Source organism: Paraglaciecola polaris LMG 21857 (assembly GCF_000315055.1).
GTDB lineage: Bacteria > Pseudomonadota > Gammaproteobacteria > Enterobacterales > Alteromonadaceae > Paraglaciecola > Paraglaciecola polaris.
Map to the genome: position 1 here is coordinate 1 of NZ_BAER01000039.1, position 51,819 is coordinate 51,819.

General features: G+C 44.4%; 50 protein-coding genes and 1 pseudogene. 12 read left to right on the forward strand and 39 right to left on the reverse strand.

What is annotated here, in order from left to right; genetic code table 11:
• Positions 1 to 5,618: pseudogene (locus tag GPLA_RS07455) on the reverse strand (DUF11 domain-containing protein); the annotation flags it as partial.
• A 240-nt stretch (positions 5,619 to 5,858) separates the two neighbouring features.
• Between GPLA_RS07455 and GPLA_RS07460 the strand changes: the two are divergent.
• Complete coding sequence (locus GPLA_RS07460; RefSeq protein ID WP_007104259.1) at positions 5,859 to 7,484, forward strand: S41 family peptidase; 1,626 nt, start codon at positions 5,859 to 5,861, stop codon at positions 7,482 to 7,484.
• Positions 7,485 to 7,593: 109 nt separating this feature from the next.
• On the opposite strand, the gene rpsQ is transcribed toward GPLA_RS07460, so the two are convergent.
• The 11 genes from rpsQ to rpsJ are packed head-to-tail and all read right to left on the reverse strand — an operon-like array spanning position 7,594 to position 12,521.
• The gene (rpsQ, locus tag GPLA_RS07465; RefSeq protein ID WP_007104260.1) at positions 7,594 to 7,845 is read right to left on the reverse strand and encodes a 30S ribosomal protein S17; all 252 of its coding nucleotides are present in this window, start codon (positions 7,843 to 7,845) and stop codon (positions 7,594 to 7,596) included.
• A complete protein-coding gene (rpmC, locus tag GPLA_RS07470) occupies positions 7,845 to 8,036 on the reverse strand; it encodes a 50S ribosomal protein L29 (protein WP_006992676.1) in 192 nt (63 codons plus the stop codon). The genes rpsQ and rpmC overlap by 1 nt, the downstream gene beginning before the upstream one ends.
• The gene (gene rplP / locus GPLA_RS07475) at positions 8,036 to 8,446 is read right to left on the reverse strand and encodes a 50S ribosomal protein L16 (RefSeq protein ID WP_006992675.1); all 411 of its coding nucleotides are present in this window, start codon (positions 8,444 to 8,446) and stop codon (positions 8,036 to 8,038) included. Before rplP ends, rpmC begins: the two co-directional genes overlap by 1 nt.
• A 2-nt stretch (positions 8,447 to 8,448) precedes the next feature.
• Positions 8,449 to 9,147 carry a 30S ribosomal protein S3 gene (gene rpsC, locus GPLA_RS07480; RefSeq protein ID WP_006992674.1) on the reverse strand — a complete coding sequence of 233 codons (699 nt, stop codon included), beginning with the start codon at positions 9,145 to 9,147 and terminating at the stop codon, positions 8,449 to 8,451.
• 9 nt (positions 9,148 to 9,156) lie between these two features.
• Positions 9,157 to 9,489, reverse strand: a complete 333-nt coding sequence (gene rplV / locus GPLA_RS07485; protein WP_007104261.1) for a 50S ribosomal protein L22 — start codon at positions 9,487 to 9,489, stop codon at positions 9,157 to 9,159.
• A 10-nt stretch (positions 9,490 to 9,499) separates the two neighbouring features.
• A complete protein-coding gene (gene rpsS / locus GPLA_RS07490) occupies positions 9,500 to 9,775 on the reverse strand; it encodes a 30S ribosomal protein S19 (protein WP_011573392.1) in 276 nt (91 codons plus the stop codon).
• 15 nt (positions 9,776 to 9,790) lie between these two features.
• Positions 9,791 to 10,615, reverse strand: coding sequence for a 50S ribosomal protein L2 (rplB, locus tag GPLA_RS07495; RefSeq protein WP_007104263.1), 825 nt, complete (start codon positions 10,613 to 10,615; stop codon positions 9,791 to 9,793).
• Positions 10,616 to 10,629: 14 nt separating this feature from the next.
• Positions 10,630 to 10,932, reverse strand: coding sequence for a 50S ribosomal protein L23 (rplW, locus tag GPLA_RS07500; protein ID WP_007104264.1), 303 nt, complete (start codon positions 10,930 to 10,932; stop codon positions 10,630 to 10,632).
• On the reverse strand, positions 10,929 to 11,534 hold the full coding sequence (rplD, locus tag GPLA_RS07505) for a 50S ribosomal protein L4 (protein WP_007104265.1): 606 nt from the start codon (positions 11,532 to 11,534) through the stop codon (positions 10,929 to 10,931). Before rplD ends, rplW begins: the two co-directional genes overlap by 4 nt.
• Before the next feature lie 18 nt (positions 11,535 to 11,552).
• Complete coding sequence (rplC, locus tag GPLA_RS07510) at positions 11,553 to 12,191, reverse strand: 50S ribosomal protein L3 (protein WP_007104266.1); 639 nt, start codon at positions 12,189 to 12,191, stop codon at positions 11,553 to 11,555.
• An 18-nt stretch (positions 12,192 to 12,209) separates the two neighbouring features.
• A complete protein-coding gene (rpsJ, locus tag GPLA_RS07515) occupies positions 12,210 to 12,521 on the reverse strand; it encodes a 30S ribosomal protein S10 (RefSeq protein WP_006992667.1) in 312 nt (103 codons plus the stop codon).
• Between the two features lie 347 nt (positions 12,522 to 12,868).
• Here rpsJ and GPLA_RS07520 point away from each other — a divergent pair, with 347 nt between their 5' ends.
• The 5 genes from GPLA_RS07520 to GPLA_RS07540 all read left to right on the forward strand — a co-directional run bounded on the left by GPLA_RS07520 (position 12,869) and on the right by GPLA_RS07540 (position 23,960).
• The gene (locus GPLA_RS07520; RefSeq protein WP_007104267.1) at positions 12,869 to 15,079 is read left to right on the forward strand and encodes an ATPase, T2SS/T4P/T4SS family; all 2,211 of its coding nucleotides are present in this window, start codon (positions 12,869 to 12,871) and stop codon (positions 15,077 to 15,079) included.
• A 160-nt stretch (positions 15,080 to 15,239) separates the two neighbouring features.
• On the forward strand, positions 15,240 to 18,590 hold the full coding sequence (locus GPLA_RS07525; protein ID WP_007104268.1) for an amidohydrolase family protein: 3,351 nt from the start codon (positions 15,240 to 15,242) through the stop codon (positions 18,588 to 18,590).
• 147 nt (positions 18,591 to 18,737) lie between these two features.
• Positions 18,738 to 19,760: a GGDEF domain-containing protein gene (locus tag GPLA_RS07530; RefSeq protein WP_007104269.1), complete on the forward strand. Its 1,023-nt coding sequence runs from the start codon at positions 18,738 to 18,740 to the stop codon at positions 19,758 to 19,760.
• Between the two features lie 276 nt (positions 19,761 to 20,036).
• Positions 20,037 to 22,124, forward strand: coding sequence for an elongation factor G (fusA, locus tag GPLA_RS07535; protein ID WP_007104270.1), 2,088 nt, complete (start codon positions 20,037 to 20,039; stop codon positions 22,122 to 22,124).
• 183 nt (positions 22,125 to 22,307) lie between these two features.
• On the forward strand, positions 22,308 to 23,960 hold the full coding sequence (locus GPLA_RS07540) for an amidohydrolase (protein ID WP_007104271.1): 1,653 nt from the start codon (positions 22,308 to 22,310) through the stop codon (positions 23,958 to 23,960).
• Positions 23,961 to 24,038: 78 nt separating this feature from the next.
• Here GPLA_RS07540 and GPLA_RS07545 read toward each other — a convergent pair whose 3' ends face one another.
• From GPLA_RS07545 to GPLA_RS07615, 15 genes are all read right to left on the reverse strand, one after another.
• Positions 24,039 to 24,917: an MBL fold metallo-hydrolase gene (locus tag GPLA_RS07545; protein WP_007104272.1), complete on the reverse strand. Its 879-nt coding sequence runs from the start codon at positions 24,915 to 24,917 to the stop codon at positions 24,039 to 24,041.
• Positions 24,918 to 24,998: 81 nt separating this feature from the next.
• Entirely contained in the window at positions 24,999 to 25,211 is a 213-nt protein-coding gene (locus GPLA_RS07550; RefSeq protein WP_007104273.1) for a DUF1653 domain-containing protein, read from the reverse strand.
• Between the two features lie 129 nt (positions 25,212 to 25,340).
• Positions 25,341 to 26,405 (reverse strand): DNA polymerase IV, encoded by a 1,065-nt coding sequence (gene dinB / locus GPLA_RS07555; protein WP_083882018.1) that lies wholly within the window; start codon positions 26,403 to 26,405, stop codon positions 25,341 to 25,343.
• Positions 26,406 to 26,501: 96 nt separating this feature from the next.
• Positions 26,502 to 26,735, reverse strand: a complete 234-nt coding sequence (gene nqrM / locus GPLA_RS07560) for a (Na+)-NQR maturation NqrM (RefSeq protein WP_007104275.1) — start codon at positions 26,733 to 26,735, stop codon at positions 26,502 to 26,504.
• 18 nt (positions 26,736 to 26,753) lie between these two features.
• The gene (locus GPLA_RS07565) at positions 26,754 to 27,779 is read right to left on the reverse strand and encodes an FAD:protein FMN transferase (RefSeq protein ID WP_007104276.1); all 1,026 of its coding nucleotides are present in this window, start codon (positions 27,777 to 27,779) and stop codon (positions 26,754 to 26,756) included.
• A gap of 86 nt (positions 27,780 to 27,865) precedes the next feature.
• Positions 27,866 to 29,092 (reverse strand): NADH:ubiquinone reductase (Na(+)-transporting) subunit F, encoded by a 1,227-nt coding sequence (gene nqrF / locus GPLA_RS07570; RefSeq protein ID WP_007104277.1) that lies wholly within the window; start codon positions 29,090 to 29,092, stop codon positions 27,866 to 27,868.
• A gap of 24 nt (positions 29,093 to 29,116) precedes the next feature.
• Positions 29,117 to 29,725 carry an NADH:ubiquinone reductase (Na(+)-transporting) subunit E gene (gene nqrE, locus GPLA_RS07575; RefSeq protein ID WP_007104278.1) on the reverse strand — a complete coding sequence of 203 codons (609 nt, stop codon included), beginning with the start codon at positions 29,723 to 29,725 and terminating at the stop codon, positions 29,117 to 29,119.
• A 4-nt stretch (positions 29,726 to 29,729) separates the two neighbouring features.
• Positions 29,730 to 30,362 carry an NADH:ubiquinone reductase (Na(+)-transporting) subunit D gene (locus GPLA_RS07580; RefSeq protein ID WP_006992653.1) on the reverse strand — a complete coding sequence of 211 codons (633 nt, stop codon included), beginning with the start codon at positions 30,360 to 30,362 and terminating at the stop codon, positions 29,730 to 29,732.
• An 11-nt stretch (positions 30,363 to 30,373) separates the two neighbouring features.
• A complete protein-coding gene (locus GPLA_RS07585; protein ID WP_007104279.1) occupies positions 30,374 to 31,135 on the reverse strand; it encodes a Na(+)-translocating NADH-quinone reductase subunit C in 762 nt (253 codons plus the stop codon).
• Positions 31,125 to 32,336, reverse strand: a complete 1,212-nt coding sequence (locus tag GPLA_RS07590) for an NADH:ubiquinone reductase (Na(+)-transporting) subunit B (protein WP_007104280.1) — start codon at positions 32,334 to 32,336, stop codon at positions 31,125 to 31,127. Before GPLA_RS07590 ends, GPLA_RS07585 begins: the two co-directional genes overlap by 11 nt.
• Before the next feature lie 3 nt (positions 32,337 to 32,339).
• Complete coding sequence (locus tag GPLA_RS07595; RefSeq protein WP_007104281.1) at positions 32,340 to 33,680, reverse strand: Na(+)-translocating NADH-quinone reductase subunit A; 1,341 nt, start codon at positions 33,678 to 33,680, stop codon at positions 32,340 to 32,342.
• A 480-nt stretch (positions 33,681 to 34,160) separates the two neighbouring features.
• Entirely contained in the window at positions 34,161 to 35,342 is a 1,182-nt protein-coding gene (fabV, locus tag GPLA_RS07600) for an enoyl-ACP reductase FabV (RefSeq protein WP_007104282.1), read from the reverse strand.
• A 92-nt stretch (positions 35,343 to 35,434) separates the two neighbouring features.
• Positions 35,435 to 35,605 (reverse strand): YqaE/Pmp3 family membrane protein, encoded by a 171-nt coding sequence (locus GPLA_RS23155; RefSeq protein WP_007104283.1) that lies wholly within the window; start codon positions 35,603 to 35,605, stop codon positions 35,435 to 35,437.
• Positions 35,606 to 35,690: 85 nt separating this feature from the next.
• Positions 35,691 to 36,005 carry a transcriptional regulator BolA gene (bolA, locus tag GPLA_RS07610; RefSeq protein ID WP_007104284.1) on the reverse strand — a complete coding sequence of 105 codons (315 nt, stop codon included), beginning with the start codon at positions 36,003 to 36,005 and terminating at the stop codon, positions 35,691 to 35,693.
• Between the two features lie 46 nt (positions 36,006 to 36,051).
• Positions 36,052 to 36,684, reverse strand: a complete 633-nt coding sequence (locus tag GPLA_RS07615; RefSeq protein ID WP_007104285.1) for an alpha-ketoglutarate-dependent dioxygenase AlkB family protein — start codon at positions 36,682 to 36,684, stop codon at positions 36,052 to 36,054.
• A 26-nt stretch (positions 36,685 to 36,710) separates the two neighbouring features.
• On the opposite strand from GPLA_RS07615, the gene GPLA_RS07620 reads away from it, so the two are divergent.
• On the forward strand, positions 36,711 to 37,874 hold the full coding sequence (locus GPLA_RS07620; RefSeq protein ID WP_007104286.1) for a methyltransferase: 1,164 nt from the start codon (positions 36,711 to 36,713) through the stop codon (positions 37,872 to 37,874).
• A gap of 13 nt (positions 37,875 to 37,887) precedes the next feature.
• Positions 37,888 to 38,484: a peptidylprolyl isomerase gene (locus tag GPLA_RS07625; protein WP_007104287.1), complete on the forward strand. Its 597-nt coding sequence runs from the start codon at positions 37,888 to 37,890 to the stop codon at positions 38,482 to 38,484.
• 4 nt (positions 38,485 to 38,488) lie between these two features.
• Here GPLA_RS07625 and GPLA_RS07630 read toward each other — a convergent pair whose 3' ends face one another.
• From GPLA_RS07630 to efp, 5 genes are all read right to left on the reverse strand, one after another.
• Entirely contained in the window at positions 38,489 to 39,010 is a 522-nt protein-coding gene (locus tag GPLA_RS07630; protein WP_040514164.1) for a GNAT family N-acetyltransferase, read from the reverse strand.
• 1 nt (position 39,011) lies between these two features.
• On the reverse strand, positions 39,012 to 39,458 hold the full coding sequence (locus tag GPLA_RS07635) for a hypothetical protein (RefSeq protein WP_007104289.1): 447 nt from the start codon (positions 39,456 to 39,458) through the stop codon (positions 39,012 to 39,014).
• A 65-nt stretch (positions 39,459 to 39,523) separates the two neighbouring features.
• Positions 39,524 to 40,660 (reverse strand): GGDEF domain-containing protein, encoded by a 1,137-nt coding sequence (locus GPLA_RS07640; protein WP_007104290.1) that lies wholly within the window; start codon positions 40,658 to 40,660, stop codon positions 39,524 to 39,526.
• Positions 40,661 to 40,746: 86 nt separating this feature from the next.
• Positions 40,747 to 41,730: an elongation factor P--(R)-beta-lysine ligase gene (gene epmA, locus GPLA_RS07645; protein WP_007104291.1), complete on the reverse strand. Its 984-nt coding sequence runs from the start codon at positions 41,728 to 41,730 to the stop codon at positions 40,747 to 40,749.
• 69 nt (positions 41,731 to 41,799) lie between these two features.
• A complete protein-coding gene (efp, locus tag GPLA_RS07650) occupies positions 41,800 to 42,369 on the reverse strand; it encodes an elongation factor P (RefSeq protein WP_007104292.1) in 570 nt (189 codons plus the stop codon).
• 37 nt (positions 42,370 to 42,406) lie between these two features.
• Between efp and epmB the strand changes: the two genes are divergently transcribed.
• On the forward strand, positions 42,407 to 43,432 hold the full coding sequence (gene epmB, locus GPLA_RS07655; RefSeq protein WP_007104293.1) for an EF-P beta-lysylation protein EpmB: 1,026 nt from the start codon (positions 42,407 to 42,409) through the stop codon (positions 43,430 to 43,432).
• On the opposite strand, the gene GPLA_RS07660 is transcribed toward epmB, so the two are convergent.
• Entirely contained in the window at positions 43,433 to 43,621 is a 189-nt protein-coding gene (locus GPLA_RS07660; protein ID WP_007104294.1) for a hypothetical protein, read from the reverse strand.
• 115 nt (positions 43,622 to 43,736) lie between these two features.
• On the opposite strand from GPLA_RS07660, the gene GPLA_RS07665 reads away from it, so the two are divergent.
• Together GPLA_RS07665 and GPLA_RS07670 are read left to right on the forward strand one after the other, a co-directional pair.
• Positions 43,737 to 44,048 carry a hypothetical protein gene (locus GPLA_RS07665; protein ID WP_007104295.1) on the forward strand — a complete coding sequence of 104 codons (312 nt, stop codon included), beginning with the start codon at positions 43,737 to 43,739 and terminating at the stop codon, positions 44,046 to 44,048.
• Between the two features lie 73 nt (positions 44,049 to 44,121).
• Positions 44,122 to 44,451, forward strand: coding sequence for a DMT family transporter (locus tag GPLA_RS07670; RefSeq protein WP_007104296.1), 330 nt, complete (start codon positions 44,122 to 44,124; stop codon positions 44,449 to 44,451).
• Positions 44,452 to 44,495: 44 nt separating this feature from the next.
• On the opposite strand, the gene GPLA_RS07675 is transcribed toward GPLA_RS07670, so the two are convergent.
• The 6 genes from GPLA_RS07675 to nudF all read right to left on the reverse strand — a co-directional run bounded on the left by GPLA_RS07675 (position 44,496) and on the right by nudF (position 50,224).
• Positions 44,496 to 45,785 (reverse strand): hypothetical protein, encoded by a 1,290-nt coding sequence (locus GPLA_RS07675; protein ID WP_007104297.1) that lies wholly within the window; start codon positions 45,783 to 45,785, stop codon positions 44,496 to 44,498.
• A gap of 43 nt (positions 45,786 to 45,828) precedes the next feature.
• A complete protein-coding gene (gene parE / locus GPLA_RS07680; protein WP_007104298.1) occupies positions 45,829 to 47,718 on the reverse strand; it encodes a DNA topoisomerase IV subunit B in 1,890 nt (629 codons plus the stop codon).
• Between the two features lie 85 nt (positions 47,719 to 47,803).
• Positions 47,804 to 48,397 carry a YqiA/YcfP family alpha/beta fold hydrolase gene (locus tag GPLA_RS07685; RefSeq protein ID WP_007104299.1) on the reverse strand — a complete coding sequence of 198 codons (594 nt, stop codon included), beginning with the start codon at positions 48,395 to 48,397 and terminating at the stop codon, positions 47,804 to 47,806.
• Positions 48,398 to 48,407: 10 nt separating this feature from the next.
• Positions 48,408 to 49,148 carry a metallophosphoesterase gene (locus GPLA_RS07690; protein ID WP_007104300.1) on the reverse strand — a complete coding sequence of 247 codons (741 nt, stop codon included), beginning with the start codon at positions 49,146 to 49,148 and terminating at the stop codon, positions 48,408 to 48,410.
• Between the two features lie 16 nt (positions 49,149 to 49,164).
• Positions 49,165 to 49,620, reverse strand: a complete 456-nt coding sequence (locus GPLA_RS07695; protein WP_007104301.1) for a DUF1249 domain-containing protein — start codon at positions 49,618 to 49,620, stop codon at positions 49,165 to 49,167.
• A complete protein-coding gene (gene nudF / locus GPLA_RS07700; RefSeq protein WP_040514171.1) occupies positions 49,604 to 50,224 on the reverse strand; it encodes an ADP-ribose diphosphatase in 621 nt (206 codons plus the stop codon). The genes GPLA_RS07695 and nudF overlap by 17 nt, the downstream gene beginning before the upstream one ends.
• Positions 50,225 to 50,446: 222 nt before the next feature.
• On the opposite strand from nudF, the gene tolC reads away from it, so the two are divergent.
• Complete coding sequence (gene tolC, locus GPLA_RS07705) at positions 50,447 to 51,757, forward strand: outer membrane channel protein TolC (protein ID WP_007104303.1); 1,311 nt, start codon at positions 50,447 to 50,449, stop codon at positions 51,755 to 51,757.
• Positions 51,758 to 51,819: the final 62 nt, after the last annotated feature.

Genomic DNA, 51,819 nt, shown 5'->3' on the forward strand with positions numbered 1-51,819 from the left:
GCACCAAGGGTTACCGAATCACGATTCGATTCGAGCTCTACCACTAAGGCTGGCTCAACAATATCAATATCTAAGGTATTAGGACCTGCTGACGCACCGCCGCCTGTAACGTTCACTGCATTTTGCAACGTAGTACCTTGAACATTACTTGGATCATCAATAACGGTCGCCACAACGCTAACTACAAAACTGTCATTAGTATTATCTGCATCAGCGATGTTACTCACCGTGCCTAAATCGATCGTCACAAGGTTGTTACCATCTGCTGTACCGTTCACATCGCCGGTAAAAGTTAAATGGCTGCCAGCACTAATCGAGCTAGACTCGAAACGCAAATTGTCAGGTAACTCATTGCTGATGATGAGGTTGGCTATGTCTCCTTCCACTACATCAACGCGCAAATCGATAGTCACCGTATCGCCAATAGTCACATCGTTCGTCACATGTGCAGAATTAAGTGAAGATTGCACCGCTAACGTATTAGATAGTGTGAGATCACTGCTGGCTATTTCGTTGTAATTATTAAGCAGTGCGTTGTCATCATCGTCACTACTAGCAGTAGAGCCATCGCGACCTTGTCCATTTGGTTGGCTTGCATACGTAGCAGTGAAATCATTGGCTAATACATCACCTGCATTGGCACTATTGCTCACCACAACATCGTAGGTCAGTGTTATAACACCGCTTGGTGGGAAGTCGACCGTGGCCAACTGCAACGTATCTCCGTTGGCATTAGTCGTTACTTGGGTAAAGTTACTATCAGTAACGGGCGTGTTACCAGATTCAAGCACAACCAGATCTGAAGTGTTAGTTAGCACGATATTACTGAAAGCACTGCCGCTACCGGTGCCGTCTGGCGAACCCAGTAAACCCGCATCAATCAAACTTGCCAAATCCACTGAGTATGCTGTGGCATCAGAAGAAGTATTGGTGATGATAGTCTGATAAGAAATCGTATCTCCCGCATCACTGCCTGTTGCACCAGCGGTAATAGTTTGTTGAATATCTAAGTTCGCTTCAATAACGGTTACCGTTTCGACATTATTTGGAAGCGGCATACTTGCACCGTCGTAACCCAATTCAGCCTCAGCTTCTAGCGTGGTCCCGTTTTGATTAGCCAATATGTTATCAACAACAACATCAATTTCTATGGTGATCACTTGTGCTGTAGTTGCACTGTTAGTAATAGTGCCAAAATCTAACAACAATGGATTGGTTGACGTATCAGGAGAGGTATTTGGCGAATTAGAGGTCCCAAAATCATTAACTGGAAGCGTCACATTAATTGGCGTTCCACTGTAGATTAAGCCGCTTGGTAGGCTTAATGAGTACTCGAAATTATCGGTAGTACCAGTAGGAATACTAAAGGTTGCCGTCATGGTAACGGTCTCACCAATATGAGCATTTTCGCTGGACGTCACCAAAGACACAGTGGGCTTACCAGCAGTAATGACTTCACTGGCCATTGCAGTTAAATTATTTACCGCCTGACCTAAGTCATTGTCGGTTTGTGTGCCATTTCGCTCGCCGGTATCGGTTCCTGCATTGCCAGGTGTCGCATCTGCGGTACCATTGTTACTTGGTAAACTTGTCACACTTGCCGTCGCGGTGTTAGTCACTTCTTCTTCAAAACCGATAGCGGGATCCACTTGAGCGGTAAAAACCACCTCAACTGACTCACCTGGTGCGATGTAACGTTCTGACGCTGCCAAACAGCTACTATCAAATGTAAGAGCACTTCCGCTGAAACTCGCACATGCTGCGATATCAACATCGCCGCGAGATAGGGTTGCACTACTGATAGCCGGAGATCCCAATCGTGCTGGTAGCGTGTCTTCTATTAACCACTCCCAGCCGCGAGTCACATTAGCACCGTCTGTGTTAGTGGCCGTTAAGGTATAAGTCACCGTATCACCGCCATCAACGCTATCGGGCATGGCTACATTAGCGAGGGTTATATTAGGCAGTGCAACCTTTGAAGCAGCTTGAGTTGAGTCCGCTTGGGCAGCATCTGCCTGGTTATCGTAATGGACTCGGCCCGTTAAGGTTTTACTTTCAGAACGATTATTATCTGTGGTGTTAAGTACTAAAGCCTCAAAAGTAACAATGATTTTTTCGTCGTTGGCATCATCGTCGGCATTTGTTACATCACCGAGATCAAACGCTAAAACCTGATTATTGAAAGTCGCAGCATATGAGGTGTTTGAGGCTCCAAGTACTCCGCTTGTTGCACCTGTTAGGCTAGTGTCAAATTCCCCTCTAATAAGAGCACTATTAGTCACATATTGAAATCCGACAGGCAAAGTCACTTCAATTATGGAGTTACTGCCCGTTTCATTGGTTACCCCTTCAGGTAACGTGACCTCAAACTCGTACGTTGCAATTTCACCTACAGCGAATTCCACTGTGCCTGAGTCTGCCGTCCATGCTTCACTAGAATCAATAAGAGTAATTGAATCAGCGGTTGGGTTAGCCGTATTCACATTGGTACTGTTTGCGTTTGAACTGTCTCGTTCGACGGCTGTGGTGCCGTCTTGACTATCCCCAGTAGCCGATGCATTTATGCTATAAGTCGCGCCACTTTGTACATCATCTTTTACTACTGCTGTGTAGGTAAAAGTAACACTATCGCCGGCGGCTAAGCTGCCTGAATCTAAAGAATAGGTGACGTTCGGGCTTGAGTAAGCATAGGTATAACCCGGTTCGGTTGTACTTTGTACAGCAGAAGCTAAATCAAAAATATCCGAATTCAGCGCGCTAGATACGACCACATCATAGGCAGGTGCAGTACCTGTATTCTCGACGCTCACAGTCGTGGTGACTATGTCGCCGGCCTGCAGATTACTAGAAGGACTGGCTGACGTTGTTGTCACTAAAACATGTTCAGTGAAATCTCTAGCAACCGCAGAAGTAACGTTACTGCCGGTTTTGCCCGTGTAGTTTAAGCTACTATTTATTCGCTTGTTTTGCCCTTCTGAAGTCGCGCTATTCGCGGCATCATCTTCTACTAAGGCCTGTACGGTAAATGTAAAGGTATTATTGTTGTCATCATTATCTTCGTTCACAACGGTCGTTGCTGAGTCATCAAAAGCGATATTGATAGTTTGACGAGTAGCAACAGTGCCTGAGGTCGTTGCAGTCGGTGTTGTATCAACAGTGCCGCCAAATCCACTGTCATCTACACTGACGCTAAGCACCACATAAGAAAGGCCCGCGGGTAATTTTAGTGCTAACGTTAAATCGGGTGTTTCGCCCTCTGGCAATGTCACACTAGTAACATAGGTAACAGTATCGCCGACTACAAAATTACTACCGTCTCCGTTAGGAGAAATTGACGCGATAGTGGTGGTAATCTCTGGTCCATCAACCACCAATTCTGTTGTAGCCACCTCGGTTGGGAATGCCGTTGCATCTGTGTTGCTCGCCCATACTGTGTTGGTAACCGACTCAATTTCTTGACGAGGAGTGACATCAGCAGAAACCGTGCGTGTGTAGGCGATCACTACAACACTGCCGGCCGGCAAAGGATTATCTAGTTTAAAATCACCGCCTGCTAAAGTGCCGGTATAAGCTGTAATAGTACTGCCATCAATAGTTACTTCGGTCAGCACCGCATTATCAAGCCCTGTCGCTGCAGGGGAAGATGCGGTCACATCGTAAGCTGGTGCACCGCCATCATTGGTAATAGTCAGGGTGTAGCTAATGACATCGCCTGCATCCACAATGTCATCCACAATGTCATCTTCGAATACCACAGATAATTCAGGGGCGCGAACAGTTAACGAGCTGCCTTTAAGGCTCACGGCTTGTCCATTCTGGGTGCTACTCGTAGCGCCCTGAAACAAGTTAGTTAATTCTAGTCCATCAGCAAAAGGTTCATCGGACACCGTCACCGTGACATCGACTGCGATAATTTTGGTTTCGGTACTTGTGAGGTTTGGCCACTCAATGCGCAACACATTAGAGCCTACATCCCTCGTAATGCTACTCGGTGTTAAATTCGCCGTATCCGTGGGCGACAACACAATGTCGGTTCCAAAAGCCAAATTAAGATCATTAACATCGAAAATAGGCAGTGGGAAATAATCTTCAAACACTATGGCGCTGGTATCCCCAGACGGGATTTCCATTGATAGCCTAAATGTTACGTTTGATTGAGGTGCATATTCTGTGACGGGGTTAACAATGATTTTCGAACTTGTGATGTTTTCCACGATGACTGAGTCTGTCGAACCATCAGTACAAGAAGCAGCCCCTGCCACTAAGCCATATTCAGCACTGGTATTCGTTGCTAGATTGTCATTTGCCAATACAGGATCACCGGTTGACGTATATGTTTGCTCCACCGTCACTGTGTAAACAATTGTCACTTCCGTGCCCGCGGCTAAGTTACCCGCGACGGCATGAACATCATAAACAACCGTTGTGGTACCGTCCCCGTTCGCAACCACATTTGGCTCTATAACAACATCTACACCTATGGTCATTGAGTTGTGACTAGTAAAGCGTAGACCGTCATCTAGTACATCGGTTACGATAAGCGCATTAGCCGTTTCGTAGTCTGATAGCTGAATGCGGTTGGTAACGGTAAAGGTGTCGCCTGGCACAAGAATTTCTTTAGAGTGACTTTGTTGTATGGCTAAATGTTTAGCGGTAAAACTGCTGTCCTGTGAAGATTGTGCTAACGAAGAGCCTGCAGGAAACTCACTATCAAAGGTGCTGGAATGGGTAATAGGTAACACGGCACAAGTCGCACCGTTTAACACATCACCCACATAAACAGAATAATTAAGTGTTGCATCGGTTTGTGAGGCACTACCTGCAATATTAGTACAGCTGCCTTGCACCTGACCATTAACTTCATCAGCTGCAGGCTCGCTGCTGATTGCACAACCATTGCCACCATTAAACGTAGCCGATGCAACAAAGGCGGATGAGCTGCTTAAATTATCAACTATTTGCGGCGAGGTTAAGGTTTTACCATCCGCCACATCGATCACATGATTAAAGGACACTTCAAAGCCAGCGCCAGGCACACGCTCCGACTCAGATGCGTTATTAGTCACTGCATAGTTAACCACTGTAGGCGTTATGTCTGCGCTAACACTGGTTCCTTCAATTGGGCCATTGTCACCTGTCGCCGAATCGCCAAATTCATACACAGGTTGCAATGCAAGTGATAACGGCACACCAATGTCGGCACTGCCGTTTGCTGTTATACAGATCTCACTGGTGAGTGCTGGGCCACCCGCTACCACAGAGCCTGCGGGTAATGAGAATACGACTAACGTATCACCTTGTGTTCCTGTCACCTCTGTTTCGCTCTTTGGGTCGGCAAGGGTATTGTTTGGTGATGCGGCAAAGGTGCCGACAGTGGTGACAGTTACACTACTTCCGAATGCAGTCACAGAATCAAGAGTGAGGTCTGGATCAATAAAAGCCCGTAAATACGGGCCAAAACCCGTTGTCCCTGCATTGCTAAAATCAGCCGCAAAACATACCTGTTCACCGGAAAAAACTTCGTCTGGCAAGGTATTAGTAGTAGAGGGCGTCGCGCCGTAAGCTTGAAAAGCAACGAAAGCTACCGTGAGTAGGCTGGCTCTGAACGATCTGCGCATAGTGAGTCTTCATTTAGGCTAAAAATATCGTAAAATCTTAGCCTTAGGCATAAATTTATAACATTGAACTTTAGGTTATTCGACAATAGTGCAAGAAAAACCGACACATCAAGGTCTGCTTGTTACACAGAGCGATTTCTGATTTTCGCTCGATAAAACCCTGTATAAAAAAAGCAAATAAATTTGCCCCAAGTTAATAATTACTGCGTAATACCATTAACATTTTAGCAAGTGAGTCGTATGTGTAATTTAAAATGCTGTTTCACATTAACCTTTTCAAGTTCAGCACTACTTCTTTTGTCAGCCTGTGGCGGTGGCAGCAACAGCAATAACTCTGTAGACCCACCTGTAGTGCCAACACCACAAACGAATGAACGCTGGGTTAGAGGCGTATTCGAAGATGAGTCGTTATTTAAAGATAGCTGCGCCGTCCCTCGAAACGGAGTAAGCAGCGTAACAGGTGACGCTTTCTCGGATGTCGTTGGTAATGTACAGGACGAAAAGCTTTGGCTCCGCTCATGGACGAATAACACTTATCTTTGGTATGACGAAATCGACGATAACGATCCGTCTAACTTTTCAGTATTGAGTTACTTCGCTCAATTAAAAACCGATTTTCGAACTGATTCGGGTTCATTCAAAGACAACTTCCATTTTTCGCAAGGAACTGAGGAATACCTAACACGCACGCAAAGCGGTCTCACATTTGGTTATGGTCTTAGCTGGCAGTTCGTGCAAGCCACTGTTCCTAGAAAAATAATCGTTCGCTATACCGAGCCAGGCTCCCCTGCTGAGTTGGCAGGAATTGAACGGGGAGACGAGTTAATAGCGATAGACGCTATCGACTTTATCAGCACCGAAGATGCTAATGAAGTTGATGCCATCAACCAAGCCTTGTTTCCGACCAGCACAGGGCAAAATGTTAACTTCACCATTCAAAAGCAAAATGGTGAGCAACGCAGTTATCAGCTATCACCAAGCAATGTCCGCCTCTCTCCGGTGCGAAACTCAACGCTTTTATCAACGAATATAGGGACAGTAGGCTACGTCCAATTTAATAGTCATATTCAGAGCGCTCAAAGCCAGTTAATTTCAGCGTTCAATCTATTTAGTCAAAACAATGTGCAAGCTTTGGTGCTTGACATGCGCTACAACGGTGGCGGTTTGCTCTCTATGGCATCACAACTTGCGTTTATGGTATCAGGACAGCAGCAAACAGATGGCCTTACCTTTGATGAACTCAAGTTCAATGATAAACACGCTACTTTTGATCCCATCACAGGAAGACGCATTCAAGCAACGCCCTTTTATGGGCGTGAAATAGATTATGACCAAGGTTTATTTACCTCAAACGCATTGCCTAGCTTGGGCTTAAATACAGTATATGTACTCACGAGCGGTGCAACCTGCTCAGCCAGCGAAGCGCTGATTAATGGCCTTAGAGGAATAGATATTGAAGTGGTGCTGATGGGTGATACGACATGCGGTAAGCCCTATGGCTTTTATCCGCAGGATAACTGCGGCACAACGTACTTCACAATACAGTTTCAAGGCAGTAATCAAAAAGGCTTTGGTGAATACGCGGATGGGTTTAGCCCCACGCTTACCCCAATATTTGAAGCGGATGTTCAAGGTTGTTTGGTAGAAGATGATTTTAGCCATGAGCTAGGCAGTGCTAATGAGGGAATGCTCAGTGCAGCACTTAATTACATGCAAACGGGAGAATGCCCTGTGCAAGCGTCATCAAAATCATTCAACGCAGCGCTATTATCACAGGGACCAAGGATCAGGACTACGTCAAGCGTTGTTGATGCAATCATTCTTGAAAACGCTATAAATCAGGTGATTACCGAACCCACTAACTAATGCGTCTAACTTCACTAGGAAAAGGACGTTCGCTTAAAAATTACTGCTCACATACAAAAAAGGCGCGACTCTTACGAGGCGCGCCTTTTAGCATAGTATCTAAAACTTATTAAGCTTTAGTAACGATATTGACCAACATCCAGTTTTTGGATTTAGACAGAGGACGACATTCACGTACTGTTACTACGTCACCTTCGTTACATTGGTTAGTCTCGTCATGAGCGTGTAGCTTAGTAGTACGTTTAATGAACTTACCATAAATAGGGTGTTTCACTTTACGCTCTACCGCAACAGTAATGGTTTTATCCATTTTGTTGCTGACCACACGACCTTGTACTGTACGACTTGATTGTTCAGTCATTATGCAGCAGCCTTTTGAGTCAGAATGGTTTTAACACGCGCAATACTGCGACGTACTTTACGAATTTGGTCAGTTTTTTCAAGCTGACCAGTACTCGCTTGCATACGTAGGTTGAATTGTTCACGAAGCAAATTAAGTAGCTCAGTGTTCAATTCTTCTACGCTTTTATCTTTCAGTTCTGTGGCTTTCATTACATCACCGTCCGAGTTACAAAGGTGGTTTTAAACGGCAGTTTTGACGCGGCCAATTCAAACGCTTCGCGAGCTACTGATTCTGGAACACCTTCCATTTCATATAAAACACGACCTGGTTGAATTTGGCAAACCCAGTATTCAACGTTACCTTTACCTTTACCTTGACGCACTTCAAGAGGCTTCTCAGTAATTGGCTTGTCAGGGAAAACTCGAATCCAAATTTTACCTTGACGCTTAACGGCACGTGTCATAGCACGACGAGCTGCTTCGATTTGGCGTGCAGTCATACGACCACGGCCAACGGATTTTAGTCCGAACGTTCCAAAACTCACACTGTCACCAGCGGCATAGCCACGGTTACGACCTTTGTGCATTTTACGGAACTTCATACGTTTAGGTTGTAACATAATTAGCCCTCACGCTTAGGTGAACGGCCTTTCTTCTTAGGCTGAGCTGGTTGCTCTTGGGTAAGAGGCAATCCGCCTAATACTTCACCTTTGAAGATCCAGACCTTCACGCCAATGATACCGTAAGTTGTGTTAGCTTCTGATGTTGCATAGTCGATGTCAGCACGGAAAGTGTGTAATGGAACACGACCTTCACGATACCACTCGGCACGCGCAATCTCAGCACCGCCTAAACGGCCACTTACTTGAACTTTAATACCCTTGGCACCAATTCTCATCGCGTTTTGTACTGCGCGCTTCATAGCACGACGGAACATTACACGACGCTCTAACTGACTAGCAATGCTGTCAGCAACTAGTTGACCGTCTAATTCAGGCTTGCGTACTTCAGCGATGTTAATCTGAGCAGGCACGCCGGCCAACTTAGATACATGCTTACGTAGCTTTTCAACGTCTTCACCTTTCTTACCGATTACAACGCCAGGGCGAGCAGTGTGAATAGTCACACGGATGCTTTTCGCTGGACGTTCAATAACGATCTTAGAAAGAGAAGCAGTTTTAAGTGCCTTAGTCAGATACTGACGTACCTGATGATCATTAAACAAGTTATCTGCATAATCTGCAGTATTAGCGTACCAGGTAGATGTCCATGGTTTGCTGATACCCAGGCGTATGCCTGTAGGATGTACCTTCTGTCCCATTATCTTCTCCTAGTTATCAGCCACAACAACGGTGATGTGACTGCTACGCTTAAATATACGATCAGCACGGCCTTTGGCTCTTGGCTTGATACGCTTCATTGTTGGGCCTTCATCAACGAAAACTTTTGCGACAGTCAATTCATCGATGTCTGCGCCTTCGTTATGTTCGGCGTTCGCAATTGCTGATTCTAATACTTTTTTGATTAGACCGGCACTTTTCTTCGGGCTATAAGCCAAAAGCTCAAGTGCTTTTTCAACATGTAAACCGCGAATTTGATCTGCAACCAAGCGTGCCTTTTGAGCCGAGGTACGGGCATGGCGATGTGTAGCTAATGCTTCCATATTTTATCCCCTATCTCTTAGCTTTCTTATCCGCGACATGGCCGCGGTAAGTACGCGTTGGCGCAAATTCGCCCAACTTATGGCCGACCATTTCGTCACTGACGAAAACTGGAACGTGCTGGCGACCGTTATGGACCGCAATGGTCAACCCAATCATATCTGGGATGATCATAGAACGACGAGACCAAGTTTTGATTGGTTTCTTGTCGTTCTTTTCCACTGCAGCCTCAACCTTCTTCAGCAAGTGGAGGTCAATAAATGGACCTTTCTTGAGAGAACGTGGCATGGTGAATCCTCGCTGTTACTTATTACGACGACGTACGATAAGTTTATCGGTACGCTTGTTACTACGGGTTTTCTTACCCTTAGTTGGAACACCCCAAGGTGAAACTGGGTGACGGCCGCCTGATGTGCGTCCTTCACCACCACCATGTGGGTGATCTACCGGGTTCATGGCAACACCACGAACTGTTGGGCGGATACCGCGCCAACGGTTTGCACCGGCTTTACCAAGTGAACGTAGCATGTGTTCTGCATTGCCGATTTCGCCAATAGTGGCACGGCAGTCTGCTAATACTCGACGAACTTCACCAGAACGTAGACGAAGGGTTACATAACCTTCGGCGCGCGCTAGGATTTGAGCGTACTGACCAGCAGAACGAGCAATTTGTGCACCTTTACCAGGCTTCATCTCAATAGCGTGTACAGTTGTACCTACTGGAATGTTACGCATTGGCAAAGAGTTACCTGCTTTGATCGCAGCGTCTGAACCAGATTGAATCTGATCACCCGCTTTAGCACCCTTAGGAGCCAAAATATAGCGACGCTCACCATCTGCGTACAACACCAAACAGATGTTTGCAGAACGGTTCGGATCATATTCTAAACGCTCAATTTTAGCTGGAATGCCGTCTTTGTTGCGTTTAAAATCTATAATACGATAGTGTTGCTTGTGGCCACCACCAACGTGACGTACGGTAATACGTCCGTTATTATTACGGCCACCAGATTTGCTGTTCTTTTCAAGCAAAGGTGCATAAGGAGCGCCTTTGTGTAGATCAGGGTTAACAACCTGAACTACGTGACGACGACCAGCAGAAGTCGGCTTAGCTTTCAATAATGGCATGTCTAGTCCCCTTCTTAGCCTTCGCTGCCAGCAAAGTCGATGTCTTGACCTTCTTTAAGCACAACGTACGCTTTTTTCCAGTCTTTACGCTTGCCGAAAGATGAACCGTGACGCTTGGTTTTACCCTTAACGTTTACGGTACGAACAGAATTAACTTCAACTTCGAACAATTTTTCAACTGCCGCTTTGATTTCTTCTTTGTTCGCATCTTTAAGCACTTTGAAAACAACAGTGTTGTTAACTTCAGCTGCAAGCGTTGCTTTTTCAGAAACATGTGGTGCTAAAACCACTTTTAAAAGACGTTCTTCGTTAATCATGCTAACGCCTCCTCTAATGCTTTCACTGCATCAGCAGTTATCAACACTTTTTCGAATGCGATCAGGCTGACTGGGTCAATGCCTTGTACGTCACGTACGTCAACTTTATACAAGTTGCGAGCTGCTAAGAACAAGTTCTCATCAACTTCAGACGTTACGATTAGCACATCACTTAGCTCAAGCTCATTTAACTTAGAAATTAATTCTTTCGTTTTAGGCGCTTCAACTGAAAACTTTTCAACCACGATTAAACGTTCTTGACGTACCAATTCAGATAGGATGCTTTGTATCGCACCACGGTACATCTTCTTGTTAACCTTTTGGCTGTGATCCTGTGGCTTAGCAGCGAATGTTACACCACCAGAACGCCAGATAGGACTACGGATAGTACCAGCACGGGCACGACCTGTTCCTTTTTGACGCCAAGGTTTGGCACCACCACCACGAACTTCAGAGCGTGTTTTTTGTGCTTTAGAACCCTGACGGGCACCAGCACCGAAGGCAACTACTACTTGATGTACTAGTGCTTCGTTAAATTCACGTCCAAAGGTTGCTTCGGATACTTCAAGAGCGCTTTGCGCATCTTTCAATACTAATTCCATCACTTAACTCCCCAGACGTTACGCTTTAACTGCAGCTTTGATGATGACGTCGCCACCTGGCGCTCCAGGAACATTGCCTCTTACTAGAAGAAGATTGTTCTCTGCGTCAACACGTACTACATCCAAAGACTGAACTGTCACACGTTTATTTCCCATCTGACCGGCCATTTTTTTGCCTTTGAAGACTTTACCTGGTGATTGGTTTTGGCCAATTGAACCAGGAGCACGGTGAGACAATGAGTTACCATGTGTGTTACGTTGGTGGCTAAAGTTCCAGCGCTTAATAGCACCTTGGAAACCTTTACCTTTAGAAGTTCCTGCAACGTCAACCATTTTGGTGTCAGCAAAGATTTCAACAGTGATTTCACTGCCCACTTCTATGCCTTCGCCTTCGTTGCCGTCTAAACGGAATTCCCATAAACCACGACCTGCTTCCACGCCAGCTTTAGCAAAATGACCTGCTGCTGCTTTATTTACGCGGTTCGCTTTTTTGTCGCCAGCGGTTACTTGAAGCGCTGTATACCCGTCGGTTTCGTCAGTACGTAACTGAGTAACACGGTTCGGGGTGGCTTCTATAACAGTCACTGGTATTGATACGCCGTCTTCAGTGAAGATACGTGTCATACCAACTTTACGACCGATAAGACCAATCGCCATTGTTAAAACCCTCTCTTGTTAGCCCAGGCTGATTTGAACATCAACACCGGCAGCCAAGTCCAATCTCATCAAGGCGTCTACTGTTTTATCAGTAGGCTCGATGATATCCACCAAACGCTTATGTGTACGAATTTCATACTGATCACGCGCATCTTTGTTTACGTGAGGTGAAGTAAGTATTGTATAACGCTCTTTACGGGTAGGTAGAGGAATAGGTCCACTAACCTGAGCACCGGTACGCTTCGCTGTTTCAACGATTTCAGCCGTAGACTGATCGATCAACTTGTGATCAAACGCTTTCAAACGAATACGAATTCTTTGATTTGGCATCGATTAAGCTCCAATCGAAAGAACAAAAAAAACCATCCTCGACTACCTTTTCTATTATAGGTAGGGGGATGAATGAAAACTGCTAACCCAAAATTAGGGTCCTGTATTTAATGACGTTTAGCCGAAGCCTAAGTCAAAAACCATTGTCCTTCTGGACAAGTGGGCGCGAATTATACCTGTACCGCTTACTTTTGCAACAACCAATTGCGGATTAATTACAATTAGCTGCATATCTCGCGCGCGACACGATACGTCAGCTAACTCAACGTGATGCAAAACGGTTTTATCCACCTATTCCCTCGGCTATAGTGTTGCTATAACAAAAAACAACAAATATGCAGACTTCCATGGAACATCAATCCGCTTTACAAGAACTTAAGCATCTATTGGCAAATGCGCCTTCTTTATTGAGTGCCTACGATGCGCTTGAACCCTTGTTGCTATCCTTATTCAAAGCCCAGCGCATGAGTATATTCCAGCGCAGAATGCAGCATCAAGATCTTGTGGCTCGATTTAAAACGGGGAGTGAAGTCCAGGAAATTAAAGTCCCCATAAGCCCTCAGTCTATCGCAGGCTATGTGGCATTGAGTCAAATCCCACTTATTATTAATGATCCATACAGCAGCACAGAGTTATCAGCTATTCATCCGCGACTAAAGTTTGCCGATAAATTCGATAAAAGCTCTACATTCAAAACTCAAAATTTGATTTGCATCCCCATCTTAAATGCCGGGGTATTAATGGGCATTATGCAAATCATTAATAAAAAGGACGGCGTATTCCAATCCGCCGATTTAGCACTGGCAGACAAAGTAGCCCAAGCGCTAGGTAACAAGTTCCGCTATGAGTTGGGTGGTACCAGCCAACCTTTTGATTATCTCGTGCACAGAAAAGTCATCGACGAAACAACCTTAGACAAGTTTGTTCAATCAAACCCTGACCATGTCCAACTTGTTCAGCGTATAATGACTGAGAAGCGTATACCGGAAGATGAAATGGGTATCGCCTTGTCTGTGCATTATCAAGTTCCCTATATGGGTTACAAGCCCGATCGCTTTCATCTTTATCAGAGTGATAGCAAACTCAACCTATCTTATTTAAAGCGTAACTTTGTCGCCGTCATCACAGATGCGACAGAAAAGCCTATTGTCCTTATGGCACAGCCAAGCAATGCCAATTTGCTGATGGAAATCGAGAGTGCACTAGGAATAGACAGTTACGGAATATCCGTCGCTTTACCCAATACTATTTTACAGTATTTAGGGGAAGCCAATGGCGGTGGTTCAGGGCCTGGCGCCATGGACGAGATCTTGGATGAGATTGGAACAAGTGGCCAGGAAGCTGACGAGCAAATAGATGATATGTCAGACGATGCACCTGCGGTGGTGCGTTTGGTCAGTCGCATCTTACACGACGCTAAGCGACTTGATGCCTCAGATATACATATAGATGCAGAGAAAAATGCGCCCACACGAGTAAGGATGCGTATCGATGGTGTGTGCCGAGATATCACCCAAATCCCCGCCTCCCATCATAATGCCGTTATCGCGCGCATTAAGATTATGTCTAACCTCAACATCGCCGAGAAACGCTTGCCGCAAGACGGTAAATTGGCGTTTAAATTATCTGGCCAAATAATTGAAGTGCGCGTGGCAACGATCCCGACGGTAGCCGGTGAAGGTGTGGTCATGCGGATCCTTGCCACAGGCGGGGCGCTCCCCATGGAAAAGATGAACCTATCTCCAGCCAACCATCAAAGCATTTTAAAAATGATTGAAAAGCCCCATGGGATTTTATTGGTTGTAGGGCCAACTGGTTCAGGAAAGACCACAACGCTGCACGCGGTATTAGGCCACATTAACACCCCGGATAAAAAAATATGGACAGCTGAGGATCCAGTAGAAATAACTCAGGCTGGATTACAACAGGTACAAGTGAGTCCTCGTATCGGCTTTACCTTTGCGAGTGCATTACGCGCTTTTTTGCGTGCGGATCCAGATATCATTTTAATTGGGGAAATGCGCGACAAAGAAACAGCCCATGCAGGTGTTGAGGCTTCTCTGACAGGCCACCTAGTCTTTTCAACCTTGCACACCAACTCAGCGCCAGAAACAATCACACGTTTACTTGATTTGGGCATAGATCCCGTCAACTTCTCTGATGCATGTATCGGTATTCTTGCACAGCGTTTAGTGCGCACGCTTTGCCAACGTTGTAAAGAAGCCTCGCCCGCTACAGATACTGACTTAGCGTTTATCAAGCGCCAATATGGCGAAGACTACTTACCGGAGCTTACACTCGCAACCCCACTCATGCTGCATAAACCCAAGGGCTGTGACGCCTGCGGCAACACAGGCTATAAAGGTCGAACAGGGGTGCATGAATTACTCAATATGACTCATACCCTGCGTTCATTGGTATATAAAAACGCCTCCGTTAGCCAGTTAAAGGCACAGGCTATGAGCGATGGCATGCGCACCTTGATTCAAGATGGCATTCTGAAGGTGATTAAAGGCGACACAGATATTGCTCAAATCCAAATGTTAGCTGGCGTTTAGCTTACGCTCGCTAGAGTGTGTGAATTTAAGTTCACAAAAGTACGCCATACGTTCGGGAAATAGTTGACAGGGAAAATAGTCTTCACAAATTAACTTTTGTATATTCCCGCTGCGTTACACCAAATGTATTGATATAAAATTAATTTTTCAGGGAAATACTATGTATAAAAACGTCGTTAACTGGGCATTGCTCGGTGCAATGCTGAGTTTCAGTGGTGACCTGCTTAGTCGCAGCGAAACCCAAACAAATAAACTGACCACCGAACGTGAAAAAGAAAATAAAGAACCCGAGTGGGACGTACTTAATCCGCCTTTTGATTTACATGAAATTAGTATAGATACCGACGAGACCACTTGGTCAAGCCTTGATGTTTCCCCTTCGGGTGAGCAATTGGTTTTTGATATGTTGGGGGACATCTATATCACATCGATTAACGGTGGCGATGCACTGCCTTTAACACAAGATTTTGCCTGGAACATTCAGCCAACCTTTAGCCCTGATGGCAAAAAAATCGCTTTTATCTCTGATAGAGATGGTATATCTAATGTATGGGTGATGAATAACGACGGCAGTGAATTGGCCCAGGTCACGAAAGAAAAGAACAATTTAATACATTCGCCTAAATGGAGCCCTGACGGCCAATATATAGCAGCAAACAAGGGGATCATGTCCAGTCGCAGTATTCCCGCTGGTGAAATCTGGTTATATCACCACTCTGGTGGCGACGGAATGGTAATTAAGAAACGGGTAAATGGAAATTCAGATCAAAAAAATATCGCAGACCCAGCCTTCTCCCCTGACGGAAAATACCTGTATTACACCCAAGATGTTTCTGCGGGTAGCGTATTTGATTATAACCGAGATCCCCTCAAAGCCATATTTGCCATTACTCGTTACGACCTAACCACAGGTGAAGAAGAACAATACATCAGTGGTACTGGTGGTGCGGTTGTTCCTACCCCCTCGCCCGATGGCAAACACATAGCGTTTATTCGCCGAGTAAAAGAGAAAACAGTCTTGTTTAGCAAAAATATTGCAACGGGTATCGAAACGCCACTTTATTTCGATCTTGAGCGAGACATGCAAGAAGGTTTCGGCTCAGAAGGGTATTTCCCTTACTTTGACTGGACGCCGAATTCGAAAAATATTGTTTTTTGGACCGGAGGTAAATTTCACTCTCTTGAGGTGAAAACCCAGTCCCTTAAAAATATCCCAGTGCATGTAAAAGCAAAGGTGCAATATGCCGATGCCCTAAGATTTGACGTTGACGTTGACGTTGCCCCTGATACTTTTGACATCAAAATGACGCGCTGGGCGCAAAAATCTCCCGATGGGAAAAACATTATTTTTCAGGCTCTGGGCAAGCTATATATAAAAGACATCAAAAGTGGCAACACTAAGCGTTTAACTAAACAGAACGAACATGATGAGTATTACCCTCGTTTCTCTCATGATGGCAAAAAAATCGTCTTTACCACTTGGAACGATAAAACGTTAGGTAGCGTGCGCACTGTATCCGCCACTGGACGTTCTGAAAAAATACTGACCAATCAGCCAGGGCATTATATTGAGCCCAGCTTCTCCACCGACGACAAGCTCATCACCTATAACAAAAAAACCGGCGGTTACTTATTACCCCCTGAATATTCTGTTGAGCCTGGTATCTATATCGTCAACGTAAAAGGCGAGAAACATAAACGCGTGGCCAAAAGCGGTAGTGCCCCGCATTTCGCAGGTGATAATAGCCGCGTATATATCACTCAATCCGTTTCCGGCTCTGATTACCCCGAACAGCAGCTTGTCAGTGTGGATTTAAACGGTGAAGATGAACGTGAGCATTTATATGGCGGCGACAAAATCGCCGAATATCGTTTATCCCCAGATAAAAAATGGATTGCCTTTGTTTATCAATATAAAGCCTATGTCGCGCCCTTTACCGAAATAGGTAAACGTCAAGATATCGGTCCTGCCAGTACAACCATACCCATTAAGCAGCTTTCTGATAGAGCAGGCGAGTATCTGACTTGGCGTAGCGACAGCCAAGCGTTGAGCTGGTATCACGCAGCGACTTACTACGAACGTGAATTGAAAGATGCCTTCGCGTTTGTGCCTGGGGCCTCTGAAACATTGCCAGAGCCCGTCACTGAAGGTATTCCTTTGTCATTCGAGCAAAAGACCGATAAACCCTCAGGTTTTAAAGCGTTGGTTGGCGGTACCTTAGTCACCATGCGCGATGCGGATAATCAGCAAGAAGTGATTACAGATGCGGTGGTCATTATCAAAGACAATAAAATCGTTGAACTAGGTCAACGTTCTGAAATTAAGATCCCCGAAGGTGCACAAGTCATTGACACCCGTGGTAAAACCATATTGCCCGGCTTAATTGATGCCCATGCCCACGGCGCACAAGGTAGCAACGAAATCATTCCCGAGCAAAACTGGAACATGTACTCTGCGCTAGCATTTGGCGTGACAACCATTCACGACCCATCGAACGACACCTCGGAAATATTCGCCGCTGCTGAATTACAAAAAGCAGGCAAGCGTGTTGCTCCCCGTACCTATTCAACAGGCACAATTATTTATGGTGCCGAAGCCTTGGGTTATAAAGCGATCATTAATAATTACGATGACGCACTTACCCACCTTACGCGCCTAAAAGACGCAGGGGCTATTTCGGTGAAAAGTTACAATCAACCTCGTCGCGACCAGCGCCAACAAATTTTGGCAGCGGCTCGAGAGCTAAATCTAATGGTAGTGCCTGAAGGCGGAGGTAAGTATCAACAGAATATTTCCATGTTGGTTGATGGGCACACTGGATTAGAACATTCACTGCCTATTGCTAAAGGTTATCAAGATCTCACTGCACTTTGGGCCCAGACGGAATTTGGCTATACCCCAACCTTCGTGGTCTCTTATGGTGGCTTAATGGGCGAGGAGTACTGGTATGATCGTACTGAAGTATGGAAAAACGAGCGTTTACTGCGCTACACCCCTAGCTTTTTACTGGACGAGCGAGCCATTCGTCGCCCCACCGCGCCTGACAATCAGTACAACCATGTATACGTTGCACAGTACGCAAAAACGCTACGTGACAAAGGCGTCAGTGTACACATAGGCGCTCACGGTCAGCGTGAAGGTCTGGCTGCTCATTGGGAGTTATGGTTAATGACACAAGGCGGTTTTACTCCTTGGGAAGCCTTACGAGGTGGCACCATTGATGGCGCGACTCACCTAGGAATGGGTAAGCAGGTAGGCAGCATAGAAGTGGGCAAACTGGCGGATATGATGATAGTCGATGGTGATGTACTAACAGATATTCGTCGCAGCGAATACGTCAGCTATACCGTCATCAATGGTCGCATATATGATGCTGCAACTATGAATGAAGTTGGCTCAAAAACAAAACGCCCTGCTTTTTTCTTCGAAAACAACAATCAGTTATTCATGCCTCAGGCCACAGCGCAAAGTGTGCAGCTCAAAGCCGAGAAACATCACTGGGTACATTAACGTACCAATAGCAATACATCATGCAGCGGACTGAATATACAGCCGCTGCTTTAATATGGCCCTTTAACAAGACAGTAAAGACTAGTTCTGGACGAAACATATTAGTCTGGTAAGCTTAAAAAATAACTGATTGCCTGAGCGAAATGTGTGTCTAACAACGATTTAGAGAACTCTTTTAAGCAACTGAAAAAAACTATTCCACTTTTGCTCAAACATAAAATCCCTGCAGTACCCATCAACTATGCGCTTTGGTACACCTATGTCAGCAACGAGTCGGCCTCGCTGAATGAGATCCTCGACCAAGCAATCCAACACAACCTACCCTTATCAAAATCAAAAACGAAAGCGTTATATCGCAAACACGCTGCCGATGACCAGGAAGTGGACGTATGGGAGCTGCGGCAATCCATTGAGAGCATGATAGTTGAGTTGTCCCAATCAGTGAAAGACACACGCAATGAAACCCGCTCATTTAAAAGTACCATGGACACCTGCATGGATGACTTAGCCAAGGTCGAGCGAGAAGGGCTCAGTATGGAGGAAGTCATGAGTTTGGTGCGTTCTTTAGTCACGCAAACCAAGCAGATCCGCGGCAGTACATTATCGTTCAGCACCGCTCTGATGGACGCTGAGCGCGAAATTAGTCGTTTGAAAGATCAACTTGAGCAAAGCCAACAAGCTGCGTTGTATGATGCCTTAACTGGCTTATGTAATAGACGATACTTTGATGAAGAACTCGCGACTCAAGCCATGCGTCCCAATATGTGCTTGATACTGGCGGACTTGGATAATTTCAAAATAATCAACGATACCCATGGTCACGTAATGGGTGATTTAATCTTAAAAGCCAGCGCCAAAAAGCTACAAGCATCCTGCCGCAACGGCGCACAAGCGTTTCGCTTCGGCGGTGAAGAATTTGCTATCATAGTTCCGAACTGTAAACTTGATATGGCTCGTCAAATCGCCGAAACCATGCGCAGGTCAATTGAAAAAATTGGCGTAAGGGATAAACGCACCTCCCAAGTGTTAGGAGGCATTAGCGCATCATTTGGGGTCGCCGAGATACAAAAAGGCATGAATCCATTGGCGCTTATTGAAGCCGCAGATCAGTTATTATACAAAGCAAAATCCCTCGGCAGAAATAGGGTCATGCCTATGTCAAACCGCTAAAAACATAATTATACCGAGTAAATTTCAGTTAAATAACAGCGTATTTAAGCCCATTTAAAAGGCCCCTCATCGCCACGCGTCACTTGCCTATTAAATAAACAAAACACCGCTTTATTCACCGTGCTAAACCATGTAAAATCCGCGAGTTCTTATAAAAGATCACACTAAATCCGTACAAAAGTGTGAATATTTTGATTTATCTAAAAGAAAATCGGCATCCTGCGGAAATATCTTGTATAATCCCGCGCAATTTTTACTCAGACTGAAGTTGAAGCAATGACAGACTTATCACATTACAGAAACATCGGTATTTTCGCCCACGTTGATGCGGGTAAAACTACCACAACAGAACGAATTTTGAAGCTTACCGGTCAGATACACAAAACCGGTGAAGTACATGATGGTGAATCTACCACTGACTTTATGGAACAAGAAGCTGAGCGCGGTATTACTATCCAGTCAGCCGCTGTTAGTTGTTTTTGGAAAGACCACCGTTTTAACGTTATCGATACTCCTGGGCACGTTGACTTCACCGTAGAAGTTTACCGTTCACTTAAAGTTCTTGATGGCGGCATCGGCGTATTCTGTGGCTCTGGTGGGGTTGAACCTCAATCAGAAACTAACTGGCGTTATGCGAATGACTCAGAAGTTGCACGTATTATCTTCGTAAACAAATTAGACCGTATGGGTGCTGATTTCTACCGCGTTGTCGCGCAAACCAAAAAAGTACTTGGTGCTAACCCACTAATCATGGTTTTACCTATTGGTATAGAAGATGATTTTATTGGTGTAGTTGATCTACTTACGCGTAAAGCCTACGTATGGGATGACACCGGTCTTCCAGAAAACTACGAAATCACAGATGTTCCTGCTGACATGGTTGATAAAGTAGAAGAATACCGTGAAATGTTGGTCGAAACTGCTGTTGAGCAAGACGATGACCTAATGATGGCTTATATGGACGGCGAAGAGCCTTCTGTTGAAGACATCAAACGTTGTATCCGTAAAGGTACACGTACTATGGACTTCTTCCCTACTTACTGTGGTTCTGCTTTTAAAAATAAAGGTATGCAATTAATCCTTGATGCCGTAGTTGACTATTTACCTTGTCCTACAGATGTTGATCCTCAACCTCTAACAGATGAAGAAGGTGAACCAACTGGTAAGTTTGCAATTGTTGATGCAAAAGAAAGCTTTAAAGCATTAGCCTTTAAAATCACCGATGACCGTTTTGGTTCACTTACTTTCGTACGTATCTACTCAGGTACGCTTAAGAAAGGCGACACCATACTGAATGCCGCAACAGGTAAAACTGAGCGTGTTGGCCGTATGTGTGAAATGCAAGCAGATGACCGTAACGAGCTTACTTCAGCTCAAGCCGGAGATATCATTGCTATCGTTGGTATGAAAACTAACGTGCAAACTGGCCACACATTATGTGATCCAAAAGATCCAATCATCTTGGAAGCAATGGTATTCCCTGAGCCAGTAATCTCTATCTCTGTTACACCAAAAGATAAAGGTTCAACTGAGAAAATGGGTATTGCTATCGGTAAAATGGTTGCTGAAGATCCTACGTTCCGTGTTGAAACTGACCAAGATTCAGGTGAAACAATCCTATCTGGTATGGGTGAACTTCACTTAGATATTAAAGTTGATATCCTTAAGCGTAGTTATGGCGTTGATTTGATCGTAGGTGAGCCTCAAGTTGCTTATCGTGAAACCATCACTCAAGAAGTTGATGATTCTTATACCCATAAGAAACAATCTGGTGGTTCTGGTCAATACGGTAAAATCGATTATCGTATCAAGCCTGGTGAACCTAACACGGGTTTCACTTTCAATTCAGTGGTTGTGGGCGGTAACGTTCCTAAAGAATTCTTCCCTGCGATTGAAAAAGGTTTCAATAGCATGATGGGCACAGGTGTTCTAGCTGGCTTCCCAGTACTAGACGTTGAAGTTGAGCTTTATGACGGTGGATTCCACGCAGTGGATTCATCAGCGATTGCATTTGAAATCGCTGCTAAAGGTGCATTCCGTCAATCGATCCCTAAAGCGGGTCCCCAGTTGATTGAACCAATCATGAAAGTTGACGTGTTCACGCCAGACGACCATGTTGGTGATGTTATTGGTGACTTGAACCGTCGTCGCGGCATGATCAAAGATCAAGAAGCCGGCGTGACGGGTGTTCGTGTTAAAGCTGATATCCCTCTTTCAGAAATGTTTGGTTATATCGGTTCACTACGTACAATGACTTCAGGTCGTGGTCAGTTCTCTATGGAGTTCTCACACTACTCACCTTGTCCTAACAACGTAGCTGAAAAAGTAATTGCTGATGCTAAAGAGCGTAACGCTAAGAAGTAAGCACTAATTACCGCTAGTTTTAAAAGCCCCGCCTGCTAACGCAAGCGGGGCTTTTTTATGTCTATAAGGTTATAAAAACAAGGTTTGCATAGTGAACACTTTTAGGGCAACTTTTAGTTACCTCTTTTTGGTCGATTAAAAACGTGCTTAGAACACGTTTCGAGCCTACACAAGGATTACACGATGAAATGCATTATCACCCTCGCCCTTATTATTTGTAGCTATGCTGCGCTGGCTGCCCCCACCCATATAGGGAATGTTCAAGGTTATACCTTAAATCAAGTCGGCAAGCTTACAACCTTTACTGATTTAGTCTTTGACGGTGGCAAAGTGCTCGCCATTGGCAATCAAGATATCAGTGCCCAATATCCAGCTGCTACTTTTATTGACGGCAAACAACAGATACTAATGCCTGGGCTAATAGATGCACATGGGCATGTCCTAGGCTTGGGAGAAACCCTATTAGAAGTGGATGTAAGAGATATTGCCAGCGCTAAAGCTTCAGCCGAAAAAGTGCGTGATTATGCACAACAAAATCCCAGTCTTGACTGGATACTCGGTCGGGGCTGGAACCAAGTGTTGTGGCCAGGTAAGCAGTTTCCTAACGCCGCAATGCTAGATGAATATATTCAAGACCGACCCGTATGGATAACCAGAGTCGACGGTCACGCTGGCTGGGCCAATAGTAAGGCACTAGAAATGGCAGGGGTAACTAGGGATTCTCTAGATCCACCGGGTGGTCAAATACTCCGCGACAAAAATGGTAACCCTTCAGGTATCTTAATTGACAATGCCATGAACATGCTAACCGAAAAGCTGCCACAAGACAGTGAACAAGCACTGAAGGCCGAACTCGATGCCGCAAGTAAGCACCTACTATCATTAGGCATTACCAGCGTTCATGACGCTGGCGTCGGCTATGCTGAATATGAATATTACATTAAGCGCAGTCAGGAAATGAGTTTAGACATGCGTATTTACGCCATGATTGCGGCGACTGACGCAAAGCTAGTCAAGATGCTTGAGCAGGGTCCCGTTTTCGACCAGTACGATTATTTAGCCATTCGTAGCGTTAAGGTGTACGGCGATGGCGCATTAGGTAGTCGCGGCGCTGCCATGCTTAGTCCCTATTCAGATGAACCTCATAATACAGGGTTACTGTTAACCCCGCAGAAACAGCTTAAGCCGCTTTTTGATTTAATCATCGGCAGTGGTTTTCAGTTAAATATTCACGAAATTGGTGATAGAGGCAACCGATTAGCGCTAGATCAATTTGAAGACACCTTTACACGTATCAAGGGTCAGTCTCTGCGCAATCGTGTGGAACACGCTCAGGTAATTGATGTATCAGACATACCTAGATTCAAGACCTTAGGTATTATTCCTTCTATGCAGCCTACGCACGCCACAAGCGATATGAATATGGCACAAGAGCGTATTGGTAAAGAAAGGCTGAAAGGTGCATACGCTTGGCAGACTTTCGAAAAGCAAGGCTCTATGGTGGCTTTTGGTTCAGACTTTCCCGTTGAACTAGCCAATCCTTTTTTCGGCTTACACGCCGCAGTGACCCGGCAGAGCCGACAGAACCAGCCTGATGAAGGTTGGATAAAAGACGAAGCCGTCAGTATTGAGCAAGCATTTAAGGCCTTTACCTTAAATGCCGCTTACGCCGCTCATCAGGAGAAAATAATCGGCACCTTGAGTGAAGGGAAATGGGCAGACTTTATCTTAGTAGACCAAGATATATTCACCATTAACCCCCAAAACATTTGGAAAACTAAGGTACTTGAAACTTGGGTGGGCGGGATAAAGCGCTTCGACAAAGCAGTAAATTAACCCGTTGCGTGACAACCCTTAATTTTACCAATATCCGCCTCTAACCAAGGGGTTGAGGCGAGAAGTTAATCTTACTGATTACTGGCCGTTATAGAGGGTGGTTATCCACTTCTCTTCAGTAATAAAATTCCATGCCCAGGCTTGCCATTGGGCTCCTAAACCTTGCTCTACGAGGGTTTCTAGACTGACCCCTTGGGCTTTTTTCTGGGCTACATACTGCGAAGTCTGTTGTATCATAGTCAATGCGGCTTGATAGTCTTGTTTGTTAGCCAACTCTCCGTGACCCGGAATGATCTTTGTTTCATCGTCAGTCAACTCGATTAACTTAGTCACGTTCGCAATGTAACCTTTCACCGTTCCGCCGCCTGCTAAATCAATATAAGGAAAGTGTCCTTGAAAGAACAAATCTCCAGCGTGCAATACGTTTGCCTTCTCAAATCGCACGACACTATCGCTGTCTGTGTGGCCAGCGGGTAAATACATAACGCGGATGGTATCGTCATTAAAATGAAAGGACAGCCCTTGCTCGTAGGTCACAACGGGTAACGCTTCATGTTCGTGATCGTCGTTTGCTTCTAAGCGTTTACGAACATTGTCATGGGCAAATATAGTGGTGTTATGTACCTCTTTAAAATAGGCATTTGAACCGGTATGGTCACCATGATAGTGCGTATTAATCACGTATTTCATCGGTTGTTTAGCGATATCGCCAATCGCAGAAGCAATTTTTTCGGCAAGCGGGGCAAATTGATCATCAATGATCAAAATACCGTCATCGCCTGCTGATACACCTATATTCCCCCCAGCACCTGTGAGCATATAGGTTGAGCCGCTGACGGCTTGCGTGCTGATCTTCACGTCATCAAATTTATCATCTGCAGCATTGACTCCTGCGGAGCCAAATATCGATAATGTCGCAAGCGCTAAAGCGACCCTGTTTACTTTCATTTTGATCATCATGTTTCCCGCTGTTATTTATTGTTTATACATGAACGAGGCTAGTCGTCTTCAGTTCACTTGATTAGTATGCAACGGTAATTAATTGCCTAGGAATTTAAACCGCGGCACAGATTGACCATCAACCACAACAGATTCAATAAACATGGACAGAGGGCGTACCCACAAACCGCGCTCTCCATACATGGGCCGATAGACCACCAACTCTGATTCATCTTCTGAATGTTTAGCCACACCTACGACTTCATATTCATTGCCTTTGTAATGACGATATTTTCCTATTTCAATATGCATATTTAACCTTAGTGGAAAAACTCAGTTGATTAAGTATACCCTTGCATCGGACGCGGTGTAATAAAGATAAAAGACCCTAGCTTATGATTTGGAACTAAGATGACAAAAAAGTTGAAGGGGAATATTAACTTAACCAAGATGCTCGAAATCAAACACCAGTTGCTGTATATCAGCACTATTAGGCAAGCCTACTGACAAACCGACTAGACGTATCCCTCTACTGCCACGGCGCTCTAACGCTTCGCTCAAAAGTGCTTTAAAATAATCTCTATTTAATATGCTTTGCCTGTGTTCTACAGTCGTTTGTTGGAAGTCATTAAACTTTAATTTCACGCCCTGACTTTGAATCGCAAGTTGAGGACTCACTTTTTCCAATCGAGCCAGCAACATGGGGTATAAACTCTCTAACATGTCCATGCATTGCTCATCTGTGGTGATGTCTTGAGCTAAAGTACGCTCGACTCCTACAGACTTGCGTTTACGGCTGATACTTAACTCACGCTCATCTATACCGTGGCTTCGGTCCCAAATAACGGGTCCGAATTTTCCGAAAGATTTAACAAAGGTATCCAGTGGGTAATCTCGCACATCTTGGCAAGTGAACAGCCCCATATTATTCAGCTTTTGCAGTGTCACTTTCCCCACTCCCGGTATTTTACCTAGGGGCAGTTTCTTTACGAAATCATCTTGCGTGTCTGGTGTGATAACACAAATCCCATTGGGCTTATTCTCATCACTGGCAATTTTTGCGACGAACTTACAAGGCGCCACCCCAGCCGAAGCGGTAAGCTGAGTCTCCTCGAATATGGCGCGCCTAATATCTTGTGCAATAAGAGTCGCACTGCCAGAAAATAAATCGCTGTCTGACACATCTAAGTAGGCTTCATCGAGGGAAAGCGGTTCAATTTTATCCGTGTATCGGAGGAATATTTTGCGGATTTGCTGTGATATTTCGCTATAGAGAGCCATGCGACCAGGAACGAGTACCAAGTCAGGGCAGAGTTTGCGGGCGTACGCTGTCGCCATTGCAGAACGAACGCCATATTTACGGGCAATATAATTACAAGTTGAGATAACACCACGGCTATCTGCACTTCCGCCGATAGCCAGCGGCACTACGCGATACTGAGGATTATCACGCATTTCGACTGCCGCATAGTAACAGTCCATATCGATGTGTATGATCTTACGCATCTCACAAACAACTGTATTTAAAAACAGTTATTTTGCGTTATTATTCGCCAGAGTCAATGTAAATATCACTGGCGAACCATTAACACCCAAATACGCTTACAGTATTTGGTTCTGCTTCCATTCATTGAGCTTCACTTGGCGAGCTTCTTCACGCTCTAAACGTGCTTTTTTACGATCACATGGTTCAGGGCAATCACAGGCTTTATCAATGCCCAAAGCCCCCAAGCCACCGCAACTGCCAGCAATCGCTTTACGCTGAACGATGAAACCTAAAGACATGGCTACCGCCACCACTAAAAAAAACACAAACGCTAAAATAAATGTACTCAAAATATCACCTCTAATCAGTTATTTTTGATTGATGTAAGGTTCGAATTGCGGCGTAGTATACTCTTTAAACTCGCCATTTTCTCGCGTGATCATCAATACCGCTAAATCATTATGTAACGCTACGTTAAGGGCTTCATCCTTCCCCATGACGATTAAAGCCGTGGCCAAACCATCCGCTGTCATCGAAGAAGGATGCACCACAGTGACGGCGACCAAATTGTGGATAATAGGTGCGCCTGTGCGTGGATCGATTAAGTGTGAATAACGCACACCATCTTCTTCAAAGTAGTTACGGTAATCACCCGACGTAGCAATAGCATTCGTGCCGATAGATATAATTTCTTGTACCGCCCGCTCCATTGATACAGGTTTCTCAACGGCTATGCGCCATGGTGTGCCGCTGGCTTTATTACCCGCCACACGCATTTCACCGCCTATTTCCACTAGGTAATCATGGATATCATTAGCATCAAGTAGCTCAGCTACAACATCAACACCGTAACCCTTCGCGATAGTAGACAGGTCCACGTATAAATCACTTTCAGTTTTTTGCGCGCCATTGTCCAATAAATGCAGCTTTGCCAAACCGGTACGAGCTTTCACTTGGGTGACAACTTGTGCTGAAGGACGCTTTTCAGGTTTCGCGTCTGGTCCAAAGCCCCAGAGGTTAACTAAAGGACCCACAGTTACATCTAACACCCCATGGCTTAATGTGCCTAAACGCTTGGCTTCTCGCAACACAGTGAGCGTTTCTGGCGATAAAGGGAACGGCTCATTGCTGTTCCATTGGTTAAAGCGTGACAACTCTGATTCAGGGTCATAAGTCGACATCAATTTATTTACCTTAACCAATGCAGCATCAATATTGTCGTGCAATTGTTGCTCGTCTACATTGTCTGTATTCACAAACTTAACGTTATAGGTTGTGCCCATGGTATGACCCGTCAAATGGGTTTCGATGGGCGCCTGAGTACAACTAACAATAATCAATAAAAAGACGACAAAACTGATAAGTCTTGTCATGGTAACTTCATTCGTATTCATGGGATTACCTAAATAAAAAAGGGACCGAAGTCCCTTATTTACATATCTTGTCAACTCGGTTTAGATCACTATCTAAAGCAACTCAATTAGCCACCGAAGTCATCAAGCATGATGTTTTCATCTTCAACACCTAAGTCTTTCAGCATACTGATAACAGCAGCATTCATCATAGGAGGACCACACATGTAAAACTCACAATCTTCTGGAGCTGGGTGCTCTTTCAAGTAGTTTTGCAACAATACTTGGTGAATGAAACCTGTCATACCTTCCCAGTTATCTTCTGGTTGGGGATCAGACAAAGCAACATGCCACTTAAAGTTTTCATTTTCAGACTGCAACATATCGAAATCTTCTACATAGAACATTTCACGTAACGAACGAGCGCCGTACCAGAAAGAAATTTTACGATCCGTTTTAAGACGTCGAAGTTGATCAAAGATATGCGAGCGCATTGGTGCCATACCAGCCCCACCACCGATAAAGACCATCTCAGCTTCTGTTTTCTTAGCGAAGAATTCACCAAAAGGTCCAGAAATCGTCGCTTTATCGCCTTCTTTTAAGCTCCATATGTACGAAGACATCTTACCTGCAGGTAAAGACAAGTTGTTCGGCGGCGGCGAAGCCACGCGCACGTTCAACATGATAATACCTTCTTCTTCCGGGTAGTTAGCCATGGAATAGGCACGAATAGTTTCGTCGTCCACTTTTGACTCAATATCAAAGAAACCGAAGCGTTCCCAGTCACCACGATATTCTTCAGGTACATCGAAGTCTTTGTATTTTACATGATGCGCTGGTGCTTCAATTTGAATATAACCGCCGGCACGGAAAGGTACACTTTCACCATTGGGAATTTTAAGCTTAAGCTCTTTAATGAAGGTCGCTTTGTTATCGTTAGAAATAACTTCACAATCCCATTTTTTGATCCCGAAAATTTCTTCCGGAAGCTCAATATCCATGTCTTGTTTAATAGAAACCTGACATGACAAACGGCAACCTTCTTTCGCTTCACGTTTACTGATGTGATCAAGCTCGGTCGGTAAGATTTCACCACCGCCGGCTTTAATGTCAACACGACACTGACCACATGAGCCACCACCACCACAAGCTGATGATACGAAAATGCCTGAATTTGCTAAGGCTCCTAACAACTTGTCACCTGGTTGAGCAGTAATTGCTTTGTCCGGGTCGCCATTAATAGAAATGGTCACTTCGCCTTCTGGCACTAACTTGGATTTGGCAAACATAATGATCAAAACCAAAGCTAGAACGATGGCAATAAACATACCTACGCCAAGATAAATGTCTAACATCTAAATACTCCTATTCGGTTTCGATTAAATTGATACGCCGGAAAATGACTGGAAGCCCAATGCCATTAATCCTGCAATCATAAATACGGAACCTAAACCACGCACGCCTTCAGGCATATCTGCATACTTAAGTTTCTCACGCACTGCCGCCAGCAATGTAATCGCCAAGGCCCAACCTGCACCACTACCCGCACCGTAGAAAATACTTTCGGTGAAGGTGTAATCACGTTGAATGGCAAAAGCAACGCCGCCAAAAATCGCACAGTTAACGGTGATCAAAGGTAAGAAAATACCTAACGCGTTATACAGCGCAGGGAAGAACTTATCTAAGGTCATTTCAAGAATTTGAACCAAAGCAGCAATGACACCGATAAAGGTCAAAAAGCTTAAGAAGCTTAAATCGGTATCAGGGAAACCAGCCCAGCCAAGTGCACCTGGGGCAAGAATATTGGCATAAACAAGTTGGTTAACCGGTACAGAAATCGTTAATACCACGATAACCGCAACACCTAGACCCATAGCCGTTTTCACTTTCTTTGATACCGCCAAGAAAGTACACATACCTAGGAAGTAGAACAACGCCATGTTCTCTAGGAAGATAGAACGAATAAATAAACTAATATAATGTTCCATGAAATTACTCCTTAGGCTCTACTTGTTCAGGTTTAATCGTTCTGATGAACCAAATTAAACCACCGATTAAGAAGAACGAGCTGAAAGGTAAAATCAATAGACCATTACCTTGATACCAACCGCCATTTTGGATAAGAGGCAGAATTTCGAAACCAAGAATAGTACCGAAACCAAATAACTCTTTAATTGTACCAATCACAATCAATACAAATGAGTAGCCTAAACCGTTACCAATCCCGTCAAGGAAGCTGATAAAAGGTGGGCTCTTCATAGCGAAGGCTTCCGCTCGGCCCATTACGATACAGTTGGTGATAATCAAACCAACAAATACCGAGAGCTGTTTGGATATCTCGTAAGAATAAGCCTTAAGGATTTGATCCACCACGATTACCAATGACGCGATAATCGTCATCTGTACGATAATACGTACTGAAGATGGTATTTGTGAACGGATCATAGAGATAAACAAGTTAGAGAATGCCGTTACCGCGGTAAGAGCAAGTGACATTACTAATGCCGTTTCTAACTTGGTGGTTACTGCCAACGCTGAACATACGCCCAGGATTTGCAGTGCAATTGGGTTATTGTCTAGGATTGGCCCAAACAATACCTTCTTCATTTCTTTAGTATCAGCCATTATCTAGTCTCTCACGATTTCCATGGTTGGTTTTTAAGGTAAGGGCCAAAGCCATTCTCACCCAGCCAATAATCAAGTGTATTTTGCACGCCGTTACTGGTTAGCGTCGCACCTGACAAAGCATCCACTTCATAAGGGTCATTAGCTTTCGCTCCCTTAGTCACGTCGATAGCCACTTCGCCATTCTTATACAATTTCTTACCGTCCCACTTTGCTTTCCATTCAGGATTCTGAACTTCACCGCCAAGACCAGGAGTTTCTTTTTGATCGTAATAAACCAGCTCACGAACGGTGTTACCGTCAGAGTCAACAGCTAACATGGCATACATTAAGTTCCATAAACCACTGCCGTTAATAGGTAACACAATACGCGTCACTTCACCGGCTGGGTTGGAAATTAAATATACACTTGCTACGTTAGGGCGACGTAAAATACCTGCAGTATCAGGCACAGGCTTGATACTTTCATCCGGATTACGTGCTGCTTTATACATATCGTAACCAGCGTCTTTCTCAACATACTGGCCCGTCGCCAAATCTACGAACTTCTCTTGTACGCGATCTGCGTATGTAGCCGCGATTTGAGCTTTGCTTTGACCAGCTTCAAGTAAACCAGCTGATTCTAAGATATTGGTTTGCTTATCTAGCTTAGCGTTTGCTTCTTGCTGAGAGCGAAGACTTACGGCCGCCGTTGATACGATAACCGAGCAAACTAAACACACGGCGATAACAACGCCGACCGTTTTGCCTAAAGTTTCTTTTTTAGCCGACACGTGCCATCCTCCGTTTAATATTGCTTTGAGCGACGAAATAATCGAATAGTGGAGCCCATAAATTCGCAAACAAGATTGCCAACATCATACCTTCGGGGAAAGCAGGGTTTAGCACGCGAATCAAAACACACATCAAGCCAATTAAGAAACCGTAAGCCCATTTTGCGCTATTAGTGAACGATGCCGATACAGGATCTGTCGCCATAAAGAACATACCAAAGGCAAATCCCCCAGTAACCACATGCCAGTACCAAGGCATAGCAAACATTGCGTTAGTATCACTGCCAATGACGTTAAGCAAGGTACTGAATACCGCGCCGCCTAGCAAAACACCTAACACGATACGCCATGAAGCAATACGCATATAAATAATGAAGAGCCCACCTAACAAGATGGCTAGGGTCGATACTTCACCGACAGAGCCTTGAATGTTACCGAAGAAAGCATCCCACCAATCAGCGTTTAAGCTCCAATCGCTCACGTTACCCGCAGCAGCTTGACTTAACCAAGTTGCGCCAGAGAAACCGTCAGCCGCAGTCCAGATTGCGTCACCTGAAATTTGCGCAGGGTAAGCGAAGTACAAGAATGCTCGACCAGAAAGAGCCGGGTTCAGGAAGTTACGTCCAGTACCACCAAAGACTTCTTTGGCAATAACGACACCGAAGGTAATACCTAGTGCCACTTGCCATAAAGGAATAGTCGCAGGTAAGGTCAATGCAAACAGAACAGAGGTTACGAAGAAACCTTCATTCACTTCGTGCTTACGCACTGAAGCAAAGAGTACTTCCCAAAAACCACCGACAATGAATGTCACGGCGTAAATAGGTATGAAGAAACATGCCCCATAAAGGAACATAGCCAATCCGCCTGTAGACTCAAGACCAATTTGGCCACCTAATGCAGTAAACAAGGTTGCTTGCCACATATCAGGCATCGATGCGCCTGCGTTAAGAATAACGCTATGCGCCTGTTGGCCTATGTTGTACATACCGTAGAACATAGCTGGGAACGTTGCGGCCCAAACCAAAATCATAATACGTTTTAAATCAATACTGTCACGTACGTGCGTACCGGTTTTATTAACTTTGCCTGGGGTATAAAAAATAGTCGCTGCTGCTTCATAAAGCGCATACCATTTTTCGTATTTACCGCCTGCTTCAAAGTTAGGTTCAATTTTCTCTAAATATGCTTTTAAACCCATGAGTTAACCCTCTTTCTCAATCTTGTCTAGACTCTCGCGCAAGATCGGCCCGTAGTTATATTTACCAGGGCAAACATAGGTACAAAGCGCTAAATCTTCTTCGTCTAACTCCAAACAACCTAATGTTTGAGCGCTATCGGTGTCACCAGAAATCAAATCACGCAACAACAAGGTTGGTAAAATGTCTAACGGCATAACACGCTCGTAGTTACCAATTGGCACCATAGAACGATCTGAACCATTAGTGGTTGTGGTCATGCTGAACAATTTCTTTGGACTAAAGTGCGCTAGGTAGGCACGTGTCACTGAGTGCTGATTAGCACCTGGCTTGATCCAACCTAGGAATTCTTTTTCACGGCCTTCATTAATAAGCGAAACTTGCACATGATAACGGCCAAGATAGCCGTGAACACCATGAGCATTGTTCCCTTGTAAAACAGACCCTGAAATAGCACGTACTTCGCCATCAGTCGCTTCACCTGAGATGATCTCACTCATATTGGCACCGAGTACCGTTTTAATAAGACGAGGATTTTTAACCGCTGGACCTGCTAACGAAACAACGCGCTCGTTGTTAAGGGTGCCAGTGGTAAATAATGCACCGATAGCAATCACATCTTGATAGCCAACATGCCAAACCTTTTTGCCAACACCAACCGTATCCAAATGATGAATATGGGTGCCGACTAAGCCAGCAGGGTGAGGACCATCAAATTCGTTTACATCAACTTTGACGTCGCCCACGGCAACATTTGCACCCGGCGCTTTGCTAACAAACACTTTACCTTCGGTCAAACACGAAACAACGCGTAAACCATTGATAAAATCAGCACTGCGTTGAGCGATAATGACCGCTGGGTCGCCAGCAAGTGGATTAGTATCCATTGCGTTAACGAAAATTGAATGAGGCTTGCTATCCAATGCAGGGATTTTGCTATAAGGGCGTGTACGCAAGGCGGTCCATAATCCAGATTCAACCAAATTATGTTGCACTTTGTCAGCCGCTATAGATGACAGCTCGGATTCGGCGTATTTGTCGAAAACCACTGCGTCATCGCCTTCCACCTGAATAACCACGGATTGCAAAACACGTTTTGCCCCACGGTTAACTTCGACGACAGTACCAGAAGCAGGAGCAGTAAATTTCACGCCCAGATTCTTTTTGTCTTCGAACAGCATCTGGCCGCTCTGAACTTTATCACCAACCTGCACATGCATAGTTGGACGCATACCAATGTACTCTTCACCTAACACAGCAACCTTAGTAATCGCTGGGCCGTCATGAATTTGTTGTTCTGGCGCTCCCGAAATCGGAAGATCTAACCCTTTCTTGATTTTAATCATACGCAATAGCACTACTCTAAAGTCAATACACATCACGGTTAGCCTTTGAGCTACATGCCATCAATCAACATGACTTGCTGACAAAAAACCTATTCGTGATGAGTATTATTGATGTTATTTTGTAAATGTAATCGCCTAACTAAACCCGTGACTTTGTCACTTCATAATTTTTAATCAGCCGCAGTATTTTTTCGTATTCGTTAGAAGAAATTAAACAGACATGAACTTTCCACTTAATCTAACTCCGGAATTTTAACATTATCCGAACCTGTTCTGCCATGCCAAATGTGCCTAAGCACAATTTTTTTAGTGTATTTTATCGACATTATCCGCATCTTGTCCCAAGAGAGGATAAAAGCAACAATTCATTTACATTCAGCGCCGCAGTGCATGCGAATAGCTCTTATTTGCATCTATTCCTTGGATACAAAAAACCGCCTACTAAAGGCGGTTTCTTAACGGGTAAAGCGAGCAGGAAAATTATTTCCAGTCGGCTAACGTATTTTGCTCTGTGTCGTAATCCACACCTTCAATATCAAAACCAAAGAGTTTCAAAAACTCATGGTGATAACCGGCATAATCACTTAGCTCATGGAAATTTTCTTGAGTAACCTGATCCCACAAGACCTTTATTTTTGCCTGTGTATCATCGTTGGTTTCTTTTCCGTCCATGCGTAAACGACCCATTTCATCCAATTCAGGGGATTCTGCGAACAGACGTTGTGTAAATAAGCCTTTAATTTGCTCAATACAACCTTCATGCGTGCCTTCCTCCTTCATCACTTTATAAATAAGTGAAATATATAAGGGCATAACTGGAATCGCAGAACTCGCCTGGGTGACCAATGCTTTTAATGAAGAAACATAGGCTTCAACGTGTTTAGCCTTGTTTTTACTAACGATGGCCGCTGCCGCGCGATCGAGATCTTCTTTCGCTTTACCTATCGTTGCCTGACCATAAATAGGCCACGTGAGCACTTTACCAATATAGGTATAGGCAGTCGTTTTACAGCCATCGGCGAGTAAATCTGCATCTGCCAAGGCTGCTAACCACAGTTCCCAATCCTCGCCACCCATGACTTTGATGGTTTGTGCAATTTCATCATCATTTGCAGGCTCGAGAGAAATATCATGGATACGATCTTTATCCGTATCATACGTTTTAGTGGTATACGCCTGCCCCACTGGCTTTAACGTAGATTTATAAACTTCGCCTGTTTCAGGATCTGTTCGTCTTGGTGATGCCAAACTGTAAATCACCAAATCAACCTGTCCCATTTCACGCTTAATGGTTTCAATAGCTTGGGCTTTAATTTCATTGGAAAATGCGTCGCCATTAATCGTCTCGGCAAACAAGCCTTTAGCCTTAGCTTGTTTATGAAACGCGGCAGTATTATACCAGCCAGCGGTTGCCGTTTTACGTTCGCTTGGCGCCTTTTCAAAACACACACCTAACGTATTCGCCCCATACCCAAAGGCAGAAACGATGCGTGATGCTAAGCCGTAGCCCGTTGATGAACCAATCACCAGCACGTTTTTAGGGCCTACACCTAAATCACCGTGAGACGTTACATATTCAATTTGCTGCGCAACACTTGCGGCACAACCGTCAGGGTGAGCATTTGTACAAATAAAGCCACGGATCTTTGGCTTGATAACCATATTCATTTTTTCCTATAAAAAAAGCGATGTACATTGTAATTGCCCACAGCAATTAAACAACTCTGAGCAGATCGTTTGGCACCTTAGTTCCATTATTTATTTTTTAAAACAAGCCATACAGCGTGAATGACCCCAGGCAATACACCGCACAAGGTTAACAATATATTGAGAAAAAAGTGAGCGCTGAGACCAACTTGCAACAATGCACCAAGTGGTGGGAAAAAAATAGCTAGCAGTAAATTTAGTGGATTAACCTTCTGCATTTTTATGGACCTCATAATGGTTTGTCGGGTACCGCAGGGTGCCCATACATCTATTATCCGTCATTTTTGTGGCATACACCCGAAACTATAACTTAGACCCCCCCATACAATTAGGCGAATCTGGAGATTGTTCTTGCAGTTTAGTCCACTCTTGCTCTGTGTAAGTATGGATAGCTAACGCGTGAATATGATTTGCGAGCTCATCCGCTAACACTGCATTCACTGCGCGATGACGGCCAATTAAACGCTTGGTGGCAAATTCATCACTGACAATAACCACTTTAAAGTGGCTTTCAGAACCTTCAGGTACGTTGTGCATGAAACTCTCGTTACTCACATCCAAATGTGAAGGCGAAAAGCCAGCCTGTAATTTCTGTTCGATTATTTGTTGTACAGTCATATTTTTTCCTAATTCATTTTTTTCAATTAAGGGTACCTAAAACCGTTTAGCCTTGTGGGTTTGGCGACACTAACCGAAAGGTTAGGTTAATCCGCTGTGCAAGCGACTTTTTGGTCTTCGCTAAGCTATGTAGCCAGAATTCTTGAGATCTGCCAGCCATAATCAGCAAACTACCATGCTCTAAGGGTAACCTATGTCGCTCCCCGCTTACCCGATGCTTTAAATCAAAATTACGTACCTGTCCCAGACTTAAGGACGCGATTAACGGATAGCGACCCAATTCTGGCTCGTCATCACTGTGCCAAGCCATACTGTCTTGTCCATCTCGATAACAATTAGCCAGCACCGAATTAAAACGTGTTTTGCTCACAGTTTCACAGCGTACTCGCAACTCAGCCAACTCCTCACTCCATGGATAGGGCTGCAAATTAAGTCCTGAGTACTGATAAAGTGCATCGGCGTCACCATACCAAGCTTGTAAACGCGGGATTTTAACCTGTTTACCGTACATTTTGATATGATCCTGCCGCCAAGCTAAAGAAGTAAGCAAACGCGCAGAATAATAGTCTGCTTCTTGACTAGACAAAAAGTGGCGGAAATAACGAAAATCGCCGCCTGGTAAAGGTAAAATCTCAGGTTCGGTCGACACTGCCGAAGGGAATAAACTAGATTGTTGCAAGCTAACACCAATATATTAAGAATTTAATGAAAACTGAACTCACGCTTTTAGACCATACATATCAATTATTGCGTTATCCAGTCGAAAATCAACATGTCAGTTGGCAAGCATGGGACGCCGCGGACGAATATTTGATTGAATACGTAGAACAAAATACGGCAGCACGACTGAAGCTGAATATATCCATATATAACGACGACTTTGGTGCCCTAGGTGTATGGTTTTCTGCTTATTCACCGCTATGGATAAGTGACTCCTATGTTGCTCATAAAGCACTAACGCTGAACCTTGAACGTAATAATATCAGCAATGACAAGATTAAGATGCGCAACAGTTTGCATCAGCCTGATGTGAAACTGGATCTGGTGCTCATTAAACTTCCCAAGACGTTAGCCTTGTTAGAACAGCAACTGATTGATTTACAAAAGTGCATTACGCCACAAACAAAAATCATTGCATCAGGCAAGGCTAATGCCATTCAAAAGTCTACATTAGCGTTATTTGAAAAGCACTTAGGTATGACTACGACTTCTCTGGCGAAGAAAAAAGCGCGTCTAATATTCTGCCAATATGATGGGCTAAAAAGTAGTATTAGCCCCTACCCGACAAAATGGAAAACAGACAATCCTCAATTCACTATGCATAACCTTGCTAATGTATTTTCACGACAGCAATTAGACATAGGTGCCCGCGTGTTATTGGATAATTTACCTGACGCTAACCATAAATGCGTGGTCGATTTAGGCTGCGGAAATGGCGTATTAGGACTGCATGTTCTCCATCAATCTCCAGAGGCACACCTAGTTTTTGTTGATGAGTCTTTTATGGCGATTGCCTCAACAAAACTCAATATTGAGCAAAATATGCCGGATAAACTGGCGCAATGTGAATTTATCGTAAGCAACTGTTTAGATGAATATGGTCAAGCTAATCTAGATAATGACTCGAATGACAAGCACGTCGACATAGTACTGTGTAATCCCCCTTTTCATCAACAAAACACCATAACGGATCATATTGCCCTACAAATGTTCCGCGACAGCAAACGTATTCTCAAGCATGGCGGTGAACTACGAGTCGTTGGCAATCGACATTTAGATTATCCGCAAACGATTAAACGACTATTCGGTCATTACAAGGTACTTGCAAGTGATCGAAAATTCAGTATTTTATCCGCTATCAAGAAGTAGTCAGGAGCTTATAATGTTACGTGCCTTATTTATTAGTATTTTTCTTATTAGTGCCCCAGTATTGGCGAAACAAAAAGATGACGGCAGCCAAATTCAAGCCGATAACTTTTACCCCAGAGTGAAAATAGTCACCTCGATGGGTGACGTTACCCTTGAGTTAGACCGCTCCCGTGCGCCGATTGCCGTTAACAACTTCCTACGTTATGTAGACAAACGTAGTTATGAAGACACTATATTCCATCGAGTAGTGGCTGATTTTATTGTACAGGGAGGCGGGTATGATGTGGATTTCGCGGAAAAACCGTCCTTCCCAGATATCATTAACGAATCAGGTAATGGCTTAAAAAACGAAATGTATACCGTGGCCATGGCACGTCAGAAAGATCCTCATTCGTCAAATCGTCAGTTCTTTTTTAATATGAATGACAACGTCAGTTTGGATCCGGGCCGTGACTGGGGATATACGGTGTTCGGTTACGTTGTTGAAGGTACAGAAGTACTTGATGCGATATCACAAGTAGAAACAGACTACGATACGACGTGGGGCTGGGCAGATGTACCCGTAGAACCGGTTATCATTAAGCGCGTCAGCGTATTACCGCCCGTTTAATCGCTCATAATATTTTGCTAAATAAGTTGCTGGCTTCCGTTTGTTCACTTAACGATATTTTTCGCTCAAACTCGAAGCCAAGCTTTTTAAGCAACGCCATTGAAGGCTCGTTATCCAAAGCAGTTAGCGCAGCAACTTTGCTTAATCCGAGTATATTTTTCGCATAAGTCAACATTGCGTCACCGGCTTCAAATGCTATTCCTTGGCGATAAAACTCGGTGCAATAAGCAAAACCAAGATCCGGCACTGTTAGCATCGTTCGCTGTAACAATCCACAGATCCCCACTGGGACCTTATCTTCCTTTCGTTCAACCAAGTATAGACCGAAGCCATGGGCTCTAATCATGCTAAGCGGCCCCGAGTAAATATAATTTTTCGCGTCGTCCAGGGTGTGCACACCGCGATCCCCAATATATTGCAACCAACCAGGCTCATTTAACAAACGTAGAATAAACTCTGCGTCCGCATCGTTTAACAATCTAAAACGCAATCTAGCGGTTTGTATACCAGAAAAATGAAGGGACACGTTAAATACTGGCCGTAAAGAGTTGCAAATAAGCTGCCATGACAACCAACAACAACAAGACATAGTGCAATGCCACTGTGGGTCTCAATGCAGATTTTCCGTATTCCGCCACAAGTCCCAAAATGCCTGGGCGTGTTGCTGCCCATTGCAGATTAAATTGCATCGGGGATACATCTTGTTGGGGAAAGGAACCGTCACTTGAGAATGTTGCTTCAAGGATCAATAAACGCGCTTCAATACGCCCTTGAAAGGTTTTCCAAACCGCCTCTTGCAGCCAAAAAACAGCGATAATTGCGGCGACTAACAAACTAGACGCATGCAACAACAGCATAAAAGCGACAACACTAATGCAGACGAGTTTAATGGCACAAGCCAGTTTTTCGTAGCTATCATACTGATTTTGAAGCGTGATCCATTCTTGTTCTTGCGCACTAAGGGCTGACGGCATGGGTAATCTTACGTGGTAAAAAACACTGCTTATGTTAGGTACTTACTTAACGAGAATCAAATTCTCTATTTTGCTGTTTCTGACCCAACATCATAACCGAAAAAGGCCACCTGATTTTTGCCACGCTTTTTAGAGGTATACATCATTCTATCGGCTTGCTGCATGAAATCCCCCAAAGATTGGCCCACATATTGTGCATAGCCGATGCTAACCGTGACTTTATGGCTTGCTCTAGCAAAATTATGCTGGTTGATTGAATCACAAATTCGATTTGCAATATCCTTTGATTGCTCGGTACCGGCTTCCACTAATAATATGACAAACTCATCACCACCGTATCGGCAAACAATATCCTCAGAACGCATCTGTTGATTAACTAACGCCGCTATCTCTATTAATACTTCATCCCCAACTAAGTGTCCGTCACTATCGTTTATCTTTTTAAAGTCATCCACATCGACAATCAACAAGCTAAGAGGATGGTGATAACGCAAGCTACGCGCCGTTTCCATTTCCAGTTTATTGGTGAAATAACGTCTGTTATTTAATTTTGTCAGCGGATCTTGCACCGCTAATTCTTCTAATAAACGGTTTTTTTCATGCAGCTCTTGCAGAACTTCAAATTGGGTTACCCGGGAACGTTCAGCTAATCGAGCAATAAACAGGGCAATAAGCATAGTGGTAAAACAGGTCAAAATGGGTGAAGAAGCCTCTCCAATAGGCAACATAAACAACAAACCAGCACTGACAAACAGCCAACAAAATAATAATAATATAAACAAAAATGGTAAGTGCCCCTGCACTAACATAGCAATCACCATCATGCCCATGATAAAAGGCACGGGTCCATGCCCTTGAATGCTGGTATAAATTGACAGCACGGTTGCCATGAAAGCTAAAAAAGCCGGATATAACAACTCCAGCAAGGTCACGTGCCAAGAAACCTTAGACGCAGCGCGGGCAGAAGGTAGAAGTAAAAAATTAAGGAATGCATAGATGACATTGCTTAAATACACCACCAAATAAGGCAGCATTGGTTCGCTAAATGCTCCGGTGCCTAAGCGCAGATGATGCAGTAAATGCACACCAAAGCCAATTAACGCCACAATAGAAAAATACCAGACTAAGGTTAAATTATTTTCAATTGAGGCTTGTTGATAAGCTAAAGCTTGGTGTGAGGGGGGTCTTGGTACTATCTGCATGCGAATTCGATTCTACGTCTATACGGCTTCCTTTAAATAACTATAGTCGAAATATGTCGTTTACAACTAGGTGAAGGCCACAAAAATTATGCATTGTGGTAATTAAATGCAATGACTTCTCTGATTTCAATTTTATTAAGCGCCAGCATCACCAATCTATCGATACCTACGGCCACACCTGCGCAATCAGGCAACCCCGCGTCAAGGGCAGCTAAAAACAATTCATCAGTGGTAATGTGCGGCAAACCGCTGGCGCGGCGCTGGGCATTGTCAGCATCAAACCTTTGCCGCTGCTCGGCCACATTGCTCAGTTCATGAAAGCCATTGGCCAACTCAATTCCTTTGTAATACAGCTCGAAGCGCTCAGCCACACGCGCATCATTTACCTTTATTTTCGCTAACGCGGCCTGACTAGCGGGAAATTCATAAATAAAGCACGGACGTTCATTGGCAATGAACGGCTCGACTTCATGACTGAATAGCAACTGTAGGATCGTATCCTTGTCTTGCTCGTCTCGACAAATGTGTTCATAGCCTAATTCACAACCTCGTTTTTGTAGTTCACCTAACGATGCGCTTAATGGATCTATTGACAGATGCGACAAACACGCTTGCTGATAGCTCATTCGCTCCGCCGGCTGACAGCCGATTACCTGTTTAACTAACGCATCGACTTCATCCATTAATTTCACATGATCGAAACCAGGTCGGTACCATTCCAACATGGTAAATTCTGGATTATGGTGTTTACCTGCCTCTTCATTACGAAATGCCTTCGCCATTTGATAAATCGCCCCACTGCCCGCACATAACAACCGTTTCATTGCGTACTCAGGTGACGTTTGTAGATAAAAGGTTCTTTGCTCAGGCGACATAGGATCACTAAATTGAGTATCGAAGACACGCATGTGCACGTCACTCACAGTCGCGTTGCTCAAGCTCGGCGTTTCTACTTCTAGCACGTTGCGTTGTGCAAAAAACTGTCTAATAACGGCGATAATACCCGCGCGCTGACGCAAAGATTGGATATCAGCCGTAGGCTGCCAAGCTACTTTTGAGGCATACTTCATTGATGATCCCTAGACTACAGACATAAAAAAGGCCTACAGTAATGCAGGCCTTCAACAAATTTATATTATTTACTTCTGAGCGCGAGAGGCATATTCACCGCTGCGTGTATCGACTTTAACTACTTCGCCTGTTTGCACGAACAAAGGCACGCGAACAACCGCACCTGTGCTCAATGTGGCTGGTTTGCCGCCAGTACCTGCGGTATCACCTTTCAGGCCAGGGTCTGTTTCAGTAATTTCTAATTCAACAAAGTTAGGAGGGCTAACCACAATCGGTGTACCATTCCACAATGTAATGGTGCAGCTATCGTTTTCGACTAGCCATTTAACGTTATCGCCAACAGCTTTTTCGTCTGCGGCGATTTGCTCAAACGACTCATTATTCATAAAATGCCAGAATTCACCGTCGGTATATAAATATGACAGCTCGACATCCATGACATCTGCACCTTCGAAAGACTCACCTGATTTAAAGGTTTTCTCTAGGCTTTTACCCGAGATAAGTTTTTTTAACTTAACGCGGTTAAAGGCTTGGCCTTTACCAGGTTTAACATATTCGTTTTCAAGAATGTTGCAAGGTTCGCCGTCGAGCATAATTTTAACGCCCGCTTTAAACTCATTAGTGCTGATATTAGCCATGCTTCCTCGTAATCAATTAACTGTGTAGAGTATCTAGTTGACACAAATAATACCTAAAAAACTCATTGCTGTAGAGAATAACTGGCAAAAAGTCCTTTCAAGTGCGTTTTCAGATCCTCTTGAGCTGTTAACTTACTTAAAGTTAGACCCTCAGTTATTTAAAGACGATATCGCTGCACGGCGCTTATTTCCTATGCGTGTACCGTTACCTTTTGCCGCACGCATGAAAAAAGGGGATGCAAACGACGCCCTTTTCCGTCAAGTATTTCCCAGTAAAAAAGAATTTTTACACGACCCGAATTATTTGCTTGATCCGTTAAAAGAGCAAGATAATGACAAACCTGGTGTACTACACAAGTACCAAAGTCGCGTATTGTTGCTCGTTAGAGGCGGCTGTGCCATCAATTGCCGCTACTGTTTTCGTCGTCATTTCCCCTACGCAGACAACCATTTAAATAAACACGAGTGGCAAGAAACCTTAAATTACATACGAAACGATACAAATATAAACGAGGTCATCTACTCAGGCGGCGACCCATTAATGGCGAAAGACGACTTTCTCGCCTGGTTAACGGAAGAAATTTCCCTCATTCCTCACGTCAAACGAATTCGGATCCACACTCGCTTGCCTGTGGTTATACCATCACGCATCACGCCCCAGCTAATTGAGTGGTTCACCCAAACTCGGCTAAAACCCGTTATGGTGTTGCATATTAATCATGGGCAAGAAATTGATCAGTCGCTGCGCGACGTGTTGAAGCAACTTACAAACGCTGGGGTAACGCTATTAAATCAAGGTGTATTACTCAAAGACATAAATGACCATGCAGACATACAAGTGGCGTTAAGTGAAACATTATTCGAAGCGGGCGTATTACCCTATTATTTACATGTGATGGACAAAGTACAAGGCGCCCAACATTTCGACTTAGACGATAAGATAGCCAAAACAATAATGGCTGAAATGATAAGACGTTTACCGGGTTTCTTGGTACCGAAACTCGTGCGTGAGATAGGCGGCCAACCCGGTAAAACGCCAATTGATTTAAATCTTCATCCCTAATTAGGCGAACGTGTTGACCACGGAACCTAAATTTGGACTTGATGAAGATGATGGTACGTCAGCTGCTGACTCCAGCAGCTGAAGCGTCGCTTGTCCATCTCGTTCCTGCTGGGATTTAGCCATCTGTAACGATTTGATCTCAAGCGTCGCACCGGATGATCCAGAGGCAGCGCCTCCTTGAATTTCCATACCAGAACCCCTATTGCTTGTAGCAAAGTTGAAAAGCAGGCAGAATCGCCCGCTCTTCGCTATTATCGACCGTTACGCGCAAATCTTTAACCTTTCAACTGATTAAGTATGAACTATGCAAACAATTATTGAAAAACTGACCGAACACGCCCAACTCATATACCGCAAATCAATTGATGCGGATGATATTATTGCCAAACTACAAAGCTCTGGAAAAGGCAAGTTCCAAGCTATTTTCCCCGAGGATTCTGGCTTTACTGCCACTGGACGTTTCTTCAAACCCTACGTGGAAGAACTCGCCCAAGATATCGCTAATTTGAGTCAACTGGACACAGAGCAGCAAAAACAAGCCTTGCCCAGCGTGGTAAAGAAAATCGAGTTATTGCTCACGACTCTCAATCAGTTTCAATTCAGCGTTAAAGACTAGTGCCCACGTTAGGCACAGGTTTATCAACGCTCATTGGTTATATGGCTCGATTGATTTTATAAGGAAGAACACGATGGGGTATTGGTATCTCAGCGCAGCAATTATTGCCGAAGTCATTGGCACACTGGCATTAAAAGCATCAGACGGATTTAATCATGCCTTCGCTAGCACCTTATGTGTTATCGGCTATGCTACGGCCTTTTACTTTTTGTCTCTGGTGCTTAAAACCATTCCTGTGGGCATTGCCTATGCCATTTGGGCGGGCATGGGGATCGTACTGATCGCCACCATAGCTGCGGTGATGTCCAAAACCTTACCGGACACACCTGCTATTATCGGTATGTTGCTTATTTTGGCCGGCGTTATCGTGATAAACCTGTTCTCCAATACAACAGGGCATTAGCAGCGCCTTGCTGTAATGCGCAGTAAGGTCAATTGGTGCTTATCTTATTGAGTCTGTGTTAATTGACTGACAGGCAATAACCCTATCCGCCGGTCGATCTCCGCTAACAACGTCTTATATTCAGGGCTATCAACTTGTTTAAAACGCTCTGTAAATGCGGCTTTATTTAGGTTCTCAGGCAAACCTGCGGTATCCGGAAAAAACGGACTTTCACTGCTACTAGCAGCTAACAGTCGCTGTAAGGCGAACGCACGCTTTTCATCTGTGGCCACTTGGGCAAAATTGACCCCAGCATGATCAGCGGCTAAATCGATAAAGCTATAACCGCTGCCTCCCTCGCCTCGGTCCATCAACTCTTTAAATTCTCCGATAGCAGCCGTTAAGCCCTGCTCAGACAAGACTTTTATCGCGGCAGAAAATATAAAATGTTGGCTTAAATCAGAACGCCCCATTAATGTCGGCATAATACGTGGCGCGGCGATGCGTTTTGGCTGAGGCTGCACATTACCAACAAAATTGGCAAATCTGTGGTGACCCGCATAGGTCGCTATCGCCATAATTGCCGCTTCGTTTTCTTCACCAGCGGTATCCGCCGCTGAACGACTCATTGCCTCAACAAACAAGGGCTGAATATAACGCGCCAAAGACTGGGAAGACGGCCGTTTACCCACATCTAAATTTGCTAAAAAACGCAAATAATGTGCCGTAGCCAAACTTAAATCCGTGTCGACACTGATATCTCGCTTAAGATCTTTTAGATTACGTAAAAATGCATCTAAAGGGCGCATGGCAATGACCATACTGCCTTGAAACATACGTATACTGTCAATTTGTTGCACAAATTGACTGGCTATCGTGCTGTCTGTCCACCCATCTGCTAACCACACTAATGTTGCCAATGTCTCTTTACCTGGCAGCACAATGCTACCTAAGCGCACTTCTGATAACTGTAATCCAGTCCCGGGGAGAATTAGCGCGCTAAAATTAATATAACGACCAATGGGATTACGTGGCAGTTGATAGCTAGCCGAAATACTGCTTGCTACTGGGGTGATATTGACCTGTCCTTGAAACTGCTCTTTGGCGCGCTGTAGAAAACCAACCAAACTATTAAGCTGGTTTTCACTCAAAGGTATTTGCTGATCCAAAGTGCGGTCCTTAACACTTTGCTGTATTTGCTCAATTAACTCTTTTACCGAGTCAGCATCATCAACCTGAGTCGCGCTCGCCGATACAACGAGGGGTTTATCTTCTACGCTGGCAATAAACAATACCGCAGCCAAACCAACCACGATCAACAATAAAATAACGAAAACTTTGAAAAAACGCAGCAAACTGAGTCCTTGCATACTAAAAGAGTGAATATTGCAAAGCGAACTATACGTCCGCCATATTACCTTTGCTTTCTAACCATGACTTACGATCACCAGCACGTTTTTTTGCTAGCAACATATCCATGGTTTCCATCATGTCGACGGGATCTTCTATGGTCAGTTGAACCAAACGTCGTGTATTCGGATCCATTGTGGTTTCGCGTAATTGCAGTGGGTTCATCTCACCCAAGCCTTTGAAGCGCTGCACGTTCACTTTACCGCGTTTTTTCTCCGCGGCGATGCGATCTAAAATCCCTTGTTTTTCCCCCTCGTCTAAAGCGTAAAAAACCTCTTTACCAATATCGATGCGAAATAAAGGCGGCATAGCCACATAGGCATGTCCATTGTCGACTAACGCCCTAAAGTGCCTAACGAATAAAGCACATAACAAGGTGGCTATATGTAATCCATCAGAGTCAGCATCTGCGAGAATACACACTTTATTGTAACGCAATCCACTTAAATCATCAGAATCTGGGTCGATCCCAAGGGCTACAGATATATCGTGGATTTCCTGAGAAGCCAGTACTTGTGATGAGTCAACCTCCCAGCTGTTTAAAATTTTACCTCGCAAAGGCATGATGGCTTGAAACTCACGGTCTCGTGCTTGCTTGGCGGAGCCACCTGCAGAGTCCCCTTCCACCAAAAATAATTCGGAACGCCCGGTATCTTGTGTCGAACAATCGGTTAATTTCCCAGGTAAAGCTGGACCTTGAGTGACTTTTTTACGCGCGACTTTTTTGCTTTGACGTAACCGTGTCTGGGCATTGCTGATACACATTTCAGCCAATTGCTCGGCAATAGCTGTATGTTGATTCAGCCATAAACTAAACGCGTCTTTAACAATCCCAGATACGAAGGCTGCGGCCTGTCGTGATGATAAGCGTTCTTTAATTTGTCCAGCAAATTGTGGGTCTTGCATCTTAGTTGACAGCACATAGCTACAGCGATCCCAAATATCTTCTGGGGTTAACTTAATACCACGGGGTAATAAGTTGCGGAATTCGCAAAACTCACGCATCGCCTCCAACAAGCCTTGGCGTAAGCCATTGACGTGGGTTCCGCCCTGAGCCGTAGGAATAAGGTTAACGTAACTCTCGGTGATCATTTCACCGCCTTCAGGCAACCAAATAACCGCCCAGTCCACCGCTTCCGTGTTGCCGCTCACAGCACCAACAAACGGCGCTTCAACTGGCAACGTCATACTTTCGCCAACAGATTGATACAAGTAGTCTTTTAAACCGTCTTCAAAATACCATTCATGACTTTCTTTGCTGACTTTGTCGTCAAAACGAATGCGTAATCCAGGGCATAACACCGCTTTTGCACGCAGCACATGCAATAATTTAGTCACTGAAAATTTGCTTGAATCAAAATACTGAGGATCCGGCCAAAAATGCACTCGCGTACCTGTATTACGTTTACCACAGGTATCGATGACTTTAAGATCTTCAACCTTGTCACCATTTTCGAAAGCGATTTGATACACACTCCCGTCACGACGAATACTGACTTCAACCCGCTTTGAGAGCGCATTGACCACAGAGATGCCCACTCCATGCAAACCACCAGAAAATTGATAGTTTTTGTTGGAGAATTTCCCCCCGGCATGCAATTTGGTCATGATTAATTCGACGCCAGATATGCCTTCCTCAGCATGGATATCCACTGGCATACCACGCCCATCGTCCGTCACTTCTAATGATTGATCAGCATGTAAAACAACTTTTATCGAACTTGCAAACCCGCCGAGTGCTTCATCCACACTGTTATCGATGACTTCTTGGCTAAGGTGGTTGGGCCTTGTGGTATCTGTGTACATACCTGGGCGACGTTTGACCGGGTCAAGGCCATTTAAAACTTCAATTGCATCTGCGTTATATTGATTAGACATAGTTCTTATTGTAGTTGTGGGTCGTTAACGAAAATTACCTGACGATATGCTCGAGTCGTTGCGTTCATGTTATACCAAGCTTCATTTAGTCTTGCAGCAGAAACTGAAAAATATCTGTCAAGAACCGCTCATATCCCTGAAAGCTATGATCCCCACCCTGCTCTATGGTCACCTTCGCCCCCAAATATTTTTGCTCAGCAAGTCGATAGTCTAGAGTTTCGTCTTCCGTTTGCAATAAAACCCAATAATTTTGCGGTTGGGCTAACGTGGGGGTATCGAACGTCTTCAGGTCGTGAGTATGAGATTCGCGCAAACTAAATTTCTGCTCGGTATAAGGATTAACGTGCTCACCTAAATAATCGGTTAATAAATTGTATGGCTGCACCGCAGGATTTATCAACACCGCTTTGCCACCATATCGTTCAAGCAAATAACTGGAAAAATAGCCTCCCATTGAGCTGCCAATAAATCCCAGTTTCGAATTTGGGTGCTGCGCTACCAATTCGTCCAGCATCTTCGCGGCGGGCTTTGGGTGATTATCCAGTTGCGGAATATAGAATATTAAGTCTGGATAGTATTCATCCACAAACGCCTTAGTTTGCTGGGCTTTCACTGACTGAGGCGAGCTTAGAAAGCCGTGCAAATATATAATCACTTTTTCACGTTTGTTATACGTCATGAATATTCCGTTAAATTCTGATGATATGACTGTCGACTAGGCCATTATTATTCAGGCTGATGACACGATAACCAGGTGCTTCTTCGCTGGTTGAAAACTGGGCACTTATCGCCCATTGCCAACACGTAGAGGGTGCTGACAAGTACCAGCAATGTTCATGCTGGCGATGACTAGCGTGATGTATATGCCCGTAAATGACAGCTTTAATTTGCTGATGTTTGCTCACTTGGGCGACAAATGTGTCACTGTTGTGCCAAGGATGGTTATCCATCCAACCACCACACGCAAAGGGGTGATGATGCACCACCAGTAAATGGTGCGCTTCTGGGTTCATGCTGACTTGCTGGTTTATATAATCAAGCTGGTTGGTTGATATTGCTCCAGCAGTACCTTGCGCCTTTGTGTTTAAGGCATGAATTCGCCAATATACCCCAGCACTTCGTGACACAGGCCAACCTGCAGATGCGTTTAACTCTTTATCTAAACTGGCCAGATCATCGTGATTGCCAGGTATAACGAGTAAAGGTGCCGATATCTCACTTTGGCTCCACAAATGGGAAAAGTGTTGATAGCTGGTTAAGCTTTCATCAGCGCTAACATCGCCACTGACTATTACCAAATCCGGACCATTTTGCGCAACCTTTGCCAATACAGCCTCAAGGCTCACATAAGGATTAATGCCCTGATAACTGATTTCGTGTTTATCTGCGAACAGATGACAATCTGAAATTTGCGCAATCTGAAAACTCACACATACCTCACGGCGACTATACGCTCGTTGCGTAAAGTTGATCTTTGTATTTAGAGCAAAATAATAACCATTCACTCAGAAATAGGTTGACCATTTCTTTTTCATTTTTTTGGTACATTTTTATATTGGGGTATTCATAACTCGGCTTTAGCGCCCCAATATGCTGAGATTCGATAACCTCAGCGAGTTGAGCATCGTGGTACAGACGTATACGCACCACTGGTCGCATGTAATCAGGTCCTACAATAGACTCCTGAGACATTGCCACAGTGCTAGTGTAACGACTGCACTCAAGGATTTTAATACTGTAATTAAGGGTGTTATTAACCTTAAATTGATACTCAAGATCTTCGGTATCGCAATCTGGTAATAATTTAATTAAGCGTACATAGTTTAACGCGCACACCCGCTGAATGCTCGGCAGGTGCGGTACATATTTACGTTTTAAATTGTATTCATTGTTTCCAGTCATCAAGTACTCGTTGTTTATTCATAGCAAACCATTGCAGCGCAATCAGTGTGGCTGCATTATCGATCTTTCCTTGATTAATCCACTCTATCGCTTGATCTTCTGGTACTCGGTGTACCAAGATATCTTCACTTTCGTCATCCAAGCCATGCACGCCTTTCGCTTGACTCGCATCAACTTGCGCCACATAGATATGTAATCGCTCGGTCGTACCGCCTGGACTGGCTAAATAACTAATGGCTTTTTTAAGATCCGTGATTGTCACGCCCGCTTCTTCTTGCGCTTCTCGGTAACATACATCTTCCCCAGTCTCTCCAGGGTCGATGATACCAGCCACAATCTCTAACAACCATGGTGAATTCGAGGTGGCTAATGCGCCAATGCGAATTTGCTCAATCATGACGAATTCTTTTAATATGGGATCGTAAGGCAATACCGCAACGGCATGACCCCGTTCAAATATTTCTCGCTCAACGGTTTCGCTCCAACCGCCTTTGAATAATCTGTGCTTAAAATGGTATTTCACCATCTTAAAAAAACCTTCATAAAGCGGTTCTTTGCAGGTAACTTCGACATCTTTGTGAGAAAACTGCTGAATTTTGGACATAATCCCTCTTTAATATTTGAACTCTAGTAGCATATAGTGAAGCAACATTTACCAGTCGATGGCTAGTATAATATTCTGTTACACTTGAGGACCTAGTTTTACGTCTAGATGTTTCGTGTTCGCACTTAATGTCTTTAAACTTTAGCCTCTTTATACTCGACATATATAGAACATAAAAATAACAGTATCGCTGCCACAAGCAAAATTCATCAAGGAACCCACATGAAAAAAACACTTCTTTCGCTATTGATTAGCTTTGGCGTATCGTCTCACGCATTCGCTGATGACCTATTAGGCGTATATCAGCAAGCATTGCAAAACGATCCCGCTACATTGCAATCACAAGCCAGCAGAGAAGCGGCTTTTTCTGATATCGACATCAGCCGGGCTGGTTTGTTGCCGCAAATATCCCTGACGTTAGAAGCGGCAGAAACGTACGGCGATTTAGATCGCTCTACCAATGATGCGACCCTAAATCTATCACAAACCATATACGATCGTTCGCTTTGGGTTGGCTTAGACCGCGCCGAATTGGTTGCCAGTCAATCTGATGCCAACCTTGCCTTGACCATGCAGAATTTGATTTTACGTACTGTTAGCGCCTACTTCGACACCTTACAAGCACAAGACGATTTGGCCTTTGCTCGCGCCGAGAAACGCGCTATCGCCCGTCAACTTGAGCAAACCAAGCAACGTTTTGAAGTGGGTTTAACCGCCATTACTGATGTACATGAAGCACAAGCACAATACGATACATCCGTCGCTGCAGAAATCAGTGCTGAAAACGCAGTGGAAACCAACCTTGAAGCCCTTCGTGAAATCACGGGTATTTATTACCCAGATTTAAACGTGCTTAACACTGAGCAGTTCTCGGCCAGTTTACCGACGCCGGCTAACGTAAATGATTGGCTGAAAATGGCCGAAGAACGCAACTTGCAGTTATTGGTATCAAACGCCAGTGTGGATATCGCAAAATTTGATATTAAAAGTGCCCGCGCCGGTCATTATCCAACTGTTAGCTTAGGCGCCAGTGCCAACAGTAACGATACTGACGGCTTTGCTATTAACCCTGGTGCTGGCGGAAATGATCGTTTTAACACCTACGGCGTACAGTTGTCTGTTGACGTACCTCTATATACAGGCGGTCGCGTATCAGCCAGCGTTGAGTCTGCGAAACATAGATTTGTTGCCACCAGCGAAGATCGTGAACGTATTCATCGTTCCGTTATTCGTAGTATTCGTTCTAACTATAACGATGTGAAAGCGTCAATCTCACGTATTAAAGCCTTTGAACAGGCGGTGATTTCAGCGCAAAGTGCGTTAAAAGCCACTGAAGCCGGTTTCGATGTCGGTACACGTACCATAGTTGATGTGCTAAACAGTACCCGTAACTTGTTTGATGCCCGTCGTAATCTATCAAGCGCCCGTTACGGCTATGTCATTAGCGTACTTAACCTTAAGTTAGCTGCAGGTACGTTATCCGTTGACGACGTTACTGATATCAACCAAGGCTTAACGGCACAACTTAATTAGTCGATGGGTTAAAGGCGGATCATTTATGATGGGCCAAATAACATAAAAAAAGCAGACTCAGG

Bases quoted from the DNA above. Each gene is read 5' to 3' on its own strand.
- GPLA_RS07460 (WP_007104259.1), top strand. From the start codon at position 5,859: ATGTGTAATTTAAAATGCTGTTTCACATTAACCTTTTCAAGTTCAGCA.
- rpsQ (WP_007104260.1), bottom strand. From the start codon at position 7,845: ATGACTGAACAATCAAGTCGTACAGTACAAGGTCGTGTGGTCAGCAAC.
- rpmC (WP_006992676.1), bottom strand. From the start codon at position 8,036: ATGAAAGCCACAGAACTGAAAGATAAAAGCGTAGAAGAATTGAACACT.
- rplP (WP_006992675.1), bottom strand. From the start codon at position 8,446: ATGTTACAACCTAAACGTATGAAGTTCCGTAAAATGCACAAAGGTCGT.
- rpsC (WP_006992674.1), bottom strand. From the start codon at position 9,147: ATGGGACAGAAGGTACATCCTACAGGCATACGCCTGGGTATCAGCAAA.
- rplV (WP_007104261.1), bottom strand. From the start codon at position 9,489: ATGGAAGCATTAGCTACACATCGCCATGCCCGTACCTCGGCTCAAAAG.
- rpsS (WP_011573392.1), bottom strand. From the start codon at position 9,775: ATGCCACGTTCTCTCAAGAAAGGTCCATTTATTGACCTCCACTTGCTG.
- rplB (WP_007104263.1), bottom strand. From the start codon at position 10,615: ATGCCATTATTGAAAGCTAAGCCGACTTCTGCTGGTCGTCGTCACGTA.
- rplW (WP_007104264.1), bottom strand. From the start codon at position 10,932: ATGATTAACGAAGAACGTCTTTTAAAAGTGGTTTTAGCACCACATGTT.
- rplD (WP_007104265.1), bottom strand. From the start codon at position 11,534: ATGGAATTAGTATTGAAAGATGCGCAAAGCGCTCTTGAAGTATCCGAA.
- rplC (WP_007104266.1), bottom strand. From the start codon at position 12,191: ATGGCGATTGGTCTTATCGGTCGTAAAGTTGGTATGACACGTATCTTC.
- rpsJ (WP_006992667.1), bottom strand. From the start codon at position 12,521: ATGCCAAATCAAAGAATTCGTATTCGTTTGAAAGCGTTTGATCACAAG.
- GPLA_RS07520 (WP_007104267.1), top strand. From the start codon at position 12,869: ATGGAACATCAATCCGCTTTACAAGAACTTAAGCATCTATTGGCAAAT.
- GPLA_RS07525 (WP_007104268.1), top strand. From the start codon at position 15,240: ATGTATAAAAACGTCGTTAACTGGGCATTGCTCGGTGCAATGCTGAGT.
- fusA (WP_007104270.1), top strand. From the start codon at position 20,037: ATGACAGACTTATCACATTACAGAAACATCGGTATTTTCGCCCACGTT.
- GPLA_RS07540 (WP_007104271.1), top strand. From the start codon at position 22,308: ATGAAATGCATTATCACCCTCGCCCTTATTATTTGTAGCTATGCTGCG.
- GPLA_RS07545 (WP_007104272.1), bottom strand. From the start codon at position 24,917: ATGATCAAAATGAAAGTAAACAGGGTCGCTTTAGCGCTTGCGACATTA.
- GPLA_RS07550 (WP_007104273.1), bottom strand. From the start codon at position 25,211: ATGCATATTGAAATAGGAAAATATCGTCATTACAAAGGCAATGAATAT.
- dinB (WP_083882018.1), bottom strand. From the start codon at position 26,405: ATGCGTAAGATCATACACATCGATATGGACTGTTACTATGCGGCAGTC.
- GPLA_RS07565 (WP_007104276.1), bottom strand. From the start codon at position 27,779: ATGAATACGAATGAAGTTACCATGACAAGACTTATCAGTTTTGTCGTC.
- nqrF (WP_007104277.1), bottom strand. From the start codon at position 29,092: ATGTTAGACATTTATCTTGGCGTAGGTATGTTTATTGCCATCGTTCTA.
- nqrE (WP_007104278.1), bottom strand. From the start codon at position 29,725: ATGGAACATTATATTAGTTTATTTATTCGTTCTATCTTCCTAGAGAAC.
- GPLA_RS07580 (WP_006992653.1), bottom strand. From the start codon at position 30,362: ATGGCTGATACTAAAGAAATGAAGAAGGTATTGTTTGGGCCAATCCTA.
- GPLA_RS07590 (WP_007104280.1), bottom strand. From the start codon at position 32,336: ATGGGTTTAAAAGCATATTTAGAGAAAATTGAACCTAACTTTGAAGCA.
- GPLA_RS07595 (WP_007104281.1), bottom strand. From the start codon at position 33,680: ATGATTAAAATCAAGAAAGGGTTAGATCTTCCGATTTCGGGAGCGCCA.
- fabV (WP_007104282.1), bottom strand. From the start codon at position 35,342: ATGGTTATCAAGCCAAAGATCCGTGGCTTTATTTGTACAAATGCTCAC.
- GPLA_RS23155 (WP_007104283.1), bottom strand. From the start codon at position 35,605: ATGCAGAAGGTTAATCCACTAAATTTACTGCTAGCTATTTTTTTCCCA.
- bolA (WP_007104284.1), bottom strand. From the start codon at position 36,005: ATGACTGTACAACAAATAATCGAACAGAAATTACAGGCTGGCTTTTCG.
- GPLA_RS07620 (WP_007104286.1), top strand. From the start codon at position 36,711: ATGAAAACTGAACTCACGCTTTTAGACCATACATATCAATTATTGCGT.
- GPLA_RS07625 (WP_007104287.1), top strand. From the start codon at position 37,888: ATGTTACGTGCCTTATTTATTAGTATTTTTCTTATTAGTGCCCCAGTA.
- GPLA_RS07635 (WP_007104289.1), bottom strand. From the start codon at position 39,458: ATGCCGTCAGCCCTTAGTGCGCAAGAACAAGAATGGATCACGCTTCAA.
- GPLA_RS07640 (WP_007104290.1), bottom strand. From the start codon at position 40,660: ATGCAGATAGTACCAAGACCCCCCTCACACCAAGCTTTAGCTTATCAA.
- epmA (WP_007104291.1), bottom strand. From the start codon at position 41,730: ATGAAGTATGCCTCAAAAGTAGCTTGGCAGCCTACGGCTGATATCCAA.
- efp (WP_007104292.1), bottom strand. From the start codon at position 42,369: ATGGCTAATATCAGCACTAATGAGTTTAAAGCGGGCGTTAAAATTATG.
- GPLA_RS07660 (WP_007104294.1), bottom strand. From the start codon at position 43,621: ATGGAAATTCAAGGAGGCGCTGCCTCTGGATCATCCGGTGCGACGCTT.
- GPLA_RS07665 (WP_007104295.1), top strand. From the start codon at position 43,737: ATGCAAACAATTATTGAAAAACTGACCGAACACGCCCAACTCATATAC.
- GPLA_RS07670 (WP_007104296.1), top strand. From the start codon at position 44,122: ATGGGGTATTGGTATCTCAGCGCAGCAATTATTGCCGAAGTCATTGGC.
- parE (WP_007104298.1), bottom strand. From the start codon at position 47,718: ATGTCTAATCAATATAACGCAGATGCAATTGAAGTTTTAAATGGCCTT.
- GPLA_RS07685 (WP_007104299.1), bottom strand. From the start codon at position 48,397: ATGACGTATAACAAACGTGAAAAAGTGATTATATATTTGCACGGCTTT.
- GPLA_RS07695 (WP_007104301.1), bottom strand. From the start codon at position 49,620: ATGACTGGAAACAATGAATACAATTTAAAACGTAAATATGTACCGCAC.
- nudF (WP_040514171.1), bottom strand. From the start codon at position 50,224: ATGTCCAAAATTCAGCAGTTTTCTCACAAAGATGTCGAAGTTACCTGC.
- tolC (WP_007104303.1), top strand. From the start codon at position 50,447: ATGAAAAAAACACTTCTTTCGCTATTGATTAGCTTTGGCGTATCGTCT.